Origin of the sequence: Streptomyces jeddahensis (assembly GCF_001642995.1) — a bacterium.
GTDB classification, from domain to species: Bacteria; Actinomycetota; Actinomycetes; order Streptomycetales; family Streptomycetaceae; genus Streptomyces; species Streptomyces jeddahensis.
In genome coordinates this window covers 1-53492 of sequence record NZ_LOHS01000036.1, presented here as the reverse complement: position 1 = coordinate 53492, position 53492 = coordinate 1, and the positions used below count along the sequence as shown (strand labels likewise).

Below are 53492 nucleotides of genomic sequence, written 5' to 3'. Positions count from 1 at the left end.
GTCGGGGCCGCGCCGGGATGTACGTCCTCGGTCTGGCGCCAGGCCGTACGTCGTTTGGGCGAGCCCAGACTTTGCGCCAGCCGCTGCGGGCGCACATCCCGCCACGTCCCCTTCGGCCGCATGGCGCCTGCGGGCCGGTGGGGTCGACCTTTGTGGGCGCCACGCCGCGACCGTTTGTGGGCAGCAGCACCGCTACCGTTGTGGGCAATCGTTCCGCAGGGCGGAACGGGTGGGCACAACCCCACGACGTAGGGTGCGTCGCGTACGGCCTGTGCCCCTGGCGCCCGAAAACTAACAGCGTTAGTTTGGGCGCCGGACGACGGACGGGACGCCGGCACGGAGGTACGCAGATGAAGGCCCACGACGCCCTCTACATCGACGGAGCATGGCGGCCCGCCGCCGGCACCGACACGATCGAGGTCGTGAACCCGGCCGACGAGCAGGTCATCGCCCACGTCCCGGCCGGAACCGCCGAGGACGTGGACGCCGCGGTCCGCGCCGCCCGCGCCGCGCTCCCCGCCTGGGCCGCAACGCCGCCCGCCGACCGCGCCGCCCGTATCGCCGCGCTGCGCGACGCCCTCGTCGCCCGCAAGGACGAGATCGCCGAAACCGTCACCGCCGAGCTCGGCTCGCCCCTGCCGTTCTCGCAGAAGGTGCACACGGCCCTGCCGATCACGGTCGCCGGCTCGTACGCCGAGCTCGCAGCGACGTACGCCTTCGAGGAGAAGGCGGGCACCTCCACGGTGCTGCTCGAACCGGTCGGGGTCGTCGGGGCGATCACGCCCTGGAACTACCCGCTCCACCAGATCGTCGCCAAGGTGGCCCCCGCCCTCGCGGCGGGCTGCACCGTCGTCCTCAAGCCCGCCGAGGACACCCCGCTGACGGCGCAGCTCTTCGCCGAGGCGGTGCATGAAGCGGGCGTGCCTGCCGGTGTGTTCAACCTGGTCACCGGCCTCGGGCCGGTCGCCGGCCAGGCGCTCGCCGAGCACGAGGGCGTGGACCTGGTGTCCTTCACCGGGTCCACCGCCGTCGGGAAGCAGATCGGTGCGGTGGCAGGGGCGGCCGTCAAGCGCGTCGCGCTGGAGCTCGGCGGCAAGTCGGCCAACGTCATCCTGCCCAGCGCCGACCTGGCGAAGGCGGTGAGCGTCGGCGTCGCCAACGTCATGTCCAACTCCGGCCAGACCTGCAGCGCCTGGACCCGCATGCTCGTCCACCGTGACCGGTACGACGAGGCGGTGCAGCTCGCGGCCGAGGCCGCCGCCAAGTACGGCGACCGTATCGGCCCCCTCGTCAACGCCAAGCAGCACGACCGCGTGCGCGGCTACATCGAGAAGGGCGTCGCGGAGGGCGCACGGCTCGTCGCGGGCGGCCCCGAAGCACCCCGCGAGCAGGGCTACTTCGTCCGTCCGACTGTGTTCGCCGACGTCACCCCGGACATGACCATCGCCCAGGAGGAGATCTTCGGCCCGGTCCTGTCGATCCTGAAGTACGAGGACGAGGACGACGCGCTGCGTATCGCCAACGGCACCGTGTACGGCCTCGCGGGAGCCGTCTGGGCGGGCGACGACGCGGAGGCGGTGGCCTTCGCACGGCGTATGGACACCGGGCAGGTCGACATCAACGGCGGCCGCTTCAATCCTCTCGCGCCGTTCGGCGGGTACAAGCAGTCGGGCGTCGGGCGCGAGCTCGGTACGCACGGCCTGGCCGAGTACCTTCAGACCAAGTCCCTCCAGTTCTGATCTCTGAGGAGCGTCCGCTCACCATGGTCCGCGCTGCCGTCCTGCCCGCCGTCGGCTCTCCCCTGGAGATCACCGAGATCGAGCTGCCCGAACCCGGACCCGGCCAGGTTCGGGTACGCCTCGCCGCCGCCGGCGTCTGCCACTCCGACCTGTCCCTGTCCAACGGCACCATGCAGGTGCCCGTACCCGCCGTGCTCGGCCATGAGGGCGCGGGCACGGTCGTCGCCGTCGGCGAGGGCGTCACGCACGTCGCACCCGGCGATGGCGTCGTCCTCAACTGGGCGCCGTCCTGTGGCAGTTGTCACGCCTGCTCGCTCGGCGAGGTGTGGCTGTGCGCCAACGCCCTGAGGGGAGTGGGCGATGTGTACGCGAAGCGGGCCCAGGACGGCGCCGACCTCCACCCGGGCCTGAACGTCGCCGCGTTCGCCGAGGAGACCGTCGTCGCCGAGGGCTGTGTGCTGCCCGCGCCGGACGGAGTGCCGCTCACCGACGCGGCCCTGCTCGGCTGCGCCGTGCTCACCGGGTACGGCGCCGTCCACCACTCCGCGCGGGTCCGCGAGGGCGAGTCCGTCGCCGTCTTCGGCGTCGGCGGGGTCGGTCTGGCAACGCTTCAGGCAGCCCGTATCGCGGGCGCATCGAAGATCATCGCCGTCGATGTCTCCCCGGAGAAGGAGGAACTCGCTCGCCGGGCGGGCGCCACGGACTTCGTGGTCGCATCCGAGAACACCGCCCGTCAGATCCGCGGGCTCACGGGCAAGCAGGGCGCGGACGTCGCGGTGGAGTGCGTGGGCCGCGCCGTCACCATCCGTACCGCATGGGAGTCCACCCGGCGCGGCGGCCGCACCACGGTCGTCGGCATCGGCGGCAAGGACCAGCAGGTCTCCTTCAACGCCCTGGAGATCTTCCACTGGGGCCGCACTCTGTCCGGCTGCGTCTACGGCAACTCCAATCCGGCCGACGACCTGCCCGTGCTCGCGGAGCACGTCCGCTCGGGCCGCCTCGACCTCGGCGCCCTGGTGACCGAGCACATCGCTCTCGACGGCATCCCGGCGGCGTTCGACAACATGCTCGCGGGCAAGGGCGGCCGGGCGCTGGTCCTCTTCTAGCGAGGGGCCTTACCGGCTCGTACCGCACCCCGGCCGCCGTCAGCGGCCGGGGTCCGAGTGCTGCCCGCGCCTCATCGCGCCTGAGCACCAACCTGTAATGCACAGGCAAAACTGCTGCTGCACAACCCGTTGACGTACATACCGTCCGGTCAGTACGTTCCCGGAAATCGTGGCGCCGCCCCCTGTTTCCGTCCCCCCACACCCCTGTTCCGTCCCCGCACCCACCGGAGTGTGCACGCATGGACACGGCACCCTCAGCAGCATCCGCTCAACCCCGCTCCGTCACCCCGGCGGACGCCCGCAACCGCCGCAAGGTGGCGACCGCCGCCGCCCTCGCCTCGGCCGTCGAGTGGTACGACTACTTCGTCTTCGGCATCGCCGCCGCCCTCGTGCTCGGCGATCTGTACTTCCCCGCAGGCAGCCCGTCCGCCGGAGTCCTCGCCGCCTTCGCGACCTTCGCCGTCGGCTTCCTGGCCCGTCCGCTCGGCGGTGTCATCGCCGGTCACCTCGGCGACCAGCGAGGCCGCAAGCCCATGCTGGTCCTCGCGCTCACCCTCATGGGCGTCGCCACCACGGGAATCGGCCTGCTCCCCACGTACCAGACGATCGGCATCGCCGCGCCCGTCCTGCTCGTCCTGCTGCGCGTCCTGCAGGGCATCGCCGTCGGGGCGCAGTGGGGCGGCGCGATGCTGCTCGCCACCGAGTACGCCCCCGAGGGCAAGCGCGGGCTCTACGGCAGCTTCGTCCAACTCGGCGTCCCGATCGGTGTGGTGACCGCCAACTCCGTCTTCCTGGTGGCCGGCGCCGCCACCAGCGAGAGCGCCTTCGCCGCCTGGGGCTGGCGCGTGCCGTTCCTCATCGGCTTCTTCGTCCTGGGCCTTGCCTGGTACATCCACACCAGGGTCGAGGAGACACCTGAGTTCCGCGCGGCCGAGCGGGCCCTCGCGGAGAAGGAGAAGGGCGAGAAGAGCTCCCCGCTGCGGACGATCCTGCGCGGGCATCTCGGCACGGTGCTGCTGGCAGGCGGATCGTTCGCCGTGAACACCGCCACCTTCTACATCCTCATCACCGGCATCCTCGACTACACGACCCGTGAGCTCGGCATGGAGCGCAGTGCGGTCCTCACCGTCTCCCTCTGCGTCAGCCTCACCCAGCTGGTTCTCATCCCCGCGTCGGCCGCTCTCTCCGACCGGATCGGACGCATCAGGATCTACGCACTCGGCGCGGTGGGCCTGGCCCTCTGGGCGGTGCCGCTCTTCCTCCTCATCGACACCGGCTCGCTGCTGTGGCTGGCGGTCGCCGCATTCGTGACCGGCTGCTTCCTCAGCATCATGTACGGGCCGCAAGCCGCGCTGTTCGCCGAGCTCTTCACCCCGGAGATGCGCTACACGGGGGCCTCGCTCGGCTATCAGATCGCCGCGATCCTCGGCGGCGGGCTGGCGCCCTTCATCATGGTGCTGCTGCTCGAGGCGACGGGCACGTCGATGGCCGTCTCGGCCTACATCGTCGGCCTGGCGCTGATCGCTCTGGTCTCGATCAAGGTCCTTGCGACCCGGGCGAGTTCGGGCTTGGGTTCCGGATCGCGCTGACTCGGGATCACCTGTTCTCCGGCTCCGGCTCCGGCTCCGGCTCCGGCTCCGGTTCCGGCTCGGGCGCGGCTGTCGCCCTGGCCGGAGCCGGAGCCGTCGTCCTCCCGCCGCGCGGGCGGGAACGCGACACGGCGACGCCCGCGAGGCACAGCGCACCGCCGCCCAGCGTCAGCAGCCCCGGCACCTCGTCGAGCGCGAGCCATGACATCAGGACGACCAGCGCGGGCACGGCGTACGTCGTCGCGCCCATGCGGCTCGCGGTCGTACGGGCCAGGGCGTACGCCCAGGTCGTGAAGGCCAGAGCCGTCGGGAACACGCCGAGGTACAGCATGTTGAGGGTCGCCGACGCGGGCGCCCGGGCCGCGTCGTGGACCAGCTGCCCCGCGAACGGCAGACACGCGACGGCTCCCACGAGACATCCGAACGTCGTGACCTGCAGTGCGGTGGCGTGCGCCAGGGCGGGCTTCTGTCCCACGACCCCGCTCGCGTACCCGATCGCCGCGAGCACGCACAGCGCGACCCCGAGGACGGACGCGCTGCCGTCGCCCGACATGGAGAATCCGACGGCGACGGCGCCCGCGAACGACACCGCCATCCCCGCGAGCAGGCGCGGCGGCAGCGGATCGCCCAGCAGCCGCCATCCGAGCACGGCGACGAGGATCGGGCCGATGTTCACCAGCAGGGCCGCCGTACCCGCGTCGACCAGCTGCTCGCCCCAGTTGAGCACCACCATGTAGAGCCCGAACCACAGCAGCCCCGACACGGCGATCCCCGGCCAGGCCCCGCGCGGCGGCCAGCCCTCTCTCCGTATGAGACAGATGACGCCCAGCGTCAGCGCCCCGGCCAGCAGCCGCCCGAGAGCCAGGGCGCCCGGGGAGTACGCGGCCCCGGCGCTGCGGATCGACACGAAGGCGGAGGCCCAGAGCACCACGGTCACCGTCGCCGCGGCTGCGGCGAGGACTTCGGGGCGCCGGGCGGGCGGGGGAGAGATCATCATGCTCCTGAGGCTAGGGAGAGGTGAGGCGCGGTGGCTCGCGGTTTCCGGACGCCGTACTGACGGATCTCCGCTCCCGGTCACGAGGCCGCGGCCCCGGTGAACCCGCAGCAGCAGCCGGTGGGCCCCGCGAAGCCCCGGCCGCCGCCATCTCGTCCCGGCGGGCCTTGCCGATGGATCGGAGTTCGCCATGCCCCGAGGCTAGGGGCCGCACAGTTCGGCGGTCACCGCAATATTCCGGGTGCCGATCACGGCAGCGCCGCCGCGTCGATGCCCAGCAGGTCGGTCAGCGCCCGCGCGCCGGTGTCCGTGACCTTCACCGCGCGCTCGGAGCCGATCCGTACGCACCAGCCGGCGTCCAGCACGTGGCGGCACAGGGCCGCGCCCGCGGCACCGGCGAGGTGCGGTCTGCGTTCCGTCCAGTCCAGGCAGCCGCGGGCCAGCGGGCGGCGGCCCGCGCGTTCGAGCCGGATACCCGACTCGTCGAACCAGCGCAGTCCCGCGTCGGTCAGGGCGAACCCGGTGTCCTGGCGCAGCAGAGCGCGCCGGGTCAGTGCGTCCGTGATCGCGATGCCGAGGCGTCCCGCGAGGTGGTCATAGCAGGTGCGCCCGCGCGCCATCGCGGAGCCGGCGCTCGACGCCCGCAGCGTCCGCGGCCGCTCGACGCGCGGCGCGGCATGCGCCGCCAGGTCCTCGACGAGCTGTGCCACCCGGTCGTCGGCCAGCCGCACATAGCGGTGCCGGCCCTGCCGCTCCTCGGTCAGCAGCCCGCCGGCGACCAGCTTTCCCAGGTGCTCACTCGCGGTCGACGCCGCCACGCCCGCGCAGCGCGCCAGTTCACCGGCGGTCCACGCCCGCCCGTCGAGCAGCGCCAGCAGACAGGCGGCGCGCGTCTCGTCGGCGAACAGTCCGGCGAGCGCGGCGAGCTGAGGCGCGGCGGAATCCCTGGACGGCCTGGTGGCTCTCATGGATTCAGGATGCGGCAGGGAAGGTTCGGTGCGGACCGAAGGGTTCGCGGGGCGTTCGGGCGTCAGGTCAGGGGCAGCGGCCGGCGACGCCCACGGTCACGGCACGGCGGCTCACGACGCCACGGCAACGGCACGGCGGCTCACGACGTCTGCGTCGCCGACGCCAGCTGCTCGTACTGCATCGCCAGCCCGTCCAGCAGCGCCCGCAGCCCCGTCTCGAAGGCGCGCTCGTCGATCTTCTGCTGGCGCTCGGCGAGCAGATGCGCCTGGCCGAGGTGTGGATAGTCGGACGGGTCGTACGCCGACTCGTCGTCGACGAAGCCCCCGGCGAAGGAACCCAGCGCGGACCCCATGACGAAGTACCGCATCAGGGCGCCGATCGACGTCGCCTGGGCGGGTGGCCAGCCCGCCGCGACCATGGCGCCGAACACAGCGTCCGCGAGGCGCAGCCCCGCCGGACGGCGGCCGGGGCCCCGGGCGAGGACCGGCACGATGTTCGGGTGGTCGGTGATGGCCGCGCGATACGACACGGCCCAGTCGTGCAGCGCCGTCCGCCAGTCCCGGCCGTCCTCGAACATCGACAGATCGACCTGCGCGCTGACCGAGTCGGCGACCGCCTCGAGGATCTCGTCCTTCGTACGGAAGTGGTTGTAGAGCGACGGTCCGCTCACCCCGAGCTCGGCGGCGAGGCGCCGTGTCGACACGGCCGCGAGGCCCTCGGCGTCCACCAGCGCACGCGCCGTCTCGACGATGCGGTCGGTGCTCAGCAGGGGCTTGCGCGGTCGGGCCATGCGGCACATAGTAGGGCTGCCCGACGGAAACTAGCAGTGATAGTTAAAGTGGTCCGTGGACCCGTTTACCCGTGGATCCGTGGATCCGTCGACTCCGGAGTCGATGCGCAAGTGGGGAGCGTTCGCTGATGAACCTGGAGCTCAGCGAGGAGCAGGCCGCCGTACGGCAGCTCGCCAGGGACTTCGTGGAGCGCGAGATCGTCCCGCACGTCGTCGAGTGGGACCGCGCCGAGAGCGTGGACCGGAGCATCGTGAAGAAGCTCGGCGAGGTGGGCTTCCTCGGCCTGACCATCGACGAGGAGTACGGCGGCTCGGGCGGCGACCACCTCGCGTACTGCCTCGTGACGGAGGAGCTCGGCCGTGGCGATTCATCCGTGCGCGGCATCGTCTCCGTCTCGCTGGGCCTGGTCGCCAAGACCATCGCGCACTGGGGCAGCGAGGAGCAGAAGCGGCAGTGGCTGCCGGGGCTGACCTCCGGCGAGTACGTCGGCTGCTTCGGCCTCACCGAGCCCGGCACCGGGTCCGACGCGGGCAGCCTCGCGACCAGGGCGGTCCGCGACGGCGACGCGTACGTCATCAACGGCACGAAGATGTTCATCACGAACGGCACCTGGGCCGATGTCGTCCTCCTCTTCGCCCGCACCAACGACAGCCCCGGCCACAAGGGCGTCTCCGCCTTCCTGGTGCCCACGGCCTCGCCGGGCCTGACGCGCCGCACCGTCCACGGCAAGCTCGGCCTGCGCGGCCAGGCCACCGCCGAGCTGGTCTTCGAGGACGTACGCGTCCCGGCGTCGGCGATGCTCGCCCCCGAGGGCAAGGGCTTTGCCGTCGCCATGTCCGCTCTCGCCAAGGGGCGTATGTCGGTCGCCGCCGGCTGCGTGGGCATCGCGCAGGCCGCGCTGGACGCGGCGGTGCGGTACGCGACCGAGCGCGAGCAGTTCGGCAGGACCATCGCGCACCATCAGCTGGTCCAGGAGCTGATCAGCGACATCGCCGTGGACGTCGACGCCGCGCGGCTGCTGACCTGGCGGGTCGCCGATCTGATCGACCGCGGGCAGCCCTTCGCCACCGAGTCGTCCAAGGCGAAGCTGTTCGCCTCGGAGGCCGCGGTACGCGCCGCGAACAACGCCCTTCAGGTCTTCGGCGGCTACGGCTACATCGACGAGTACCCGGTCGGCAAGCTGCTGCGCGACGCACGCGTCATGACGCTCTACGAAGGCACCAGCCAGATACAGAAGCTGGTGATCGGCCGCGCGCTGACGGGCGTATCGGCCTTCTGAGCCACTCGCTTCCGCGCTGCGCGCGCGGCCGAGGGCCTGCGCGCACGGCCGGGGGCATGAGTACGAAGCTGAGTATCCGCGCGGATGCGGCCCTCCGACATGGGCCGCGACGCTGGACCGCATGACTGAGACACCCGTCAAACAGCAGAGCACCGCGGCGTTCTACGGTCAGGCTGTCGCCTCCTTCGCCGTCGCCCTGGCGGCGACGGCCGTCGGGATCTTCAATCTGCAGGCCGACGCCTGGGTCCGCGGCTTCCTGGGCATCGCCGTCCTCTATCTGGTCACCTCGGCGTTCACTCTAGCCAAGGTGATCAGGGACCGGCAGGAGGCCGGACAGCTGGTCAGCCGGGTCGACCAGGCCCGGCTCGAGAAACTCCTCGCCGAGCACGATCCCTTCGAGAAGCTCTAAGCGCCCGCTCAGCATTCCGGTATCGTGGTGCGTCATGCCACTTCTGGCGCGGCCCGCAGGGCCGTGTTCGCCGAGGATGGTGGCAGGCGACAGGTGGAAGGGGCGAGTGATGGGTGCGGCGGCGCAGACGGACGAGGTCGAGAACGAGCCGTGGGGTGAGGTCACCCCGGATGCGGCCCGGCGGCTGCTCGTCGCCGCCGTCGAGGCCTTCGCCGAGCGCGGTTACCACGCGACGACCACGCGCGACATCGCGGGTCGCGCCGGCATGAGCCCGGCCGCGCTCTACATCCACTACAAGACCAAGGAAGAGCTGCTCCACCGCATCAGCAGGATCGGCCACGAGAAGGCCCTCGAGATCCTGCAGACGGCGTCCGCCCACGAGGGCACCGCAGCGGAGCGGCTCTCCGACGCCGTACGGTCCTTCGTCCGCTGGCACGCCTCGCAGCACACCACCGCGCGTGTGGTGCAGTACGAGCTGGACGCGCTCGGCCCCGAGGCGCGCGCGGAGATCGTCGCACTGCGCCGCAGGACCGACGAGGTGGTGCGCGGGATCATCAACGACGGTGTGCAGGCGGGGGAGTTCGACGTGCCCGATGTGCGGGGCACCACCGTCGCGGTGCTGTCCCTCTGCATCGATGTCGCACGCTGGTTCAACGTGGCGGGGCGCCAGACACCCGACGAGGTCGGCGCCCTCTACGCCGACCTCGTGCTGCGGATGGTGGGCGCCAAGCGGTAAGCCGCAGGGCGCCGAAGGGGCGAGCCCGTCGCCCCGGCGGGCGCCGCCGGGGCGATGGCCGACGCTCCCGGCTTCCGGGTGTCTGTGCTTTCGGGTGTCCGTAACCGCGGTGCTTCCGGGTGTCCGTACCGCGGTCAGAAGTAGTAGCGCGACACCGACTCGGCCACGCATACCGGCTTGTCGCCGCCCTCGCGCTCGACGGTGACGGCCGTCGTCACCTGCACGCCGCCGCCCGCCTCGGTGACCTCCGTGAGGACGGCCGTGGCGCGCAGCCGCGAGCCGACCGGCACGGGAGCGGGGAAACGCACCTTGTTCGTGCCGTAGTTGATGCCCATCTTCATCCCCTCGACCTGGATCACCTGCGGGACCAGCGCAGGCAGCAGCGACAGGGTGAGGTAGCCGTGGGCGATGGTCCTGCCGAAGGGCCCGGCGGCCGCCTTCTCGGGGTCCACGTGGATCCACTGGTGGTCGCCCGTGGCGTCCGCGAACAGGTCGATCCGCTTCTGGTCGATCTCCAGCCAGTCGCTGTGGCCCAGCTGCTCGCCGACCGCTGCCTTCAGCTCGTCGGCGGACGTGAAGATCCTCGGCTCTGCCATGGTCCCTGACCCCTCCCGGGCATCGTTTTCTAAGCGCTTGCTCAGCATGGTCTGGCGGAGCGCCGCTGTCAACGAGGGGTCTCCTCCGCCGACGAGGAGCGGGACAGGGGCCGGTAGGGTGCGGAGGGTGCCGCAGATTCCGGAGAAGATCCACGAGCTCACCGTCGGCCAGCTGTCGGCCCGCAGCGGCGCCGCCGTCTCGGCGCTGCATTTCTACGAGTCCAAAGGGCTGATCAGCAGCCGCCGCACGGCGGGCAACCAGCGCCGCTACCAGCGCGACGCGCTGCGCCGCGTCGCGTTCGTCCGCGCCGCCCAGCGAGTCGGCATCCCGCTCGCGACGATCCGCGAGGCCCTCGCCGAACTCCCCGAGGGGCGCACCCCCAACCGCGAGGACTGGGCCCGCCTGTCCGAGGCCTGGCGCTCCGAACTCGACGAACGCATCAAGCAGCTCAGCCGCCTGAGGGACCACCTGACCGACTGCATCGGCTGCGGCTGCCTGTCCCTGGAGACGTGTGTCCTCTCCAACCCGGACGACGTCTTCGGCGAGCGGCTGACCGGTTCAAGCCTGCTTCCCGAACGCGGCCGCACCGGAAAGCCGGGCAGGACGCAGCGCCCTGGTGAGACAGAGCGCGATGACACCAAAAGCACCTGCTGTTGACCACCAAGGGCACCTGAGCGGCCAGCGCGCCGCCCGGGCATGAGCCCGCCAGCAGAGGCCTAAGCCGGACCGGCAGAGGTCCAAGTCCGGCCGGGGAACAAGCCGGGCGGCAGAGGTACAAGCCCGGCCCCCGGCAAGCGCGTCCGCGGGCAGCGAACAGTGGCGCCCGTGGACGGCGCGCCCCCTCCGCGCGCCGCCCCCGGCCCCGCGAACCCGCCCTGCCGTCCCCTGTGCGGCAGGGCGGAGCACATGGCGAACCCTTGGCTCTCGTCCCATCGTTGCCCCGGTTGCCCCGGTCGGACCCTCACCGCATTGCGCAGCCCCTACTGTCCCGGCGGCACATCCGCGCAGCCAGCGATTTACGTCTGCTACGGTCCCCGCCCCCCGAACGAGGATCGCCGACCGAACCCCCGGGCTGCCGCTACGGCCCCGCCCCCACACTCAGCGCCGCCGCCACCAACTCCCCGTTGGACCCGGCCCGTCGCCCGTCCGGCAGGACCAGCGTGTCCTCCAGGCCGATCCGGGTCGCCAGCCCCAACCGCAGGGCCATCCGCAACACCGGCCAGGCGCCGCCCTCTTCACCGTGCAGCAGCACCGGACGGCCATGGGCGGTGCCGATCGCGTCGAGCAGGTCCCGGGCGGTGTCCTCGGCGGTCTCCGGATCCGGATCCGCGACCTCGGCCAGGACGCGCAGGACCCGCGGCGCCAGGCGCGACGCGGTGAACCGCGCCGGGCCGTCCGTCCCCGACCACAGCCCGGCCTCCACGCCCACACCCCGGTCGAGCAGGGCCGCCGCGACCTCCTCGGCTCCCGGCTCATGCCAGTTGACAGAGGCGTGGTCGGGCAGCAGCGTCCACTCGCGTATGCGCGCGGCCCGTGCCCGCGGGTCCGGCTCGGCCCACGCGCCCGTCGTCACGCCGACCGGGACACTGACCGCGGAGCGTATCGCTTCGAGCGTCGCCGCAACCGCACGCGGCGACAGAGTGTCCTGTCCACAGGGGGACTTGGGATGTACATGTACATCCTGGGCTCCGGCCGCGACGGCCTCCGCCGCGGACTCGGCCATCGCCCCCGGAGAAACCGGCACGGCCGCACCATCGCCCGCACCGCGCGGGCCGTTGAGACACACCTGGAGCAGGAAGTCCATGTCACCGATGGTGCCAGCCGCCACTGACAACCCGGCCTCCACCGACACCGAGGACCGGGCATCGAGGAGGAGTCACCCATGAGCCTCGCCATCTGCTCACTCAAGTGGGAAGCAGAACGCAGCGGCCCGCAGAAGATCTCGTACGACAGCGACGGCTACCACCTGGTGCGCTTCCCCTATACGGCGGGCGACGAGTCGTACGACCCGTGGAAGATGCACGACCCGGGCCACGGCGGCGACAAGAAGTCCGCGTTCCCGGACCCCCGCTCCGGGCTGATATGGCCCAGCCACGACGGCTGGGGCGTGCTGTCCGCGCTGGTCTTCTGGGAGGCGGCCGCCCAACCCAGCGAGTACCGTGCGCGGTTCGTGCGCGATCCGCTCGGCTCCTCGACGGGGTACGACTCGACCGCCACGACCGACGGTGCCACCACCCGGGGCGGCCAGTACCGCACGTACATGTGGCAGATGTTCGTGCACAGGGGCACGCCGCTGGGGCTGAAGGTCTCGGCGCGCGGCGCGGGGGACAAGAAGCTGGCCACGCCGCTGATCCTGGCCGAGTTCAAGCTCGCCATCCACACGGATGTGATCACTCCGTAGCGCAGAAACGGTCCGCCACTTCGCGCACGGGGGTGCGGCCAGGACGTCGCACCCCCGTCGTGCTCAGGCTGAGACCAGCAGCCGCGCTCGTCTCGCCTCCGCCAGGGCCGCGGACGTCAGAACGGGCCGCGGCACCACTATCCCGCAGCCCGTGCAGACCGGACCCGACGACGGCTCATGGGCCAGGTCGTTCTTCCAGACGAGGCGCGAACCCGAGCACACCGGGCAGGCGTCTCCCGGCTCGCGCTCCAGGGCTGCTATCAGCCGCCGCAGTGTCTCGGCCAGCGGCCCGGCGGGATGGACCCGGGGGTCGTCGCACCATGCGACGCCGAAGCCGCCCCAGGTGAGCCGGTGCCAGTCGTCCACGCTGCCCGGCCTGCGCAGTCCGTCGTGCTTCTCCCTCCGGCGCCGCTCGGCGAACTGGGCCTCGTAGGCCAGCCAGACCGCCCGTGCCTCCTCGAGTTCGTCGAGCGCGGCCACCAGCCGCGCCGGATCTGGTGAGCGGTCCTCCTGCCCGAAGCCCGCCCGGGAGCAGAGATGGTCCCAGGTGGCCCGGTGGCCGTAAGGGGCGAACCGCTCGAGGCACTTGCGCAGTGAGTACCGCCGCAGTGCCAGGTCGTTGCGGGGGTCACGCACCTGTCTCGCGAGACTCCGGAATCCGGCCATCGCTCTGCACCTCCGTCACATGTACTCCGGCTGATTCGGCGTCGTCGTACGGACCTCGCCGAATAGACGTATCGACACGCAATTCGGCTCCATCCGAATTTGGATGACACCCATCAGTTGCCTTCGAGGGTCCCGGACGGGCCGTCAAGGGACTGTCAATGTGGGCTCTCGTCGGTCTCTCGTCGGTCCCTGCCGGACGACGACACGCAATTCGCGCCGCCCTTGGCGGCCCAACCCTGTGGCGATTCCGAAAACATGACGCATGTTCATCTTCAATCGTCGCTATACCGGCGGTAACCTCCGGCTCACCATCGTCGGGAGGAGCAGGAATGCCACGGCGTACCCCACATCGCACCCGCATCAGATCCCTGCGCGAATCCGCGGGCTCACTGGCCCTCATGGCCGTATTCGTCTTTACCGGCGGCATGTTGGCCCCGGTCCCGGCAGTCGCCGCCGCGGAGCCGGCTGCCGCCGACTACTGCGAGGGCCAGTGCGCGGACATCCTGCCGCCCGGTACGGACGGCAGTGCCACCCTCGCCGAGATCCTCGCCAACCAGCTGCTGGGCACTCAGCCCGCGCACGCCGACGACCAGTTGGGCCCCTACGGCGCGCTCTCCTCCGGGTACCCGAGTCTCACGGACGACACCCTCGATCAGTACTTCAACGACGCCTCGTTCGGCGTCCCCGACGACCAGGTCGCCTCCGTCACCCGCCCCCGCGACGACGTGACGATCACCCGCGACAAGAAGTACGGCATTCCCCACATCAAGGGAACCACCCGCTACGGAACCGAGTTCGGCGCCGGCTATGCCGCAGGGCAGGACCGGCTCTGGCTCATCGACCTGTTCCGGCACATCGGGCGGGGCGAGCTCAGCTCGTTCGCGGGCGGCGCACCCGCCAACCAGGGCCTCGAGCAGGAGTTCTGGCCGCAGGCCCCGTACACCGAGGAGGACCTGCAGAAGCAGGTCGACCACATCCGCGAGACCGCGGGTGCGCGCGGCGAGCAGGCCATGGCCGATGCGCAGGCGTACATCGACGGCCTCAACGCCTATCGCGAGCAGGCGAAGGACGGCCGGTACTTCCCCGGCGAGTACGTCCTCACCGGCAAGATCGACGCGATCACCAATGTGGGCGAGATAGAGCCCTTCAAGATCACCGACATGATCGCGCTCGCCTCGGTCGTCGGCGGGCTCTTCGGCAACGGTGGCGGTGGCGAGATCGAAGCCGCACTCTCCCTGCTCGAGGCGCAGCAGAAGTACGGCGTCGAGGAGGGCACCAGGATCTGGGAGTCCTTCCGGCAGCGCAACGACCCGGAGACCGTGCTGACCCTCCACGACGGCAGCAGCTTCCCGTACGCCGGCAAGCCCGACAGCCCGCGCGGCATGGCCCTGCCCGACCCCGGATCGGTCGAGCCGGAGCAGCTCGTGTACGACCGCGAGGGTTCGGCGGCGACGAGCGCCACAAGTGCCCAGAACACCGAGGGCGCCCAGAGCACCCAGAGCCTCAAGGACCCCGTGAAGGTGTCCGGCCGCCTCAAGCCCCTCCAGGGCATCTTCGACGACGGTGTGCTGCCCGCTGACCTCTTCTCCGGGGGAGCGAGCAGGAAGGGCATGTCCAACGCCCTCCTCGTCTCCGGCGAGCACACCGCCAGCGGCCACCCCGTGGCCGTCTTCGGGCCGCAGACCGGCTACTTCGCGCCGCAGCTGCTGATGATGCAGGAGCTCCAGGGCCCCGGCATCAGCGCGCACGGCGTCTCGTTCGCGGGCGTCGGCATGTACGTCCAGCTGGGCCGCGGCCAGGACTACGCCTGGTCGGCGACCTCCGCGATGCAGGACATCACCGACACGTACGCCGTCGAGCTGTGCGAACCGGACGGCGGCACCTCCACCAAGCAGTCCACGCACTACCTCTACCGCGGCACCTGCACCCCCATGGAGAAGCTCGAGAAGCGCAATGCCTGGAAGCCGACGGTGGCCGACTCCACGGCCGCAGGCTCGTACCGGATGCAGGTCTTCCGCACGAACTACGGCATCGTCACGCACCGCGCCACGGTCGACGGCAAGCCCGTCGCCTACACCTCGCTGCGCTCCACCTACCGGCACGAGGCCGACTCGATCATCGGCTTCCAGATGTTGAACGACCCGTCCTACGTCAGGGACGCCAAGACGTTCCAGCAGGCCACGCAGCACATCAGCTACGCCTTCAACTGGTTCTACGCCGACTCGCGCGACATCGCGTACTACAACAGCGGCGCCAACCCGGTGCGCGCGGCGAACATCGATCCGTCGTTCCCGGTGAAGGCCGAGAAGGCGTACGAATGGCGGGACTTCGACCCCACGTACAACACGGCCGCCTACACACCGCCCGACCAGCACCCGAACTCGGTCAACCAGGACTACTACATCTCCTGGAACAACAAGCAGGCCGAGGACTACAGCGCCGCCAACTTCAGCCTCGGGGCCGTCCACCGCGGCGATCTCCTCGACGGACGCGTGAAGAAGCTCGTCGAGAAGGGCGGGGTGACCCGGGCCTCGCTCACCCGGGCCATGGCCGACGCGGCGGTCACCGATCTGCGGGGCGAGCAGGTGCTCCCCGAGCTGCTGAAGGTGCTGCGCTCCGAGCCGGTCGGCGATCCCGCGCTCGCCAAGGCGGTGCAGCAGCTCGAGTCCTGGCAGGCGGCAGGAGCACAGCGCAAGGAGACGTCGGCCGGCTCACACACGTACGCCCATGCCGACGCGATCAGGATCATGGACGCCTGGTGGCCGCTGCTGGTGGAGGGCGAGTTCAGGCCCGGCCTGGGCGATGACCTGTGGACTGCGCTGACCGGGCAGCTCACGGTCGACGAGTCGCCGTCCGCGAGCCACGGTCCCACGGGCGGGCACGCGGGCTCCGCCTTCCAGTACGGCTGGTGGGGCAACGTCGACAAGGACCTGCGCAGGGTCCTCGGGGAGCCCGTGGAGGGTGCGCTCGGCCGCACGTACTGCGGAGACGGGTCGCTTGACGCCTGCCGGGACGTCCTGCTCGGCACGCTCGCGCAGGCCGCCGCCAAGCCCGCGACCGAGGTCTATCCGGGCGACGACACCTGCGACGCGGGCGACCAGTGGTGCGCGGACGCGATCGTCCACCGGCCCCTCGGCGGCATCAAGCACCGCGCGATCCAGTGGCAGAACCGGCCCACGTACCAGCAGGTCGTGGAGTTTCCGACGCATCGGTAGCGCGTGTGGGGCGGCGGGCCGGGCAGGTACGGTCCGCCGCCGCACGGCGAACGCCGCTGACCATTCCCGGGCGCGCGCACCGGCGCGTCAGCGGTAGAGCAGATAGCCGGCGCGCATCCGCCGGAACCCCTCGAGCTCGCTCTGCCAGGCCGCGACCACCTCGTCCGAGGTCGCCCCCGCGTCGATCATCGTGCGGACCTGCGTACTGCCCGTCAGCTTGTCGATCCAGTTGTCGGAGCGCCAGGCGAAGCCGCTCCACACCTGCTTCGCGGTGACCAGCAGCGCGATGCCCGTACGCACCGGGTCGTACGCCGCGCGGTCCCGGACATGGATCTGCACGCCGCCGACCGTCTTGCCCTGGAACTTGGAGAATGTGGGCGCGAAGTACGCCTCGCGGAAGTCCACGCCCGGCAGTTCGAGGGCGTTCGCGGCCTCGGCCCAGTGGCGGTCGACGCCCTCCGCGCCGAGCAGCTCGAAGGGCCGCGTCGTGCCGCGCCCCTCCGAGAGATTGGTGCCCTCGAAGAGGCAGGTCCCCGCGTAGACGAGCGCGGTGTCGGGCGTCGGCATGTTGGGGCTCGGCGGGACCCAGGGCAGCCCCGAGGTGTCGTAGAACTCCGTGCGCTTCCAGCCGGTCATCAGTACGGTCTCCAGCCCCACCGGAGTCTTCAGGAACTCGCCGTTGAACAGGCGCGCGAGCTCCGCGACCGTCATCCCGTGCGCCTGCGAGATCGGCTGCCGCCCGACGAACGTCGCGAACTCCTTGTGCAGCACCGGCCCTTCGGCGCTGCGGCCCGTCACGGGGTTCGGGCGGTCCAGGACCACGAACCGCTTGCCCGCGAGCTGCGCGGCCTCCATGCAGTCGTACAGGGTCCAGATGTACGTGTAGAAGCGCGCGCCCACGTCCTGGATGTCGAACACGACCGTGTCCACGCCGGACGCGGTGAAGATGTCAGCCAGCGGCTGCCCGCTCTTCAGGTACGTGTCGTACACCGGGAGCCCGGTCGCCGGGTCGTCGTACCGGCCCTCCGAGCCGCCCGCCTGCGCCGTGCCGCGGAACCCGTGCTCGGGCCCGAAGACGGCGGCCAGGTCCACGCGTTCGTCCTCGTGCATCACGTCGACGATGTGGCGTACGCCCCCGCTCCCGGCGCCGCCGCGGGTGATCCCGGTCGGGTTGGTCACGATGCCGACCCGCCGGCCGTCGAGCAGTGCGTAGCCGTCCGCGGCCAGCTGTTCGAAGCCGGTGCGCAGCCGGCGGCCGCCCTCCGCCGCGGCGGCCGGTCCCGCGGACACCGGTCCTGTGACGGCCGCCGCTCCCAGGGCCGAGCCGGCGGCGAGCAGGTTGCGTCTGGACAGGTTGGGTCTGGACAGGTGGGGTCGGGACGGATTGCGTCCGGACAGGTTCATGGTGCTCCCTCCGTGTTCTGATCGATCGCGGAAGATCGCATGGCCTCGCACGCTAGCGTGCGTGCCGCTCGGCGGGAACCGGGCGTTCGCGGGGCGGGAAGGGGCATTCCCTCACTCCGTTCCCTCCGTTCCCCCATTCCGTTGCTCCGTCCGATTCCCTTCCCCATCTAAGGCCGTTCCCCTTCCCATCGTCCTGACCGACTGCTTAGTCTGTAACCAGCAATCGAGTCGAGGGAGACCGATGGTGGACACCCTGCAGGGGACGGGAGTCGTCGTCACCGGAGCCGGAGGCGGCATCGGGGCGGTGTTGGCACGCAGGTTCGCCGCGTCCGGGGCGCGCGTCGTGGTCAACGACCTGGATCCCGGGAAGGCGAAGGCCGTGGCCGACGAGTTCGGAGGCATCGCCCTGCCGGGCGACGCCTCCGCGATCGTGGCCGACGCCCGGGACGCGCTGGGCGGCACCGTCGACGTCTACTGCGCCAACGCCGGGCTCGCCTCCGGCGGCTCGGAGAGCGCCGACGAGGAGGTGTGGGCCGCCGCCTGGGACGTCAACGTCATGGCCCATGTGCGGGCCGCCCGCGAGCTGCTCCCCGAGTGGCTGGAGCGCGGCAGCGGCCGCTTCGTGTCCACCGTCTCCGCGGCCGGACTGCTCACCATGATCGGTGCCGCGCCCTACAGCGTCACCAAGCACGGCGCGTACGCCTTCGCCGAGTGGCTGTCCCTCACGTACCGCCACCGCGGCATCAAGGTCCACGCGATCTGTCCGCAGGGCGTACGCACCGACATGCTCACCGCCTCCGGTTCGGCGGGCGAACTCGTACTGACTCCGACGGCGATCGAGCCCGAGGACGTCGCGGACGCCCTCTTCGCGGGCATGGCCGAGGACCGCTTCCTGATCCTGCCGCACCCCGAGGTCGCCGAGTACTACCGGGTGCGGGCCGCCGAGCCCGACCGCTGGCTCGGCAACATGAACCACATTCAGCAGAAGTGGGAGGCGACCGGGCAGTGACCGTCGGTCCGCATGAGAAGGGGGCGGTCGGGACGGAGTCCGCCCGTGTGCGGAGGGTCCTGCCCGACACGCCGGAGACGGCAAGTGGGAAGATCCTCCCGCGGGACGTGTGTTCCCGGCCACAGGACGCGTGACGCACCGGGCGTGACGACACGTGACGACACGGAAAGGCAGGTGGCGGCAGTGCCCAGGACGACGGACGGAGACGGCACGCCCGTCCCGCAGCGGCTCCTCGCCGCCGCCACCCGGCTCTTCGCCGAGCGCGGCTACGACCGTACGTCGGTGCAGGAGATCGTCGAGGCGGCCGGGGTCACCAAGGGCGCGCTCTACCACTACTTCGGTTCCAAGGACGACCTGCTGCACGAGGTGTACGCGCGTGTGCTCCGCGTCCAGCAGGAGCGCCTCGACGCCGTGGCGGACACCGACGCACCGGTGGAGCAGCGGCTGCGCGACGCCGCGGCCGACGTCGTGGTCACGACCATCGAGCACCTCGACGACGCGGCGATCTTCTTCCGCTCGATGCACCACCTCAGCCCCGAGAAGAACAAGCAGGTGCGGGCCGAGCGGCGCCGCTACCACGAGCGGTTCCGGGCTCTGGTCGAAGAGGGCCAGAAGAGCGGGGTGTTCTCCACCGCGACGCCGGCCGACCTCGTGGTCGACTACCACTTCGGGTCCGTGCACCATCTGTCCACGTGGTACCGGCCGGACGGCCCGCTCAGCCCTCAGGAGGTCGCGGACCACCTGGCCGACCTGCTGATGCGGGCGCTGCGGCCGTGACGCTTTCCACACACAGCTGAGCCCCCAGCCGTCCGGCTGGGGGCTCACGCGTGCGTGGTTACAGGTACTGCTTCAGCTCGCGCCGCGCCAGCGACCGCTGGTGCACCTCGTCGGGCCCGTCCGCGAGCCGCAACGTCCGTGCGGCCGCCCAGAGTTCGGCCAGCGGGAAGTCCTGGCTCACGCCACCCGCGCCGTGCAGCTGCACCGCCTGGTCGATGATGTCCACGACGGCCCGCGGCGTCGCGATCTTGATGGCCTGGATCTCGGTGTGGGCGCCCTTGTTGCCGACCGTGTCCATCAGCCATGCCGTCTTCAGCACCAGCAGCCGCAGCTGCTCCACGGTGACCCGCGCGTCCGCGATCCACTGCTGGACGACGCCCTGCTGGGCGAGCGGCTTGCCGAACGCCGTACGCGCCACCGCACGCTCGCACATCAGCTGGATCGCCCGCTCGGCCATGCCGATCAGCCGCATGCAGTGGTGGATACGGCCCGGTCCGAGCCGGGCCTGGGCGATCGCGAAGCCGCCGCCCTCCTCGCCGACGAGGTTGGACACCGGCACGCGCGCGTGGTCGAACACGACCTCCGCGTGGCCTCCGTGGTAGTGGTCCTCGTACCCGTAGACCTGCATCGCGCGCCGGATCTCGAGGCCCGGAGTGTCGCGCGGCACCAGCACCATGGACTGCTGGCGGCGGATGTCCGGACCGTCCGGGTCGGTCTTGCCCATCACGATGAAGATCTTGCAGTCGGGGTTCATCGCGCCGGAGATGTACCACTTACGGCCGGTGATGACGTACTGGTCGCCGTCCCGCTCGATACGCGTGGTGATGTTGGTCGCGTCCGAGGAGGCCACCTCGGGCTCGGTCATCGCGAAGGCCGAGCGGATCTCGCCCGCGAGGAGCGGCTCCAGCCACTGCTTCTTCTGCTGGTCGTCGCCGAACTGGGCGAGCACCTCCATGTTGCCCGTGTCGGGGGCGGCGCAGTTCAGCGCGGTCGGCGCCAGCTGGGGCGAGCGGCCGGTGATCTCGGCGAGGGGCGCGTACTGGAGGTTGGTCAGCCCCGCGCCGTACTCCTCGTCCGGCAGGAAGAGGTTCCACAGGCCCCGCCTGCGCGCCTCGGCCTTGAGGTCCTCGACGACCGCAGGGGTGTCCCACGGCGAGGAGAGCCGCGCGCGCTGCTCGTGCGCGATCGCTTCGGCCGGGTGGACGAACTCGTCCATGAAGGCCAGCAGCTTGCCACGCAGCTCTTCCGTCCGTGCGTCGAATGCGAAGTCCATGGTCTTGGTCAGCCTTCCTGGAGGGTGGTCAGGCCGTGCTCGATGAAGACGGGGACCAGTTCGCCGATGCGGTCGAAACCGGCGCCGACCGTCTGGCCCAGTGTGTAGCGGTAGTGGATGCCCTCGAGGATCACGGCGAGCTTGAACCAGGCGAAGGCCGTGTACCAGGAGATGGCGGACACGTCGCGCCCCGAGCGCGCGGCGTACCGTTCGATCAGCTCGGCGGGGTCGGGATGACCGGCCGCGGCGGCGGTCGTGCTGACGGGGGAGTCGGGCGTCTCGAGCGGGACGCTGTACATCACCAGCAGGCCCAGGTCGGTGAGCGGATCGCCGAGCGTGGACATCTCCCAGTCGAGAATCGCCTTGATCTCGTCGTGCGTGCCGATCAGCACGTTGTCCAGCCGGTAGTCGCCGTGGACGACCGCCGGGGCGGGCGATTCGGGCAGCTCGCGGCCGAGTGCGGCGTGCAGTTCCTCGATGCCGGGCAGCTCGCGGTTGCGGGAGGCGTCCAGCTGCTTGCCCCAGCGGCGCAGCTGGCGGTCCAGGAACCCTTCGGGCCGCCCGAAGTCCGCCAGGCCCGCCTCGGCCGGATCCACGGCGTGCAGCTCGACGAGCGTGTCGACGAGCCCGAGCACCGCGGCACGCGTCCGGTCCGGGCCGAGCGGGGCGAGCTGCTCGGCGGTGCGGTACGGCGTGCCGTCCACGAACTCCATGACGTAGAAGGGCGCGCCCACCACGTCCTCGTCCTCGCACAGCAGCACCGGCTCCGGCACGGGCACCGCGGTGGGGTGCAGGGCGCTGATCACCCGGTGCTCGCGTTTCATGTCGTGCGCGGTGGCCAGCACATGGCCGAGCGGCGGGCGGCGCACGACCCACTTCGTGTTCCCGTCCGACACCGCGTACGTGAGGTTCGACCGCCCGCCCTCGATCAGCCGGCCGGTCAGCGGACCGCTCACCAGGCCGGGCCGCTCTCGGTCCAGCCGCCGGCGGAGCCGGTCGAGATCGAGGCCTGGGGGGTGGTCTGAGCTCATCGTTCGCTCCTCCGTGCGCGGCTGGCGGGATGCGTTCCCGAGGACACCACAGCATGATGCCGACCGGTCGGTATGTAGTCCAGGGGTGAAGCGGAACGTGATCCGTTCCGCTGTCGTAAGGCGCCTGTCGTAAGGGGCTGCCACACCGGCATTCCGGTAGCCGCCGCATCAGTAGATGACCGCCGCCGCGAACGCGGCCAGGACCAGCGCACACGCCGCTGCCGCGACCGCATGCCGGGGTGTCAGCGGCGCGGGGGTCACCTGGGCCAGCGCGCGGATCCGGCGGTGGGCCACGGCCAGGAACCCCAGCCAGGCGAGGAAGCAGAGGGCGCAGGCCACCACGCCGAGCGCGGTGGGGCCGCCGTGCAGGGTCGTCCGCGCCGCCAGCACCGCGGCGACCGTGCAGGCCAGCGTCGTACGCCGCCACGCGAGCCTCGTGCGCTCCGGCTGCAGGCCCGGGTCCCGGGCCCCGGCCGGGCCGGTCATCCTTCCCAGCCGACGAGCACGACCACGACCATCGCGATCGCGACGACCGCGATGGTGACGCTCAGCAGCGCGGGGAACCGCGACACCGGCAGGTCCTCGCCGCGCCGCATGGCCCGCTCGCAGCGCACCCAGTGGTTCACGGCCCGCAACGAGCACAGCACCCCAGCGGCGAGCAGGGCGAGGGCGAGCCCGACGCGCCATCCCCATCGCAGGTCCGGCAGGAACTGGTCCACCGCGAAGCCGCCGCCGATGAGTGCGAGCGCGGTGCGCAGCCAGGCGAGGAAGGTGCGCTCGTTGGCCAGCGAGAACCGATAGTCGGGCGTCCGGCCCTCCTCCCGGATGGCCTGGGGCGCGAACCAGAGCCGGAGGTTCCGTACGAACTCGATCACGTGCAGGACCCTACCGGGGAGCGGGCCGGCCGCCTTCGGTCCGATACGACCTCAGCCGCTCGTACGCCGCCAGGCCATCCGGTACCCACGGCCACTCGGTGAGGCGCCGCTCCAGCTCGGCGTCGGACAGGAAGCCGTGCCAGGCGACCTCCTCGACCTGCGGGCTGACCGGGATCTCGCAGCGGACCTCGTAAACGGACGACCACCAGCTGTGCCCGTCGCCGCCGTCGTAGAGGAACTTGAACAGCGGCACGGGGTGCGGCAGTCCCGAGACGCCGAGCTCCTCCTCGGCCTCGCGCAGCGCCGCCGCGTCGTACGACTCGCCCGCCCCCACGACCCCGCCGACGAACATGTCGTACATCGACGGGAAGACCAGCTTCGTCGGCGTACGCCGGTGCACGAAGATCCGGCCGTCGGCGTCACGCGCCTGAATGAACACACAGCGGTGCCGCAGCCTGCGTGCGTACGCCTCGCCGCGCGGGGCCTGCCCCACGATCCGGTCGTCCTCGTCGACGATGTCCAGCAGTTCGTCCGCGGCACTCGTGGCGTCACTCACAGGGGCCTTCTCTCCGGAGGCGTTCACTCAACTGGGCTGGACGTTCGGTACGCGCTCCACAGGCGCCCCGCCCCGGGGCATGGCCGGGTGGATGCCGAGCAGCACGATGCCGACGACGATCGCCGCCAGGCCCGCAGACTGCCACGCCAGCGCGCCCGCGTCCGTACGCAGCTGGTCGCCGAGGAAGCCGACGCCGCACACGATGCCGGCCAGCGGCTGGGTCGCCGTCAGCGCAGGCAGGGACATCCGCAGCGAAGCCGTCTCGAAGGCGCTCTGGACGATGATGAGCCCCACGACACCCAGAACCAGCACGGCGTACGGCTGCCAGCCCGTGAAGAGCACGAGCCAGCCGCCCTCCGTGAACCGCTGCCCGCTCACCCGGGTCAGCGCGTCCTGCACGCCGTACAGCAGACCGGCCGCCACCGCCAGCAGGGCGGGCCCCGCACTGAGCCGCGACCGCGCCGCGAACGCGACCAGCGCCAGCGCGCTGCCGACCATCACCCCGATGATCAGCCAGTGCCGCAACGGGCCTGCGATGTCGTCGCCGCCGCGCGGCTGCCCCGCCAGGATGAACGCGGTCACGCCGCCCGCGAGCAGCGCGAGGCCCGCCCAGCCCTGACGGCCCAGCGGCTGTCTGGTGATCCGGCGGGACAGGGCCATCGCGAACAGCAGGTTCGTCGCCAGCAACGGCTCGACCAGGGACAGCTCACCGTTACCCAGGGCGACGGCGCCCAGCGCCATGCCGCACACCATGAGCCCGAGACCGGCCAGCCATCGCGGCATCCGCACCAGGTCGAGCAGGAGGCGGGGCGAGAGGAAGTCGCTCAGCGGGGCGTGCTGCGCCGCGTTCTGCTGCAGGACGTACCCGAGGCCCAGGCAGCAGGCAGCGGACACGGCGAGGACGACAACCAGAACCGACACGCAGAGCACCTCAAGACTTGGGTCCGGCCACGGGCGCGTCACGGCCGTGCCGGGGTACCAGCCTGACGATAGCTCCCCTCCGGGCGCCCCGCAGTCGGCTCCGTCACGTCGGCTGCCCGGAGCCCGGTACCAAGACTTGGTCACGCCCGTTCCCCAAGATCCGACCGACCGGTAAGAATGTCGCCCACTGGCATTCGAGGAGGGGAACGGGGCTCATGGCCTACGACGCAGATGTGATCGTGATCGGGGCGGGTCTCGCCGGGCTCGCGGCGACCGCGGAGCTCGTCGACGCGGGCCGCAAGGTCATCCTCCTCGACCAGGAACCGGAGCAGTCGATCGGCGGCCAGGCGCACTGGTCCTTCGGCGGCCTCTTCTTCGTCGACTCGCCCGAGCAGCGCCGCATGCGCATCAGGGACAGCCATGACCTCGCCCTCCAGGACTGGATGGGCACGGCGGCCTTCGACCGTGACGAGGACCACTGGCCGCGGAAGTGGGCCGAGGCGTACGTCGACTTCGCGGCCGGTGAGAAGCGGGCCTGGCTGCACGGTCAGGGTGTGCGGTTCTTCCCGGTCGTGGGCTGGGCGGAGCGCGGCGGCTACGACGCGAACGGCCACGGCAACTCCGTACCGCGCTTCCACATCACCTGGGGCACAGGGCCCGGCCTCGTCGCGCCGTTCGAGCGGCGGATACGGGAGGGCGTGGCGCGGGGCCTGGTGCAGCTGAAGTTCCGCCACCGCGTCACTGGCCTCTCGCGCTCCGCGGGCGCGGTGGACACGGTCAGCGGCGAGATACTGGAACCGTCGGACATCGAGCGCGGCCAGGCCAGCAGCCGCACCGCCACCGGCTCCTTCGAGCTCAGCGCCCAGGCGGTGATCGTCACCTCCGGCGGCATCGGCGGCAACCACGATCTCATACGGGCGAACTGGCCGAAGCGCCTCGGCCAGCCGCCCGCGAAGATGCTCTCCGGTGTGCCCGCGCACGTCGACGGCCTGATGCTCGGCATCGCGGAGAAGGCGGGCGCCCGCCTCATCAACCGCGACCGCATGTGGCACTACACCGAGGGCATCGAGAACTGGAACCCGATCTGGAGCAAGCACGGCATACGCATCCTGCCCGGCCCGTCGTCCCTCTGGCTCGACGCACGCGGCAACCGGCTGCCGGTGCCGCTCTTCCCCGGCTTCGACACGCTCGGCACGCTCGAGCACATCATGCAGACCGGGTACGACCACACATGGTTCGTCCTCGACCAGAAGATCATCGGCAAGGAGTTCGCGCTCTCCGGCTCCGAGCAGAACCCCGACCTGACCGGCAAGTCCGTCCGCGACGTCATCGGGCGGGCCCGCGCCGACGTCCCCGGTCCGGTCAAGGCGTTCATGGACCACGGCATCGACTTCGTGGTCGAGAAGGACCTCGGTGCGCTGGTACGCGGCATGAACGCCCTCACCGAGGAGCCGCTGATCGACGAGGCCCACCTGCGGCGCACCCTCACCGCGCGCGACCGCGAGATCACCAACCCCTTCACCAAGGACCTCCAGGTGACCGCGATCCGCGGCGCCCGCAACTACCTCGGCGACAAGCTCATCCGTACGGCCACCCCCCACCGCATGCTCGACCCCAAGGCGGGCCCGCTGATCGCCGTACGCCTGAACATCCTCACCCGCAAGACGCTCGGCGGTCTGGAGACGGACCTGTCGTCACGGGTGCTCACCGAGGGCGGGGACCCTCTGCCCGGCCTGTACGCCGCAGGCGAGGCCGCCGGCTTCGGCGGCGGCGGAGTCCACGGCTACCGCTCCCTGGAGGGCACCTTCCTCGGCGGCTGCCTCTTCTCGGGCCGAACGGCGGGCCGCGCGGCGGCGAGGGCGGTGGCATAGGGGGGGATCCCGCCATGGGCGAGAGGCCGGGCGGGGCAAACCGCCCAGGTGACACGAGTACGCACGAACACGGCCTTGACGGAAACAAACCCCTCCGCTTTGCTTTCCGTGATCACCCTGGCACACCGTGCCATAGCCGTGCCCAACCGTGCCGTAGCCGTGTCATAAAGGAACCCGCGGTGCCCCCACCCCCGCCCCCCTTCGGCCGCGCCCGCAAGCGCGGGGCCCACGCCTTCGACGCCGCGCTCGACGACACGGAACTCGCCTCCGCCCGTACCGCCCTGGCCCAGGGCCGCTGGACCGAGGTCCGCTCGCTGCTCGTGGCCACCGGCGACGACTGGGACCGCCGCGGCCACCGGATCACCGTCCTCGCCCAGGAACCCGGCACGGCCGCCTGGTCCCGCGAATGGCGGCTGGCCGAGCCCGAGTCGGCCGACGCGGCCGTACTGCAGGCCTGCGCCATGGTCTTCCGCGCCCTGAACGGCAAGGAGCGCCCCGACCACGTGCGCAAGGCCTGCCACGCCGCGGCCGCGCTCGTCCCGGACGACCCGACCCCGTGGCTGTCGCTGCTGATCCTCGAGTGCGCGACGGGCCGCGAGGAGGACGTCGTGCGGCTCTTCGACGAGGTCCGCCACCGCCACCCGGACCACCATCACGCCCACCATCTGATGGTGGCCCGCCTGGCGGAACGTCACGCCGAAGCCGGTCAGGACCCGATGCACGAGGTGTACGACTTCGCGTCCTGGGCCGCCGAACAGGCCCCCGCGGACTCGCCCCTGGCCATCCTGCCCGTCATCGCGCACACCGAGCGCTACCGCGTCCTGGCCGCCGCCGGCAGCGAACCCCTCGACGTGGCGTCCTCACGGCACTGGACGGGACGCCGGGCCCGCCATGTCATGAATGCGGCCTTCGACTGGTGGCTGGAGTGGGGGAACGAGGACCACCCGCGCAACCGCGTCGACCTCAACTTCCTCGCCCACGCCAAGTTCTGCGAGGGCCGCCCTGCCGAGGCGGCCGCGCTGTTCCACCGCATCGGACCGCATGCGACCCCGGCCCCCTGGTCGTACCCGGACCGGGATCCGTACGACGCCTTCCGCACCGCACGCAACATCACACTCGGCACCGCCTAGCCCGCCCGCCCCGTATCCCACCCGCCCCGCACCTCAACCGCCGCGAAAGGACAACCCCGTCATGACCACGGGCAGTACGAGCACGAGCGAGATCAGAACCTACAAGGGGCAGGAGCGTGCCCTGCGCGCCGACCGCCTCGGCACGGCAGGGCTACTGCTGTCCGTGCTCGCCGCCACGGCACCCCTCATGGTCGTCGCTGGTGTCATGCCCACCACATTCGGGGTGATGGGCATCGTCGGACAGCCCCTGCTCTTCGTCGTGCTCGGCGTCGTACTGGCGCTGTTCAGCGTCGGATACGCCGAGATGAGCCGTCACGTCCACAACGCCGGTGCCTTCTACGCGTACATATCGCGCGGCCTGGGCGGCACGGCCGGCTCGGGCGCGGCGCTGGTCGCGCTCGTCGCCTACAGCGCGCTGCAGGTCGGCGTCTACGGCATCTTCGGCTTCGAGGTCTCCGGGCTCTTCGCCACCTACCTCGACACGGAGGTCGCCTGGTGGATCCCCGCCCTCGCGGCCGTGCTCCTCGTGGGCGCCCTGGGCTGGCTGAAGATCGACCTCAACGCGCGCGTGCTCGGTGTGCTGCTGATCGTCGAGGTCGCGCTCGTCGTCATCTTCGACATCGGGGCCGTCGCCGACCCCTCCAAGGAAGGCCTGTCGCTGCACGCGTTCAACCCCGAAACGCTGACCGGTGCGGGCCTCGGTACCGCACTGTGCTTCTGCGTCGCGGCCTTCCTCGGCTTCGAACAGGCGCCGGTCTACGCAGAGGAGACCAGCCGGCCCCAGGTCGTCGTGGCCCGCGTGATGTTCCTCGCCGTCGGGTTCGTCGCCGTCTTCTTCGCCCTCAGCTCCTGGGCGCTCACCGTCGCCGCCGGCCCGTCCGGCATCGTCGCGGCCGCCCAGAAGCAGAGCGCAGGGCTGCTGTTCTTCCTCACCGAAAACAGCCTGGGCACCACCTTCACCGACGTCCTGCACGTCCTGTTCGTCACCGGCATGTTCGCCGCGTTGCTCAGCTTCCACAACGTCGTCGCCCGGTACGCCTTCGCCATGGGCCGCGAGGGCCTGCTGCCCGCCGCCTTCGGCCGCACCAACAACGCCAGCGGCGCGCCCGGCACCGGCTCACTGCTGCAGACCGTGATCTCTGTGGTGGTCGTCGTGGCCTTCGCGGTGACCGACAGCGGCCCGAACGGCGATCCGACGGCACCCGTGCTGCACCTGTTCACCTGGATGGGCAACATCGGCGCGCTCGGCGTCATCCTGCTGATGGCCGTCGCATCGCTCGCCGTCATCGTCTTCTTCGCCCGCCGTGGCGCCGCCCGTGCCCAGGCCTGGCGCCTGGCCGCCTCCGCGGCCGCCGGGATCGCCCTGCTCGTCATCGCGGTCTACACCGTGAAGGACTTCGACGTCCTCGTCGGCTCCGGCCCGGGTTCGGCGCTCAGCTGGGTACTGCCGGGCATCATCGCGCTGGCCGCCGTGACCGGCCTCGTCCAGGGCGCGGTGCTCCGCGCCCGGAGGCCGGAGGCGCATGCGCGCATCGGCCTGGGCAACGAGGCGTTCCAGCTCGACAAGGCGGCGGAACACGCGGTCTCGAGATGACAGAAGTCTGACGGACGCCCGCGGCCTCTGGTCTCCAGGCGCCGCGGGTGTTCGAATCAATGGGTGACCTCAGAACAATCCGCGGAGCCCGCAGAGCCCGCAGGGCCCGAGCCCGAGGCGGAGGGGCAGGGAACACCGGTAGGCCGCCGTCTCATGCTCGGCATGCTCGGGCTCGGCGCGCTGGGCGTGGCCGCCGCCCCCGGGCTCCAGCGCGGTCTCGAGTCCTTCCTGGGCAACGCGGCGGACGAGGACCCGACCGGCCTGACCGGCCTGCTCCCCAACGGCGGCGGCTTCCGCTACTACTCGGTCGCCTCGTCCGTACCGCGGAAGGGTGCCGACGACTACCGCCTGACCGTCGACGGACTGGTCGACCGCCCCGCCACGTACTCGCTCGGGGAGCTGCGCGCCATGCCGCAGACGCGGCTCGTCCGCGACGTCCAGTGCGTCACCGGATGGCGGGTGCCGGACACACCCTTCGAAGGCGTACTGCTGTCCAGGCTGCTGGATGCCGCCGGAGTGCGTCCGACGGCCGGAGCGGTCCGCTTCACGTGCTTCGACGGCACGTACAGCGAGAGCCTCACCCTGCCGCAGGCCCGCAGGAAGGACGTCCTGGTGGCCCTGCGCATGCAGGACAAGCCGGTGAGCCACTCGCACGGCGGTCCCGTCCGCCTCTACGTGGCGCCGATGTACTTCTACAAGTCCGCGAAATGGCTCTCCGGCATCACTCTGACCGAGGACGTCCGGCCCGGGTACTGGGAAGAGCGCGGCTATGACGTGGACGCGTGGGTGGGCCGCTCGAACGGACGGGACGATGCGCCTACGACGTGACCTGGGGGACGGACAGGACCACGGTCACGGTCACGGTCACGGTCACGGCCCGGGACGCGCCGCCGGACCAGCCCCAGGCCGGGAGCGCGGAGCCGAACCGCACGAACCGCTGCCGCGAGTCCGCCGCTTCACCCGCGCCGAGCGCTGGGTGCACCGCACCACGGCCGCGCTGATGGGCGTCTGCGTGGTCACGGCCGCCTGCCTCTACGTGCCCCAGCTCGCCGAACTCGTCGGCCGCCGCGCCCTCGTGGTCACCCTCCACGAGTGGTCGGGACTGCTGTCGCCGGTCCCAGTCCTCGTGGGCCTCGCCTCCCGCGCCCTCCGCACGGATCTGCGGCTCCTGAACCGCTTCCACCCGCACGACCGCCGGTGGTTGCGTGCGGCCGTACGCCGTGACAAGCGCCGCGAGTCGCGGCCGGCCGGCAAATTCAACGCCGGGCAGAAGACCTACGCCGCGTGGATCGCCGGAGCCGTGCTCGTGATGCTCGGCACCGGTCTGCTGATGTGGTTCACGGACCTGGCCCCGCTGGTGTGGCGCACGGGCGCGACCTTCGTCCACGACTGGCTCGCGCTGGCGATCGGCATCGTCCTGGCCGGCCACATCGGCATGGCACTGGCCGATCCGGAGGCGCGCCGCGGTCTGCGTACGGGGTCCGTGGACCGGGAGTGGGCGGAACGCGAACACCCGCTGTGGCGGCCGTAGACCGCACCGGTCCGCACCGCCCGCAAGCCGCACCGGTCTGCACCACCCGTTATGGAAACGGCGGCGGTGAGACCCCCTCGTCGTGGGGTCTCACCGCCGCCGTGAACGTCGCTGTGAACGTCGCCGTGCAGGCCGTGCCGGCCGACGCTAGATGATCAAGGACAGCAGCAGGACCAGGGCGCCCGCGACGACCGAGATGATCGTCTCCATGACGGACCAGGTCTTGACGGTCTGCCCGACGCTCATCCCGAAGTATTCCTTGACGAGCCAGAATCCGGCGTCGTTGACATGGCTGAAGAAGAGCGAACCCGCGCCGATCGCCAGCACCAGCAGGGCCGCGTGCGTGGTCGACATGTCGGCGGCGAGCGGCGCCACCAGCCCGGCCGCGGAGATCGTCGCCACGGTCGCCGAGCCCGTCGCGAGGCGGATCGCCACCGCGATCAGCCAGGCGAGCAGCAGCGCCGGGATCGACCAGTCCTCGGAGATGTCCAGGACCATCTGGCCGACGCCGGAGTCGATCAGCGTCTGCTTGAAGCCGCCGCCCGCGCCGACGATCAGCAGGATGCCCGCGATGGGGGCGAGCGACTTCTCGACGGTCGAGGAGAGCCGCTCCTTGGTGAACCTGGCGGCCCGGCCGAGCGTGAAGAGACCGACGATGACCGCGGCGAGCAGCGCGATCATCGACGAACCGATGACGTCGAAGACACGCTGCACCGTGGACTCGGGGTCGTCCACCACGATGTCGACCAGCGCCTTGGACAGCATCAGGACGACGGGCAGCAGCATCGTGGCGAGCGTGATGCCGAAGCCAGGCCGCTTGTCCAGGTCGTCGGAGGCGCGCTGCGGGATCATCTTCTCGGGCGCGGGGACGTCGACCCAGCGGGCCGCGTACCGGGAGAACACCGGGCCCGCGATGATCACGGTCGGGATGGCGACGACGATGCCGAGCGCCAGCGTCACACCGAGGTTGGCCTTGACCGCGTCGATCGCGACGAGCGGGCCGGGGTGCGGCGGGATGAGGCCGTGCATCACGGACAGACCGGCCAGCGCCGGGATGCCGATGCGCATCAGCGAGTAACCGCCGCGCTTGGCGACCATGAGCACCACCGGGATCAGCAGCACGATGCCGACCTCGAAGAACAGCGGAAGCCCGATCACGGAGGCGATCAGCACGATCGCCCAGGGCATGGAGCGCCCGCCCGCCTTGGCGAGGATCGTGTCGACGATCTGGTCCGCACCGCCGGAGTCGGCGAGCAGCTTGCCGAGGATCGCGCCCAGCGCGATCAGCACGCCCACGCCCGCCACCGTGGAGCCGAGGCCGGTGGAGAAGCTCGCGATGGCCTTGTCGAGCGGGGCGCCCGCGAAGGCGCCGAGCGCGAGCGACCCGATGGTCAGCGCCAGGAACGCATGGAGCTTGAACTTCGTGATGAGCAGGACGATGACGGCGATGCCCGCGAGAACGGCTATGCCGAGCTGGGCATGGCCCGCCGAGGTGATCGGCTCGACAGCGTCCGCTGCCAGCGTCTCGACGCTGAGACTGGTCACGGTCTGTTTCCTTGCATGGGTTGGGGATTACAGGTGGGGGGTGTGGCGCGGGGGCCCGAGGTGCGGTGGTGCCGGAGGCAGGCGCGCCGGCCCGCTCGCCGGACCGGCCGCGGGGTCCAGGGCTGCTGCTACTCGGCCGGCTGCTGCCGCGCGAAGGCGCGGAGCGCCTCGACCGCCCGGTCGGTGATCTCGTCCGGGCTGCCCGACACATCGACGGCGACGCCCGCCTCGTCCGGCTCCAGCGGCTCGAGCGTGGCGAACTGGGAGTCCAGCAGGGCGGTCGGCATGAAATGCCCCTCGCGATGCGACATCCGGTCCTCGATGAGCTCGCGGTCACCGGTGAGATGGACGAAGACGATGCCGGGAGCTGCGGCACGCAGGCGGTCGCGGTAGCTGCGCTTCAGCGCCGAGCTGCTGGCGACACCACCGAGGCCGTCCCTGCTGTGCGCCCAGGCGCCGATGGCGTCGAGCCAGGGCCAGCGGTCGTCGTCCGTCAACGGCGTCCCGGCCGACATCTTGGCGATGTTGGACTCGGGGTGGAAGTCGTCGCCCTCGGCGTAGGGAACGCCGAGCCGGGCGGCGAGCAGGGGGCCGATCGTGGTCTTGCCGGTCCCTGCGACGCCCATGACCACGACGACGTGGGGGGTGCTCATCAAGTGCCTCGCTGTCTTCGTCGACATCGCTGTGTCACGTCACTGAAACTCAAAAGTCTGATGAATTCAAGGGGATGTGATCTAGTAGTCTGACTTTTGAGTGCGGGCCGGTGCCTCGTACGCTGACCGCATGACGACACAGGCCCAGGGGCTGCACGCACGCGTACTGGAGACCCTCGGGCCGGCCATCACCGCGGGGGAGTACCAGCCGGGCAGCGTGCTGCGCACCGACGAGCTGGCCGAGCGCCTCGAGGTGTCGCGCTCCGTGGTGCGCGAGGCGGTGCGCGTCCTGGAGTCGATGCACCTGGTCGAGTCCCGCCGCCGCGTGGGCGTGACCGTGCGCCCCGTCACGGAGTGGAACGTCTACGACCCCCAGGTCATCCGCTGGCGCCTGGCCGGCGCCGACCGCCCCCGCCAGCTGCGCTCCCTGACCGTGCTGCGCTCGGCCGTCGAACCCGTCGCCGCGGGTCTGGCCGCACGCAACGCCACCCCCGAGCAGTGCGCGGAGCTCACGGAATGCGCCCTCGGCATGGTCGCCACCTCACGCGGCCAGCAGCTGGAGGCGTATCTGGTGCACGACATCGCCTTCCACAGGGTGATCCTCAACGCCTCCGGCAACGAGATGTTCGCGCACCTCGGCGACCTCGTGGCCGAGGTGCTGGCCGGCCGCACCCACCACCAGGTCATGTTCGAGGACCCCGACCCCCCGGCCGTCCGGCTGCACGTGCAGGTCGCGGAGGCGGTACGGGAGGGCGACGCGACCCGCGCGGAGCAGCTCACCCGCGAGATCGCGGTGGGCGCTCTCCAGGAACTGGACATCCTGGCGCCCTGACGCCGGTCACGGCCCGCCTACGACTCGACGAACTCCCCGTCGACGTAGACCCACGCCCCGCCCACGCGCGTGAAGCGGCTGCGCTCGTGCAGAACGCCCGCCCGGCCGCCGTCCGTGTAGTGCGCCCGGAAGGTCACCGTGCCGGTGGTGTGGAAGGCCGAACCGTCGGTCGTGTCGAGGATCTTCAGGCCCGTCCAGCGCATCCCGGCATCGAAGTCCACCCGCGGCGGCCGCGTCTCCGGATGCCAGGTCCGCAGCAGATACGCCTCGTCCCGCACCGCGAACGCGCTGTACCGCGACCGCATCAGCGCCTCGGCGGTCGGCGCGGCGGCAGCACCGGAGTGGCGGCGACCGCAGCACTGGGAGTACGCGGCGCCGGAGCCGCAGGGGCACAGGGCGGGGGCTTGGGTCGCCGGGGGAGTGGAAGGACGGGGCTTGCGTCGGGCCATGCGGCCCATTGTGCCCGGCAGGGCCACGGCGCCCGTCCTGGCGTACGCCCACACGAAAACTGCCGGTCACCGAAGTGACCGGCAGTTCGCCGATGTGTCCGAGGGGGGACTTGAACCCCCACGCCCGATAAAGGGCACTAGCACCTCAAGCTAGCGCGTCTGCCATTCCGCCACCCGGACTTGGTGGTCTCTCGCGGTTTCCCGCGGCGACGTGGAAAACCATAGCAAACATTCGGGGGTGCCTGATCACCCGAGTGATCACTCCGGTGGTCCCGTCGGGACGTCGCCCCGCCATGCTGCTGTTAACGCTGTATGACCGGGCCGGGACCGGCCTTGGGCCACACCCGCTCCGAGGAGGAGGATGGGGGCGACCAAGGACGGGGACCACCAGCAGCGACAGCGGGAGGAAGCAGCGTGAGCGAGTCGAGCGGCGCCAGCAGGGCCGGGTCCGTCTCGGGCGAGGACGAGGTCGTCGACCTCTGCCGCGACCTCATCCGGATCGACACCAGCAACTACGGGGACCACTCCGGGCCCGGTGAGCGCAAGGCCGCCGAGTACGTGGCCGAGAAGCTCGCCGAGGTCGGGCTCGAGCCGCAGATCTTCGAGTCCCACCCGGGCCGCGCCTCCACGGTGGCCCGTATCGAGGGCGAGGACCCCTCGCGGCCCGCACTCCTCATCCACGGCCACACCGACGTGGTACCGGCCAACGCCCACGACTGGACCCACCACCCGTTCTCCGGCGAGATCGCCGACGGCTGCGTGTGGGGCCGCGGCGCCGTCGACATGAAGGACATGGACGCGATGACCCTCGCGGTCGTCCGCGACCGGCTGCGCAGCGGCCGCAAGCCCCCGCGGGACATCGTGCTGGCCTTCCTCGCCGACGAGGAGGCCGGAGGCGTCTACGGTGCGCGCCATCTGGTCGACAAGCACCCCGCGCTCTTCGAGGGCGTCACCGAGGCGATCGGCGAGGTCGGCGGCTTCTCGTTCACCGTCAACGAGCAGCTGCGGCTCTACCTCGTCGAGACCGCCCAGAAGGGCATGCACTGGATGCGGCTCACCGTGGACGGCACCGCAGGCCACGGGTCGATGACCAACGACGACAACGCCATCACGGAGCTCTGCGAGGCGGTCGGGCGGCTCGGCCGGCACACGTGGCCGGTGCGCGTCACCAAGACCGTACGGTCCTTCCTCGACGAACTCTCCGACGCGCTCGGAACCGAGCTCGACCCGGAGGACATGGACGCGACGCTCGCCAAGCTCGGCGGCATCGCGAAGATGGTCGGCGCCACGCTGCGCAACTCGGCGGCCCCGACGATGCTCGGCGCCGGGTACAAGGTCAACGTGATCCCCGGCCAGGCCACCGCACACGTCGACGGGCGCTTCCTGCCCGGGTACGAGGAGGAGTTCCTGGCCGACCTCGACCGGATCCTCGGACCGCGCGTCCGGCGCGAGGACGTGCACGGCGACAAGGCCCTGGAGACCGACTTCGACGGTGCGCTCGTCGATGCCATGCAGTCGGCCCTGCGTGCCGAGGACCCCATCGCGCGGGCCGTTCCGTACATGCTCTCCGGCGGTACGGACGCCAAGTCCTTCGACGATCTCGGCATCCGCTGCTTCGGCTTCGCGCCGCTGCAGCTGCCGCCCGAGCTGGACTTCGCCGGCATGTTCCACGGTGTCGACGAGCGTGTGCCGGTCGAGGGGCTCAAGTTCGGCGTGCGCGTGCTGGACAGGTTCATCGACGCGTCCTGAACGTCGACCGGGTCAACTCGCTGACCCTGAGCGGCATTTCAGCGTCTCGATCCCGCGATCCCTGCCGAGATACCGCTCCAACATTCGTCCATACGTGCGCAGTTATCAGAAAGAGTGAATGGAACGATAAGGACGTAGCCCGATTACCGGCTCCTCGTTACTGATGATGCGGTCCGAGACCGGGGCCGCACATTGCCAATGAGGAGGAAGAATGATCAAGAAGGTCGTCGCTGCCGCGGCTGCCACGGGTGGTCTCGTGCTCGCTGGTGCGGGAGTCGCCGCTGCCGACGCCGGTGCTCAGGGTGCCGCGGTGAACTCTCCCGGCGTGCTCTCGGGCAACGTCATTCAGGCGCCGATCCACGTGCCGGTGAACGTCTGTGGCAACACCGTCAACGTGATCGGGCTGCTGAACCCCGCCTTCGGCAACACCTGCATCAACGACTGACGTTGTGCACCACCCCATGAGGGTCTGAGTCCTAGGCCCCGGAGTTCGCGGGACGAGCCTCCGGGGCCGAAGGATCTTCCGCGCACGTGCAAGCGGGCCGTGCGCATTCCGGAAGGTACAAGGCAGGGAAAACCTATGCGACAGGTCACGCGCAAACGCCTCACGTTGGCGGCCGCGACCGGCGTACTCGCCATGACCGGCGGCTACGCACACGCCGACTCGGCAGCGGACGGATCCGCTTCCGACTCACCCGGCGTGCTCTCGGGCAACAGCGTCCAAGTTCCCGTGGACATCCCGGTGAACGTGTGCGGGAACACGGTGAACGTCATCGGGGCTCTCAACCCCGCCGCCGGCAACGACTGCAGCAACGTCTCCGACGACAACGGCGACAACGGCAACGACCAGTCGTCCGGCGGCGGGTCCGAGGCCGGCGGTCACGCCAGCGACTCGCCCGGCATCGGCTCCGGCAACCACATCCAGGTGCCGGTCGACGTACCGGTCAACGTCTGCGGCAACAGCGTCACCATCGGCGGCCTCGGCAACGGCGCGGCGGACAACGACTGCGGCAACTCCTCGGGCGGCGACGAGGCGGCGCCGCCGCGTGGCGTCACGCCCGGCGACCCGGCGCACCCCGAGGAGCCGCAGGCGCCGGGCGAGGGCGACCCGGGCTCCGAGTCGAACCATCCGGGCACGCACACCGTGACGGCACCCGAGGGCACCGAGCAGCTCGCCGAGACCGGCAGCTCGCTGCCGGTGGGGATGGTCCTTCCGGTGGCCGCGGGCGCGCTGCTCGCGGGCGCCGTGCTCTACCGCAAGGCCCGTTCGGCCGCGTAACGGCGCGGAGCGCGGGCGTGACGGAGAGTGCGTACGCACCTGCGCAGAACACCGAAGATCACCACGGTGACCCATGCCACCGAGGTGGTGCACGGGACGGAACGGAGCGGGCCCCGCAGCCGCGGGGCCCGCTCCGTTCCCCGTCTCAGGTCACCACGTCGCACGCACCTGGCGGATGATCCGCCGGCGCAACCGCACCCTGCGGCTGCCGTCCGGGTGGAGCCTGAGACGGTCCAGCTCCCAGTGTCCGTACTCGGCATGGTCGGTCAGCAGACGCGTCGTCTCCTTGCGGGACACCCCGCGCGGTACGTACACGTCGACAAATTCGTATTCCGGCATCGCATCTATTGTGCGGGCAGCGGCCCGGTACGGATAGCGTCTGCACTATGTCTGATGCTGCGCAGCCCACCGCTGCCGAGGTACGCGCCGCCGCAGAGGCGGTCAAGGCTGCGCTCGACCGCCACCTGGCCGCGGTCGAGCGCAGGTCGGGAGACGACGACCCGGCCGTCTACGAAGCGTTCAACGAGCTGGCCGCAGCGGCCGAGGAGTACGACGAGCTCCTCTACGACCGCTACGACGAGGTCACCCCCTTCGAGATCCCCGGCACGGAGGACACGCTGCCGCCGTACACGGGTCCCGAGGAACCGAACGCGCTCAGCGTGCTGATCCGCCGCGACTACACCGTGGTGGAGCCGCAGCGACTGATCGCCCAGGCGCAGCGGATCGCGGCCGTGGAGGAGGACTCCACCAGGGGCGCGGCGAACGGCAGCGCCCATGGCGCGCTGGGCATCCTCTTCGGCGAGTACGAACCGGACGAGATCGCATCACGGCACAAGGAGTTCGGTCTCGAGGAGGGCGACTCGACACTGTGGGTCACCGCCGCCGACTTGCCGCCGGAGCCCGGGGAGTGGCTGGACGCCCCCTTCGACCAGATCGATCCGCAGCAGGTCGTGTGCCGCTTCGACGTCAGCGCGGTCTTCGACGACGAGCCCGACGATCCGGAGGACGACGAGGACGACGACTTGGAGCCGTTGGGCTCCGAGGACGACCTTGAGGACGACGTCGAGGAGGAGGATCTCCCGACCCAGCGCTGACGTGTGGCCGAAGGCGGCCGGCTTCCGTGGGCCTGGGGGACCGGGCCCACTCCCGCCTTCAGCCGATCTGACCCCCGGCCGGAACCTGTATCCGCATCAGGGTCTGAAGCCGTGTCGTCCGTGGCTTCGCCGGAATCTCCGCCACCGCCCGCGGCAGAGCCTGATCGGCCCCGTGCACCACGGACAGATGCCGCTCGGCGCGCCCGAAGGCGGTGTACACCCAGGCACGGGTCAGGGCCCCTGCCGCATCGCTGGGGAGCACGACCACCGCCGCGGGCCACCGCTGTCCCACCGCCTGGTGCGCGGTCATGGCCCACCCGTGCCGCACGAGGCGTTCGACCTGCTCCCTCGGTACGACCACGGGCGTGCCGTCGCAGTCCAGGTGCAGTCCCTGAGCGTCGGCCTTCACCACGCGCCCCGGTACCGTACGGCCGAGTGCCGGCGAGTAGGCGACCCGGTCGCCGGGGTCGAAGCCGCCGAACCGGCCGGGGCCGGGGTTCAGCCGCTCCTTCAGCGCCGCGTTCAGCGCGCGGGTGCCCGCCGCTCCGCCATGACCCGGCGTGATCACCTGGGTGTGCTCGGCGGGCACCCCGATCGCCCTGGGCACGGAGTCGACGACCAGCTGCACCGCGCGGTGCACCGCCTCGTCGGCGTCCCGCACGGGCACGATCACGACTTCCTTGCCGGGGGCCGCGACCTCGCTGAGCTCGCCGATGCCGATTCCGGAGACCAGCTCGCCGATGGGGCCCGGGTCGGGCGTACGCGACGCGACCTGCGGACAGACGCGGGCGGCCAGCAGATCCCCGAACACGCGGCCCGGGCCGGCCGACCACAGCACGGACGGGTCACCGCTCAGCACCAGCCGCGCACCGTCCGGCAGCGACTCGACGACCATGGCCGCGGTCTCGACGTCCAGCTGAGGTGCGTCCAGCACCACCAGCACATCGACCGCCAGCGCTCCTTCGGCATCCCGGCCGGGCCCTTCCGCGCCGGACAGCAGCCCGGACACGGTGGCGACGGCTTCGGCCGGCCCGCCCTGTTCCCCTGCCGGGCGCGTGGTCACTGCGCCGGCTTCCGCAGCGCCCTCCGCGGCAGCGAGGAGAGCGGCGAAACGGCGCTGCCCGTCCGGGCTGTGGGCGGCGGCGCACACGCGCAGGCCCATGGCCCGTGCAGCGGCGACCAGCGCGGCCGGTTCAGCCCGCGCCGCCTCGCCTCCGGTGTGCAGCACCAGGCCGTGCCCGGCCGCCGCGCGGATCAGCTCCGCGGCCGATCCGGATACGGCACCGGCGGCGCGCTCCCAGGCGGTGACGCCCGGCTCGTCGCCCTTCACCAGGGAATTGACCACCCGTGCCAGACCGTCGGCCAGGCTCTCCTCCGCCAGCGCGCAGCGTTCGAGGCCGATGAGGACCTGGACCGGCCGCTCGCCTTCGGCAGCCTCGTCGCCCGTGTCCTCGGCGGAGGGTGTGGGCGTGGGTGAGGACGCATCGAGTGCGTCCTGAAAGACGAGCACGTCTCCTTCCGCGATCGCGTTCTGCACGGCGGCGTCAGGATCGGGCACCGAGCGCTGCGCGAGAGCGGCGCGGAGTTCGTCGGCATCGAGGACCGTGTGCCCGGCCAGGGCGGCCTGCTCCAGCAGCCATACGGTGATCGCGCGGCCCCTGCGCTCGTCGTCCGGGGCACACCCGGCACCGAGCAGGGCCCGGGCGAATCCGTCCGCCTGCTCGGACCGCACACCGGCGACCCGGAGCAACTGCCAGGGGTCCTCCCGCAGCCGACCGGCGGCGCCGTCACCCAGCGCGGCGGCGGCCGGTACGGCGAGGGCGGCGGGGGCGCCGCCCTCGGCCAGCACCTGGCGCACCGCCTCAATGGTCTCGGGCGCCGGCGCCGCACCTGCTGCGGGTGCCGCGGCGGCCGTGGGCTCGGACCGACGCACCGGTTCCGCGGCCGGCCTGCGCGGCGCCGGCTCGGGCTCGTCGAAGACGTGGACGACGGGACGCTCACCGCTCTCCACGGCCCGCACCGCGGCCAGCAGATCAGCGGCCTTCCCGGTCAACTTCGCCCCAGCGGCGACGGGCCCCGGCTTCTCGGCCTTCCGCTTCTCGATCTGCTCCCGAAGGGCCCGCTGCGCCGCCAACTCGGCCTCGGCCTCGGACATCTCCGCGCCGACGCCCGCGCCCTCGTCCCCGCCAGGACCCGCGCCACTCTCGGCATCCACGGCCGCACCACCGTCCGCGCCCGAGACCGCGCCGCCGTCGGCGTCCCCGGCTTGGGCGGCGCTCAGGTCCCCACTTCCGGGAGCCCCCACACCCTCGGGCTTCCCCGGTTCACCCGGGGAACTCCCAGGCTCGGCTCCGACCGCGGCAGCGGACTCCCGCTCCGTACTCACAGCGTGCTCCAGTCCTGATCGGGATAGCGGTGCACCGGCGCCGACACGTCGTCGAGCGCCTGGCAGATCTCGTCAGGAAGACTAAGCGCCTCCACTGACAATGCCTCCGTGAGCTGCTGCGCCGTGCGGGCGCCGATGATCGGTGCGACGACTCCGGGGCGGTCCCGGACCCAGGCGAGAGCCACCTGCAGGGGTGTCGTCGCGAGCCCGTCGGCCGCGGTCGCCACCGCGTCGACGATGCGGCTCGCGGCATCGTCGAGATAGGGGGCCACGAAGGGGGCGAGATGCTCCGAGGCACCGCGGGAGTCGGCCGGGGTCGAGTGCCGGTACTTGCCGGTGAGCACGCCCCGGCCGAGGGGCGAGGACGGCAGCAACCCGACGCCGAGATCGAGCGCGGCGGGCAGCACCTCCCGCTCGACACCGCGCTGCAGCAGCGAGTACTCCATCTGCGTACTGGACAGCCGCGTCCGCACACCTGGTGCCGCAAGCTGCCATGTCGCCGCCTTGGCGAGCTGCCAGCCGCAGAAGTTGGACACCCCGGCATAGCGTGCGCGGCCGCTGCTGACGGCGATGTCCAGGGCCCCCAGCGTCTCCTCCAGCGGCGTCTCGGGGTCGAACGCGTGCACCTGCCACAGATCGACATAGTCCGTCCCGAGGCGGCTGAGCGAGGCGTCGAGCGCCGCGAGCAGATGGCCGCGCGAACCGTCGAAGCGCCGGTCCGGGTCGGGCACGCTGCCCGCCTTGGTCGCGATCACCAGATCCCGCCGCGGAACCAGCCCTTCCATCAGCTGTCCGAGCAGATACTCGGCCTCCCCGTCGCCGTACACATCGGCGGTGTCGACGAGCGTGCCGCCCGCCTCCCAGAAGACCTTCAACAGGTCCGCGGCGTCGCGCTCGTCGGTGTCCCGCCCCCAGGTCAGGGTGCCGAGTCCGATGCGGGACACACGCAGGCCGGTACGGCCGAGATGCCTCTGCTCCATGGGCGCTGACATTACTGGCCGGACGTCGGCGTGTGGGGCCCTGTGGACAACCGCCTGTGGATAACCGTGGACAACCGCGACCGTGCACAGCGCCCTGTGCCATCGCCCGTGGACGACCGCGCGCACGTGTGGCCAACCCGTCGCTGACGCGGGCCGCACCAGCGCGCTAGGGTCTCCGGCACAAGGGACGTTACTGATCGGTAAGGGGAATCGGCCATGAAGCTCGGTATCAACCTCGGCTACTGGGGCGCCGGGATGGACGCGGACAATCTGGCCGTCGCCCAGGAGGCCGACCGGCTGGGCTACGCGGTCTGCTGGGCGGCCGAGGCCTACGGCTCCGACGCGGCCACCGTGCTGACCTGGGTCGCCGCCCACACCGAGCGCATCGACGTCGGATCCGCGATCTTCCAGATCCCGGCCCGCCAGCCCGCCATGACCGCGATGACGGCGGCGACCCTGGACTCGCTCTCCGGCGGCCGTTTCCGGCTCGGCCTCGGCGTCTCCGGGCCGCAGGTCTCCGAGGGCTGGTACGGCGTGAAGTTCGACAAGCCGCTGGCACGCACGCGTGAGTACGTCGAGATCGTGCGCAAGGCGATGACGCGCGAGCGCCTGACGCACGAGGGCGAGCACTGGACGCTGCCGCTGCCGGGCGGACCGGGCAAGCCGATCAAGCTCACCGTGCACCCGCAGCGCGAGCACATCCCGCTGTACATCGCGGCGATCGGCCCGAAGAACCTGGAGCAGACCGGCGAGATCGCCGACGGTGCGCTGCTGATCTTCCCGTCGGCCGAGCACCTGGAGGAGACGGCGATCCGCCATCTGAGGGCGGGCCGCGAGAAGGCGGGCCTGACGATGGACGGCTTCGACGTCGCCCCGACGCTGCCGATCGCCGTGAGCCCGGACGGTTCGGACAGGGACGTGTCCGCGCTGGCCGACCAGTTCCGCCCGTACACGGCCCTCTACGTCGGCGGCATGGGCAGCCGCAAGCAGAACTTCTACAACCAGCTCGCACAGCGCATGGGGTACGAGAAGGAGGCCGCCGAGATCCAGGACAAGTACCTGTCCGGCGACAAGGAGGGCGCGGCCTCCGCCGTCCCGCAGCAGCTGATCGACCAGACCACGCTGCTCGGCTCCGTGGACCGCATCGCCGAGCGGATGCGGGCCTACGCCGCGGCCGGGGTCACCACCCTCACGCTGGCCCCGGCGGGCTTCACGCTGGACGAGCGGGTCGCGTCCCTGCGGGCAGGCATCGACGCACTGGAGCGCGCCGGGCTCGCGTAAGGGCGTAGCCGAAGCCGCAAGCGCGAGGAGAGGTTTCTGCGGCCGTGGTGGGGGCTCGGGGGTCTTCCCCGCCACGGCCGTCTCCCGGAACAACGCGTCGAGACCGTCCTCGGTTACGCGCCCCGTCCGCCCCTACGCGGCCCTTCCGACGCCGGCATCCGCCTTTCGGCGGAGTTGTCCGACATACCTGTTGCCCCTGGCCTGCCACCGCATTTGACTCGTTCTTTGCGGACCCCGGCACGGAGGTGGCAGTGATGCTTTCAGCGAAGAGCCTTTTCCAGGAGATCCTCGACAACGACGAGTCCTTCCGGCTGTTCTGTTCCATCGCCGCCAGCGGGGAGGCCCAGGGCGGCTGGGAGAACGGCCGCATCGCGGCCCTCGTACCCGAGAGCGAGCGGGACCTGGCGCCCAAGGTCGCACGCCACGGTGCCGACGAGGACAAGCACGGGCGGATCTTCAACGCCCTGCTGAAGAAGCGCGGCCTCGAGCCGGTCGAGGTCCCGCACGAGACGGACTACACGATGCTTCTGGAGAAGCACGGCATCGGGCTCGCGCACGAACAGCTCAAGCGCGACCAGCCGCTCACCGTCCAGGACATCGTCACGTATCTCGCCCACAGCCGGGTCACCGAGCAGCGGGCCTCCGAGCAGATGGAACTGCTGCGCAAGCACTTCTCCGACCACCCCGACATCGGCCGCGCCGTCAGGATGATCTCGAGCGACGAGGACAACCACCTGGCGTACTGCCACGAGGAGCTGCTCCGCTTCGCGCGCGCCGGACACGGCCGCACCATCCAGCGGATCCTGCGCGAGAGCGCCCTCGCGGAGATCCGTATCTACCGCGATGTGAGCCTTGCCGTGATGGACCACATGGGCCGCATCCTGGGCTGGCCCCGGGCCAAGGCGGCGCTGCTCGCCGCGGGGATCCACGCTGTGTACGTGTACGAGCGGCTCGGCGGGTGGCGCCGGATGGTGTCCCTGAAGATGCCCGAGCGACGCAACGCGCTGGGCGGCCCCGCGACGTCGGCACCCGAGTTCGCGTAGCGCATCGGCGTTGCCGCAGGGCACGCGCGTGCCCTGCGGCAACGCCGATGCGCTACGCGAACTCGGGTGCCGACGTCGCGGGGCCGCCCAGCGCGTTGCGTCGCTCGGGCATCTTCAGGGACACCATCCGGCGCCACCCGCCGAGCCGCTCGTACACGTACACAGCGTGGATCCCCGCGGCGAGCAGCGCCGCCTTGGCCCGGGGCCAGCCCAGGATGCGGCCCATGTGGTCCATCACGGCAAGGCTCACATCGCGGTAGATACGGATCTCCGCGAGGGCGCTCTCGCGCAGGATCCGCTGGATGGTGCGGCCGTGTCCGGCGCGCGCGAAGCGGAGCAGCTCCTCGTGGCAGTACGCCAGGTGGTTGTCCTCGTCGCTCGAGATCATCCTGACGGCGCGGCCGATGTCGGGGTGGTCGGAGAAGTGCTTGCGCAGCAGTTCCATCTGCTCGGAGGCCCGCTGCTCGGTGACCCGGCTGTGGGCGAGATACGTGACGATGTCCTGGACGGTGAGCGGCTGGTCGCGCTTGAGCTGTTCGTGCGCGAGCCCGATGCCGTGCTTCTCCAGAAGCATCGTGTAGTCCGTCTCGTGCGGGACCTCGACCGGCTCGAGGCCGCGCTTCTTCAGCAGGGCGTTGAAGATCCGCCCGTGCTTGTCCTCGTCGGCACCGTGGCGTGCGACCTTGGGCGCCAGGTCCCGCTCGCTCTCGGGTACGAGGGCCGCGATGCGGCCGTTCTCCCAGCCGCCCTGGGCCTCCCCGCTGGCGGCGATGGAACAGAACAGCCGGAAGGACTCGTCGTTGTCGAGGATCTCCTGGAAAAGGCTCTTCGCTGAAAGCATCACTGCCACCTCCGTGCCGGGGTCCGCAAAGAACGAGTCAAATGCGGTGGCAGGCCAGGGGCAACAGGTATGTCGGACAACTCCGCCGAAAGGCGGATGCCGGCGTCGGAAGGGCCGCGTAGGGGCGGACGGGGCGCGTAACCGAGGACGGTCTCGACGCGTTGTTCCGGGAGACGGCCGTGGCGGGGAAGACCCCCGAGCCCCCACCACGGCCGCAGAAACCTCTCCTCGCGCTTGCGGCTTCGGCTACGCCCTTACGCGAGCCCGGCGCGCTCCAGTGCGTCGATGCCTGCCCGCAGGGACGCGACCCGCTCGTCCAGCGTGAAGCCCGCCGGGGCCAGCGTGAGGGTGGTGACCCCGGCCGCGGCGTAGGCCCGCATCCGCTCGGCGATGCGGTCCACGGAGCCGAGCAGCGTGGTCTGGTCGATCAGCTGCTGCGGGACGGCGGAGGCCGCGCCCTCCTTGTCGCCGGACAGGTACTTGTCCTGGATCTCGGCGGCCTCCTTCTCGTACCCCATGCGCTGTGCGAGCTGGTTGTAGAAGTTCTGCTTGCGGCTGCCCATGCCGCCGACGTAGAGGGCCGTGTACGGGCGGAACTGGTCGGCCAGCGCGGACACGTCCCTGTCCGAACCGTCCGGGCTCACGGCGATCGGCAGCGTCGGGGCGACGTCGAAGCCGTCCATCGTCAGGCCCGCCTTCTCGCGGCCCGCCCTCAGATGGCGGATCGCCGTCTCCTCCAGGTGCTCGACCGACGGGAAGATCAGCAGCGCACCGTCGGCGATCTCGCCGGTCTGCTCCAGGTTCTTCGGGCCGATCGCCGCGATGTACAGCGGGATGTGCTCGCGCTGCGGGTGCACGGTGAGCTTGATCGGCTTGCCCGGTCCGCCCGGCAGCGGCAGCGTCCAGTGCTCGCCCTCGTGCGTCAGGCGCTCGCGCGTCATCGCCTTGCGCACGATCTCGACGTACTCACGCGTGCGTGCCAGCGGCTTGTCGAACTTCACGCCGTACCAGCCCTCGGAGACCTGCGGCCCGGAGACGCCGAGGCCGAGCCGGAAACGGCCGCCGGAGAGCGAGTCCAGGGTCGCCGCCGTCATCGCGGTCATGGCGGGCTGGCGGGCCGGGATCTGGAAGATCGCGGATCCGACGTCGATGCGCTCGGTGTGGGCGGCGACCCAGGTCAGCACGGTGGCCGCGTCGGAGCCGTAGGCCTCGGCCGCCCAGCAGACCGCGTAGCCCAGCCGGTCGGCCTCCTGGGCGACGGCCAGATTGTCCGCGTCCATCCCGGCGCCCCAGTAGCCGAGGTTGATACCGAGCTTCATGGCCGATTCCCCTTACCGATCAGTAACGTCCCTTGTGCCGGAGACCCTAGCGCGCTGGTGCGGCCCGCGTCAGCGACGGGTTGGCCACACGTGCGCGCGGTCGTCCACGGGCGATGGCACAGGGCGCTGTGCACGGTCGCGGTTGTCCACGGTTATCCACAGGCGGTTGTCCACAGGGCCCCACACGCCGACGTCCGGCCAGTAATGTCAGCGCCCATGGAGCAGAGGCATCTCGGCCGTACCGGCCTGCGTGTGTCCCGCATCGGACTCGGCACCCTGACCTGGGGGCGGGACACCGACGAGCGCGACGCCGCGGACCTGTTGAAGGTCTTCTGGGAGGCGGGCGGCACGCTCGTCGACACCGCCGATGTGTACGGCGACGGGGAGGCCGAGTATCTGCTCGGACAGCTGATGGAAGGGCTGGTTCCGCGGCGGGATCTGGTGATCGCGACCAAGGCGGGCAGCGTGCCCGACCCGGACCGGCGCTTCGACGGTTCGCGCGGCCATCTGCTCGCGGCGCTCGACGCCTCGCTCAGCCGCCTCGGGACGGACTATGTCGATCTGTGGCAGGTGCACGCGTTCGACCCCGAGACGCCGCTGGAGGAGACGCTGGGGGCCCTGGACATCGCCGTCAGCAGCGGCCGCGCACGCTATGCCGGGGTGTCCAACTTCTGCGGCTGGCAGCTCGCCAAGGCGGCGACATGGCAGCTTGCGGCACCAGGTGTGCGGACGCGGCTGTCCAGTACGCAGATGGAGTACTCGCTGCTGCAGCGCGGTGTCGAGCGGGAGGTGCTGCCCGCCGCGCTCGATCTCGGCGTCGGGTTGCTGCCGTCCTCGCCCCTCGGCCGGGGCGTGCTCACCGGCAAGTACCGGCACTCGACCCCGGCCGACTCCCGCGGTGCCTCGGAGCATCTCGCCCCCTTCGTGGCCCCCTATCTCGACGATGCCGCGAGCCGCATCGTCGACGCGGTGGCGACCGCGGCCGACGGGCTCGCGACGACACCCCTGCAGGTGGCTCTCGCCTGGGTCCGGGACCGCCCCGGAGTCGTCGCACCGATCATCGGCGCCCGCACGGCGCAGCAGCTCACGGAGGCATTGTCAGTGGAGGCGCTTAGTCTTCCTGACGAGATCTGCCAGGCGCTCGACGACGTGTCGGCGCCGGTGCACCGCTATCCCGATCAGGACTGGAGCACGCTGTGAGTACGGAGCGGGAGTCCGCTGCCGCGGTCGGAGCCGAGCCTGGGAGTTCCCCGGGTGAACCGGGGAAGCCCGAGGGTGTGGGGGCTCCCGGAAGTGGGGACCTGAGCGCCGCCCAAGCCGGGGACGCCGACGGCGGCGCGGTCTCGGGCGCGGACGGTGGTGCGGCCGTGGATGCCGAGAGTGGCGCGGGTCCTGGCGGGGACGAGGGCGCGGGCGTCGGCGCGGAGATGTCCGAGGCCGAGGCCGAGTTGGCGGCGCAGCGGGCCCTTCGGGAGCAGATCGAGAAGCGGAAGGCCGAGAAGCCGGGGCCCGTCGCCGCTGGGGCGAAGTTGACCGGGAAGGCCGCTGATCTGCTGGCCGCGGTGCGGGCCGTGGAGAGCGGTGAGCGTCCCGTCGTCCACGTCTTCGACGAGCCCGAGCCGGCGCCGCGCAGGCCGGCCGCGGAACCGGTGCGTCGGTCCGAGCCCACGGCCGCCGCGGCACCCGCAGCAGGTGCGGCGCCGGCGCCCGAGACCATTGAGGCGGTGCGCCAGGTGCTGGCCGAGGGCGGCGCCCCCGCCGCCCTCGCCGTACCGGCCGCCGCCGCGCTGGGTGACGGCGCCGCCGGTCGGCTGCGGGAGGACCCCTGGCAGTTGCTCCGGGTCGCCGGTGTGCGGTCCGAGCAGGCGGACGGATTCGCCCGGGCCCTGCTCGGTGCCGGGTGTGCCCCGGACGACGAGCGCAGGGGCCGCGCGATCACCGTATGGCTGCTGGAGCAGGCCGCCCTGGCCGGGCACACGGTCCTCGATGCCGACGAACTCCGCGCCGCTCTCGCGCAGCGCTCGGTGCCCGATCCTGACGCCGCCGTGCAGAACGCGATCGCGGAAGGAGACGTGCTCGTCTTTCAGGACGCACTCGATGCGTCCTCACCCACGCCCACACCCTCCGCCGAGGACACGGGCGACGAGGCTGCCGAAGGCGAGCGGCCGGTCCAGGTCCTCATCGGCCTCGAACGCTGCGCGCTGGCGGAGGAGAGCCTGGCCGACGGTCTGGCACGGGTGGTCAATTCCCTGGTGAAGGGCGACGAGCCGGGCGTCACCGCCTGGGAGCGCGCCGCCGGTGCCGTATCCGGATCGGCCGCGGAGCTGATCCGCGCGGCGGCCGGGCACGGCCTGGTGCTGCACACCGGAGGCGAGGCGGCGCGGGCTGAACCGGCCGCGCTGGTCGCCGCTGCACGGGCCATGGGCCTGCGCGTGTGCGCCGCCGCCCACAGCCCGGACGGGCAGCGCCGTTTCGCCGCTCTCCTCGCTGCCGCGGAGGGCGCTGCGGAAGCCGGCGCAGTGACCACGCGCCCGGCAGGGGAACAGGGCGGGCCGGCCGAAGCCGTCGCCACCGTGTCCGGGCTGCTGTCCGGCGCGGAAGGGCCCGGCCGGGATGCCGAAGGAGCGCTGGCGGTCGATGTGCTGGTGGTGCTGGACGCACCTCAGCTGGACGTCGAGACCGCGGCCATGGTCGTCGAGTCGCTGCCGGACGGTGCGCGGCTGGTGCTGAGCGGTGACCCGTCCGTGCTGTGGTCGGCCGGCCCGGGCCGCGTGTTCGGGGATCTGCTGGCCGCCCGCGTCTGTCCGCAGGTCGCGTCGCGTACGCCCGACCCGGGCCCCATCGGCGAGCTGGTCTCCGGAATCGGCATCGGCGAGCTCAGCGAGGTCGCGGCCCCCGGCAAGGAAGTCGTGATCGTGCCCGTGCGGGACGCCGACGAGGCGGTGCACCGCGCGGTGCAGCTGGTCGTCGACTCCGTGCCCAGGGCGATCGGGGTGCCCGCCGAGCACACCCAGGTGATCACGCCGGGTCATGGCGGAGCGGCGGGCACCCGCGCGCTGAACGCGGCGCTGAAGGAGCGGCTGAACCCCGGCCCCGGCCGGTTCGGCGGCTTCGACCCCGGCGACCGGGTCGCCTACTCGCCGGCACTCGGCCGTACGGTACCGGGGCGCGTGGTGAAGGCCGACGCTCAGGGACTGCACCTGGACTGCGACGGCACGCCCGTGGTCGTACCGAGGGAGCAGGTCGAACGCCTCGTGCGGCACGGGTGGGCCATGACCGCGCACCAGGCGGTGGGACAGCGGTGGCCCGCGGCGGTGGTCGTGCTCCCCAGCGATGCGGCAGGGGCCCTGACCCGTGCCTGGGTGTACACCGCCTTCGGGCGCGCCGAGCGGCATCTGTCCGTGGTGCACGGGGCCGATCAGGCTCTGCCGCGGGCGGTGGCGGAGATTCCGGCGAAGCCACGGACGACACGGCTTCAGACCCTGATGCGGATACAGGTTCCGGCCGGGGGTCAGATCGGCTGAAGGCGGGAGTGGGCCCGGTCCCCCAGGCCCACGGAAGCCGGCCGCCTTCGGCCACACGTCAGCGCTGGGTCGGGAGATCCTCCTCCTCGACGTCGTCCTCAAGGTCGTCCTCGGAGCCCAACGGCTCCAAGTCGTCGTCCTCGTCGTCCTCCGGATCGTCGGGCTCGTCGTCGAAGACCGCGCTGACGTCGAAGCGGCACACGACCTGCTGCGGATCGATCTGGTCGAAGGGGGCGTCCAGCCACTCCCCGGGCTCCGGCGGCAAGTCGGCGGCGGTGACCCACAGTGTCGAGTCGCCCTCCTCGAGACCGAACTCCTTGTGCCGTGATGCGATCTCGTCCGGTTCGTACTCGCCGAAGAGGATGCCCAGCGCGCCATGGGCGCTGCCGTTCGCCGCGCCCCTGGTGGAGTCCTCCTCCACGGCCGCGATCCGCTGCGCCTGGGCGATCAGTCGCTGCGGCTCCACCACGGTGTAGTCGCGGCGGATCAGCACGCTGAGCGCGTTCGGTTCCTCGGGACCCGTGTACGGCGGCAGCGTGTCCTCCGTGCCGGGGATCTCGAAGGGGGTGACCTCGTCGTAGCGGTCGTAGAGGAGCTCGTCGTACTCCTCGGCCGCTGCGGCCAGCTCGTTGAACGCTTCGTAGACGGCCGGGTCGTCGTCTCCCGACCTGCGCTCGACCGCGGCCAGGTGGCGGTCGAGCGCAGCCTTGACCGCCTCTGCGGCGGCGCGTACCTCGGCAGCGGTGGGCTGCGCAGCATCAGACATAGTGCAGACGCTATCCGTACCGGGCCGCTGCCCGCACAATAGATGCGATGCCGGAATACGAATTTGTCGACGTGTACGTACCGCGCGGGGTGTCCCGCAAGGAGACGACGCGTCTGCTGACCGACCATGCCGAGTACGGACACTGGGAGCTGGACCGTCTCAGGCTCCACCCGGACGGCAGCCGCAGGGTGCGGTTGCGCCGGCGGATCATCCGCCAGGTGCGTGCGACGTGGTGACCTGAGACGGGGAACGGAGCGGGCCCCGCGGCTGCGGGGCCCGCTCCGTTCCGTCCCGTGCACCACCTCGGTGGCATGGGTCACCGTGGTGATCTTCGGTGTTCTGCGCAGGTGCGTACGCACTCTCCGTCACGCCCGCGCTCCGCGCCGTTACGCGGCCGAACGGGCCTTGCGGTAGAGCACGGCGCCCGCGAGCAGCGCGCCCGCGGCCACCGGAAGGACCATCCCCACCGGCAGCGAGCTGCCGGTCTCGGCGAGCTGCTCGGTGCCCTCGGGTGCCGTCACGGTGTGCGTGCCCGGATGGTTCGACTCGGAGCCCGGGTCGCCCTCGCCCGGCGCCTGCGGCTCCTCGGGGTGCGCCGGGTCGCCGGGCGTGACGCCACGCGGCGGCGCCGCCTCGTCGCCGCCCGAGGAGTTGCCGCAGTCGTTGTCCGCCGCGCCGTTGCCGAGGCCGCCGATGGTGACGCTGTTGCCGCAGACGTTGACCGGTACGTCGACCGGCACCTGGATGTGGTTGCCGGAGCCGATGCCGGGCGAGTCGCTGGCGTGACCGCCGGCCTCGGACCCGCCGCCGGACGACTGGTCGTTGCCGTTGTCGCCGTTGTCGTCGGAGACGTTGCTGCAGTCGTTGCCGGCGGCGGGGTTGAGAGCCCCGATGACGTTCACCGTGTTCCCGCACACGTTCACCGGGATGTCCACGGGAACTTGGACGCTGTTGCCCGAGAGCACGCCGGGTGAGTCGGAAGCGGATCCGTCCGCTGCCGAGTCGGCGTGTGCGTAGCCGCCGGTCATGGCGAGTACGCCGGTCGCGGCCGCCAACGTGAGGCGTTTGCGCGTGACCTGTCGCATAGGTTTTCCCTGCCTTGTACCTTCCGGAATGCGCACGGCCCGCTTGCACGTGCGCGGAAGATCCTTCGGCCCCGGAGGCTCGTCCCGCGAACTCCGGGGCCTAGGACTCAGACCCTCATGGGGTGGTGCACAACGTCAGTCGTTGATGCAGGTGTTGCCGAAGGCGGGGTTCAGCAGCCCGATCACGTTGACGGTGTTGCCACAGACGTTCACCGGCACGTGGATCGGCGCCTGAATGACGTTGCCCGAGAGCACGCCGGGAGAGTTCACCGCGGCACCCTGAGCACCGGCGTCGGCAGCGGCGACTCCCGCACCAGCGAGCACGAGACCACCCGTGGCAGCCGCGGCAGCGACGACCTTCTTGATCATTCTTCCTCCTCATTGGCAATGTGCGGCCCCGGTCTCGGACCGCATCATCAGTAACGAGGAGCCGGTAATCGGGCTACGTCCTTATCGTTCCATTCACTCTTTCTGATAACTGCGCACGTATGGACGAATGTTGGAGCGGTATCTCGGCAGGGATCGCGGGATCGAGACGCTGAAATGCCGCTCAGGGTCAGCGAGTTGACCCGGTCGACGTTCAGGACGCGTCGATGAACCTGTCCAGCACGCGCACGCCGAACTTGAGCCCCTCGACCGGCACACGCTCGTCGACACCGTGGAACATGCCGGCGAAGTCCAGCTCGGGCGGCAGCTGCAGCGGCGCGAAGCCGAAGCAGCGGATGCCGAGATCGTCGAAGGACTTGGCGTCCGTACCGCCGGAGAGCATGTACGGAACGGCCCGCGCGATGGGGTCCTCGGCACGCAGGGCCGACTGCATGGCATCGACGAGCGCACCGTCGAAGTCGGTCTCCAGGGCCTTGTCGCCGTGCACGTCCTCGCGCCGGACGCGCGGTCCGAGGATCCGGTCGAGGTCGGCCAGGAACTCCTCCTCGTACCCGGGCAGGAAGCGCCCGTCGACGTGTGCGGTGGCCTGGCCGGGGATCACGTTGACCTTGTACCCGGCGCCGAGCATCGTCGGGGCCGCCGAGTTGCGCAGCGTGGCGCCGACCATCTTCGCGATGCCGCCGAGCTTGGCGAGCGTCGCGTCCATGTCCTCCGGGTCGAGCTCGGTTCCGAGCGCGTCGGAGAGTTCGTCGAGGAAGGACCGTACGGTCTTGGTGACGCGCACCGGCCACGTGTGCCGGCCGAGCCGCCCGACCGCCTCGCAGAGCTCCGTGATGGCGTTGTCGTCGTTGGTCATCGACCCGTGGCCTGCGGTGCCGTCCACGGTGAGCCGCATCCAGTGCATGCCCTTCTGGGCGGTCTCGACGAGGTAGAGCCGCAGCTGCTCGTTGACGGTGAACGAGAAGCCGCCGACCTCGCCGATCGCCTCGGTGACGCCCTCGAAGAGCGCGGGGTGCTTGTCGACCAGATGGCGCGCACCGTAGACGCCTCCGGCCTCCTCGTCGGCGAGGAAGGCCAGCACGATGTCCCGCGGGGGCTTGCGGCCGCTGCGCAGCCGGTCGCGGACGACCGCGAGGGTCATCGCGTCCATGTCCTTCATGTCGACGGCGCCGCGGCCCCACACGCAGCCGTCGGCGATCTCGCCGGAGAACGGGTGGTGGGTCCAGTCGTGGGCGTTGGCCGGTACCACGTCGGTGTGGCCGTGGATGAGGAGTGCGGGCCGCGAGGGGTCCTCGCCCTCGATACGGGCCACCGTGGAGGCGCGGCCCGGGTGGGACTCGAAGATCTGCGGCTCGAGCCCGACCTCGGCGAGCTTCTCGGCCACGTACTCGGCGGCCTTGCGCTCACCGGGCCCGGAGTGGTCCCCGTAGTTGCTGGTGTCGATCCGGATGAGGTCGCGGCAGAGGTCGACGACCTCGTCCTCGCCCGAGACGGACCCGGCCCTGCTGGCGCCGCTCGACTCGCTCACGCTGCTTCCTCCCGCTGTCGCTGCTGGTGGTCCCCGTCCTTGGTCGCCCCCATCCTCCTCCTCGGAGCGGGTGTGGCCCAAGGCCGGTCCCGGCCCGGTCATACAGCGTTAACAGCAGCATGGCGGGGCGACGTCCCGACGGGACCACCGGAGTGATCACTCGGGTGATCAGGCACCCCCGAATGTTTGCTATGGTTTTCCACGTCGCCGCGGGAAACCGCGAGAGACCACCAAGTCCGGGTGGCGGAATGGCAGACGCGCTAGCTTGAGGTGCTAGTGCCCTTTATC

Annotated in this window: 52 protein-coding genes and 1 tRNA gene; 26 read left to right on the top strand and 27 right to left on the bottom strand. The window is 71.2% G+C overall.

Annotated elements, in window-relative coordinates; all coding sequences use genetic code 11:
• Window positions 1-350 precede the first annotated feature (350 nt).
• The 3 genes from STSP_RS04620 (at window position 351) to STSP_RS04610 (ending at window position 4434) form a co-directional block, all read left to right on the top strand.
• Complete coding sequence (locus tag STSP_RS04620) at window positions 351-1739, top strand: aldehyde dehydrogenase family protein (protein WP_067272358.1); 1389 nt, start codon at window positions 351-353, stop codon at window positions 1737-1739.
• A 23-nt stretch (window positions 1740-1762) separates the two neighbouring features.
• Window positions 1763-2845, top strand: coding sequence for a Zn-dependent alcohol dehydrogenase (locus STSP_RS04615; RefSeq protein ID WP_067272356.1), 1083 nt, complete (start codon window positions 1763-1765; stop codon window positions 2843-2845).
• A 239-nt stretch (window positions 2846-3084) separates the two neighbouring features.
• On the top strand, window positions 3085-4434 hold the full coding sequence (locus STSP_RS04610) for an MFS transporter (protein WP_067272353.1): 1350 nt from the start codon (window positions 3085-3087) through the stop codon (window positions 4432-4434).
• A gap of 7 nt (window positions 4435-4441) precedes the next feature.
• On the opposite strand, the gene STSP_RS04605 is transcribed toward STSP_RS04610, so the two are convergent.
• The 3 genes from STSP_RS04605 to STSP_RS04595 all read right to left on the bottom strand — a co-directional run bounded on the left by STSP_RS04605 (window position 4442) and on the right by STSP_RS04595 (window position 7187).
• Window positions 4442-5431: a DMT family transporter gene (locus tag STSP_RS04605; RefSeq protein WP_067272350.1), complete on the bottom strand. Its 990-nt coding sequence runs from the start codon at window positions 5429-5431 to the stop codon at window positions 4442-4444.
• Window positions 5432-5676: 245 nt separating this feature from the next.
• Window positions 5677-6396, bottom strand: a complete 720-nt coding sequence (locus tag STSP_RS04600) for an ArsR/SmtB family transcription factor (protein WP_067272348.1) — start codon at window positions 6394-6396, stop codon at window positions 5677-5679.
• Window positions 6397-6536: 140 nt separating this feature from the next.
• A complete protein-coding gene (locus STSP_RS04595) occupies window positions 6537-7187 on the bottom strand; it encodes a TetR/AcrR family transcriptional regulator (protein ID WP_067272345.1) in 651 nt (216 codons plus the stop codon).
• A gap of 128 nt (window positions 7188-7315) precedes the next feature.
• On the opposite strand from STSP_RS04595, the gene STSP_RS04590 reads away from it, so the two are divergent.
• The 3 genes from STSP_RS04590 (at window position 7316) to STSP_RS04580 (ending at window position 9612) form a co-directional block, all read left to right on the top strand.
• Window positions 7316-8467: an acyl-CoA dehydrogenase family protein gene (locus STSP_RS04590; RefSeq protein ID WP_067272342.1), complete on the top strand. Its 1152-nt coding sequence runs from the start codon at window positions 7316-7318 to the stop codon at window positions 8465-8467.
• Between the two features lie 121 nt (window positions 8468-8588).
• Complete coding sequence (locus tag STSP_RS04585) at window positions 8589-8876, top strand: YiaA/YiaB family inner membrane protein (protein WP_067272339.1); 288 nt, start codon at window positions 8589-8591, stop codon at window positions 8874-8876.
• Between the two features lie 109 nt (window positions 8877-8985).
• A complete protein-coding gene (locus tag STSP_RS04580; RefSeq protein ID WP_067272337.1) occupies window positions 8986-9612 on the top strand; it encodes a TetR/AcrR family transcriptional regulator in 627 nt (208 codons plus the stop codon).
• A gap of 134 nt (window positions 9613-9746) precedes the next feature.
• Here STSP_RS04580 and STSP_RS04575 read toward each other — a convergent pair whose 3' ends face one another.
• Entirely contained in the window at window positions 9747-10208 is a 462-nt protein-coding gene (locus STSP_RS04575) for a MaoC family dehydratase (RefSeq protein ID WP_067272336.1), read from the bottom strand.
• A 127-nt stretch (window positions 10209-10335) separates the two neighbouring features.
• Between STSP_RS04575 and soxR the strand changes: the two genes are divergently transcribed.
• On the top strand, window positions 10336-10866 hold the full coding sequence (soxR, locus tag STSP_RS04570; RefSeq protein WP_067272326.1) for a redox-sensitive transcriptional activator SoxR: 531 nt from the start codon (window positions 10336-10338) through the stop codon (window positions 10864-10866).
• A gap of 421 nt (window positions 10867-11287) precedes the next feature.
• On the opposite strand, the gene STSP_RS04565 is transcribed toward soxR, so the two are convergent.
• A complete protein-coding gene (locus tag STSP_RS04565; RefSeq protein ID WP_067272378.1) occupies window positions 11288-12004 on the bottom strand; it encodes a 3-keto-5-aminohexanoate cleavage protein in 717 nt (238 codons plus the stop codon).
• A gap of 87 nt (window positions 12005-12091) precedes the next feature.
• Between STSP_RS04565 and STSP_RS04560 the strand changes: the two genes are divergently transcribed.
• The gene (locus STSP_RS04560; RefSeq protein ID WP_067272323.1) at window positions 12092-12610 is read left to right on the top strand and encodes a hypothetical protein; all 519 of its coding nucleotides are present in this window, start codon (window positions 12092-12094) and stop codon (window positions 12608-12610) included.
• A 63-nt stretch (window positions 12611-12673) separates the two neighbouring features.
• Here STSP_RS04560 and STSP_RS04555 read toward each other — a convergent pair whose 3' ends face one another.
• Window positions 12674-13276 carry a hypothetical protein gene (locus STSP_RS04555; protein ID WP_067272320.1) on the bottom strand — a complete coding sequence of 201 codons (603 nt, stop codon included), beginning with the start codon at window positions 13274-13276 and terminating at the stop codon, window positions 12674-12676.
• A 329-nt stretch (window positions 13277-13605) separates the two neighbouring features.
• Between STSP_RS04555 and STSP_RS04550 the strand changes: the two genes are divergently transcribed.
• The gene (locus STSP_RS04550; RefSeq protein WP_067272317.1) at window positions 13606-16491 is read left to right on the top strand and encodes a penicillin acylase family protein; all 2886 of its coding nucleotides are present in this window, start codon (window positions 13606-13608) and stop codon (window positions 16489-16491) included.
• An 87-nt stretch (window positions 16492-16578) separates the two neighbouring features.
• Here STSP_RS04550 and STSP_RS04545 read toward each other — a convergent pair whose 3' ends face one another.
• Window positions 16579-17895, bottom strand: coding sequence for an exo-beta-N-acetylmuramidase NamZ family protein (locus STSP_RS04545; RefSeq protein WP_067272314.1), 1317 nt, complete (start codon window positions 17893-17895; stop codon window positions 16579-16581).
• Window positions 17896-18136: 241 nt separating this feature from the next.
• Between STSP_RS04545 and STSP_RS04540 the strand changes: the two genes are divergently transcribed.
• A complete protein-coding gene (locus STSP_RS04540; RefSeq protein WP_067272313.1) occupies window positions 18137-18904 on the top strand; it encodes an SDR family oxidoreductase in 768 nt (255 codons plus the stop codon).
• A 183-nt stretch (window positions 18905-19087) separates the two neighbouring features.
• Complete coding sequence (locus STSP_RS04535) at window positions 19088-19681, top strand: TetR/AcrR family transcriptional regulator (protein ID WP_067272375.1); 594 nt, start codon at window positions 19088-19090, stop codon at window positions 19679-19681.
• Between the two features lie 58 nt (window positions 19682-19739).
• Here the strand turns inward: STSP_RS04535 and STSP_RS04530 are convergent, their stop codons facing one another.
• From STSP_RS04530 to STSP_RS04505, 6 genes are all read right to left on the bottom strand, one after another.
• On the bottom strand, window positions 19740-20954 hold the full coding sequence (locus STSP_RS04530) for an acyl-CoA dehydrogenase family protein (RefSeq protein ID WP_067272311.1): 1215 nt from the start codon (window positions 20952-20954) through the stop codon (window positions 19740-19742).
• Between the two features lie 8 nt (window positions 20955-20962).
• Entirely contained in the window at window positions 20963-21985 is a 1023-nt protein-coding gene (locus STSP_RS04525; protein ID WP_067272309.1) for a phosphotransferase family protein, read from the bottom strand.
• A gap of 168 nt (window positions 21986-22153) precedes the next feature.
• The gene (locus tag STSP_RS04520; protein WP_067272306.1) at window positions 22154-22471 is read right to left on the bottom strand and encodes a DUF202 domain-containing protein; all 318 of its coding nucleotides are present in this window, start codon (window positions 22469-22471) and stop codon (window positions 22154-22156) included.
• The gene (locus STSP_RS04515; RefSeq protein ID WP_067272303.1) at window positions 22468-22860 is read right to left on the bottom strand and encodes a YidH family protein; all 393 of its coding nucleotides are present in this window, start codon (window positions 22858-22860) and stop codon (window positions 22468-22470) included. Before STSP_RS04515 ends, STSP_RS04520 begins: the two co-directional genes overlap by 4 nt.
• Before the next feature lie 10 nt (window positions 22861-22870).
• On the bottom strand, window positions 22871-23416 hold the full coding sequence (locus STSP_RS04510) for an NUDIX hydrolase (RefSeq protein ID WP_067272372.1): 546 nt from the start codon (window positions 23414-23416) through the stop codon (window positions 22871-22873).
• A 27-nt stretch (window positions 23417-23443) separates the two neighbouring features.
• Complete coding sequence (locus STSP_RS04505; RefSeq protein ID WP_067272370.1) at window positions 23444-24337, bottom strand: DMT family transporter; 894 nt, start codon at window positions 24335-24337, stop codon at window positions 23444-23446.
• A gap of 215 nt (window positions 24338-24552) precedes the next feature.
• Between STSP_RS04505 and STSP_RS04500 the strand changes: the two genes are divergently transcribed.
• The 4 genes from STSP_RS04500 to STSP_RS04485 all read left to right on the top strand — a co-directional run bounded on the left by STSP_RS04500 (window position 24553) and on the right by STSP_RS04485 (window position 29760).
• Entirely contained in the window at window positions 24553-26208 is a 1656-nt protein-coding gene (locus STSP_RS04500; RefSeq protein ID WP_067272300.1) for an FAD-binding dehydrogenase, read from the top strand.
• A gap of 179 nt (window positions 26209-26387) precedes the next feature.
• Window positions 26388-27338, top strand: coding sequence for a hypothetical protein (locus STSP_RS04495; RefSeq protein WP_067272297.1), 951 nt, complete (start codon window positions 26388-26390; stop codon window positions 27336-27338).
• Window positions 27339-27399: 61 nt separating this feature from the next.
• The gene (locus STSP_RS04490) at window positions 27400-28932 is read left to right on the top strand and encodes an APC family permease (protein ID WP_067272294.1); all 1533 of its coding nucleotides are present in this window, start codon (window positions 27400-27402) and stop codon (window positions 28930-28932) included.
• Window positions 28933-29085: 153 nt separating this feature from the next.
• Window positions 29086-29760 (top strand): molybdopterin-dependent oxidoreductase, encoded by a 675-nt coding sequence (locus tag STSP_RS04485; RefSeq protein WP_107441195.1) that lies wholly within the window; start codon window positions 29086-29088, stop codon window positions 29758-29760.
• Here the strand turns inward: STSP_RS04485 and STSP_RS39960 are convergent.
• Window positions 29750-29914, bottom strand: coding sequence for a hypothetical protein (locus tag STSP_RS39960; protein ID WP_232789520.1), 165 nt, complete (start codon window positions 29912-29914; stop codon window positions 29750-29752). The genes STSP_RS04485 and STSP_RS39960 overlap by 11 nt on opposite strands.
• Window positions 29915-29932: 18 nt before the next feature.
• Here STSP_RS39960 and STSP_RS04480 point away from each other — a divergent pair, with 18 nt between their 5' ends.
• Complete coding sequence (locus tag STSP_RS04480) at window positions 29933-30463, top strand: cytochrome b/b6 domain-containing protein (RefSeq protein ID WP_408646228.1); 531 nt, start codon at window positions 29933-29935, stop codon at window positions 30461-30463.
• A 147-nt stretch (window positions 30464-30610) separates the two neighbouring features.
• Here STSP_RS04480 and STSP_RS04475 read toward each other — a convergent pair whose 3' ends face one another.
• Window positions 30611-32008, bottom strand: coding sequence for a GntP family permease (locus STSP_RS04475; protein ID WP_067272286.1), 1398 nt, complete (start codon window positions 32006-32008; stop codon window positions 30611-30613).
• Window positions 32009-32136: 128 nt separating this feature from the next.
• A complete protein-coding gene (locus STSP_RS04470; protein ID WP_067272283.1) occupies window positions 32137-32661 on the bottom strand; it encodes a gluconokinase in 525 nt (174 codons plus the stop codon).
• A gap of 130 nt (window positions 32662-32791) precedes the next feature.
• Here STSP_RS04470 and STSP_RS04465 point away from each other — a divergent pair, with 130 nt between their 5' ends.
• Window positions 32792-33493 (top strand): FadR/GntR family transcriptional regulator, encoded by a 702-nt coding sequence (locus tag STSP_RS04465; protein ID WP_067272368.1) that lies wholly within the window; start codon window positions 32792-32794, stop codon window positions 33491-33493.
• 17 nt (window positions 33494-33510) lie between these two features.
• On the opposite strand, the gene STSP_RS04460 is transcribed toward STSP_RS04465, so the two are convergent.
• Together STSP_RS04460 and STSP_RS04455 are read right to left on the bottom strand one after the other, a co-directional pair.
• Window positions 33511-33942, bottom strand: coding sequence for a YchJ family protein (locus STSP_RS04460; RefSeq protein WP_067272365.1), 432 nt, complete (start codon window positions 33940-33942; stop codon window positions 33511-33513).
• Between the two features lie 95 nt (window positions 33943-34037).
• Window positions 34038-34122 (bottom strand) — tRNA-Leu (locus STSP_RS04455).
• 234 nt (window positions 34123-34356) lie between these two features.
• Between STSP_RS04455 and STSP_RS04450 the strand changes: the two genes are divergently transcribed.
• The 3 genes from STSP_RS04450 to STSP_RS04440 all read left to right on the top strand — a co-directional run bounded on the left by STSP_RS04450 (window position 34357) and on the right by STSP_RS04440 (window position 36970).
• Complete coding sequence (locus STSP_RS04450; RefSeq protein ID WP_067272266.1) at window positions 34357-35691, top strand: M20/M25/M40 family metallo-hydrolase; 1335 nt, start codon at window positions 34357-34359, stop codon at window positions 35689-35691.
• A 211-nt stretch (window positions 35692-35902) separates the two neighbouring features.
• Window positions 35903-36136 carry a chaplin ChpH gene (chpH, locus tag STSP_RS04445; protein WP_067272268.1) on the top strand — a complete coding sequence of 78 codons (234 nt, stop codon included), beginning with the start codon at window positions 35903-35905 and terminating at the stop codon, window positions 36134-36136.
• A 135-nt stretch (window positions 36137-36271) separates the two neighbouring features.
• Window positions 36272-36970 (top strand): chaplin, encoded by a 699-nt coding sequence (locus tag STSP_RS04440; protein WP_067272270.1) that lies wholly within the window; start codon window positions 36272-36274, stop codon window positions 36968-36970.
• A 150-nt stretch (window positions 36971-37120) separates the two neighbouring features.
• On the opposite strand, the gene STSP_RS04435 is transcribed toward STSP_RS04440, so the two are convergent.
• Complete coding sequence (locus STSP_RS04435) at window positions 37121-37309, bottom strand: DUF5703 family protein (protein ID WP_067272272.1); 189 nt, start codon at window positions 37307-37309, stop codon at window positions 37121-37123.
• Window positions 37310-37356: 47 nt separating this feature from the next.
• On the opposite strand from STSP_RS04435, the gene STSP_RS04430 reads away from it, so the two are divergent.
• Window positions 37357-38064 carry a hypothetical protein gene (locus STSP_RS04430; RefSeq protein WP_067272274.1) on the top strand — a complete coding sequence of 236 codons (708 nt, stop codon included), beginning with the start codon at window positions 37357-37359 and terminating at the stop codon, window positions 38062-38064.
• A 58-nt stretch (window positions 38065-38122) separates the two neighbouring features.
• Here the strand turns inward: STSP_RS04430 and STSP_RS04425 are convergent, their stop codons facing one another.
• Window positions 38123-40369 (bottom strand): helix-hairpin-helix domain-containing protein, encoded by a 2247-nt coding sequence (locus STSP_RS04425; RefSeq protein WP_232789517.1) that lies wholly within the window; start codon window positions 40367-40369, stop codon window positions 38123-38125.
• A gap of 77 nt (window positions 40370-40446) precedes the next feature.
• Entirely contained in the window at window positions 40447-41430 is a 984-nt protein-coding gene (locus tag STSP_RS04420) for an aldo/keto reductase (protein ID WP_067272277.1), read from the bottom strand.
• A 216-nt stretch (window positions 41431-41646) separates the two neighbouring features.
• On the opposite strand from STSP_RS04420, the gene STSP_RS04415 reads away from it, so the two are divergent.
• Both STSP_RS04415 and STSP_RS04410 read left to right on the top strand, forming a co-directional pair.
• Window positions 41647-42711 carry an LLM class F420-dependent oxidoreductase gene (locus tag STSP_RS04415; protein WP_067272282.1) on the top strand — a complete coding sequence of 355 codons (1065 nt, stop codon included), beginning with the start codon at window positions 41647-41649 and terminating at the stop codon, window positions 42709-42711.
• A gap of 254 nt (window positions 42712-42965) precedes the next feature.
• Entirely contained in the window at window positions 42966-43754 is a 789-nt protein-coding gene (locus tag STSP_RS04410) for a hypothetical protein (protein WP_067272363.1), read from the top strand.
• A 52-nt stretch (window positions 43755-43806) separates the two neighbouring features.
• Here the strand turns inward: STSP_RS04410 and STSP_RS04405 are convergent, their stop codons facing one another.
• Both STSP_RS04405 and STSP_RS04400 read right to left on the bottom strand, forming a co-directional pair.
• The gene (locus STSP_RS04405; RefSeq protein WP_067272363.1) at window positions 43807-44595 is read right to left on the bottom strand and encodes a hypothetical protein; all 789 of its coding nucleotides are present in this window, start codon (window positions 44593-44595) and stop codon (window positions 43807-43809) included.
• A 254-nt stretch (window positions 44596-44849) separates the two neighbouring features.
• On the bottom strand, window positions 44850-45914 hold the full coding sequence (locus tag STSP_RS04400) for an LLM class F420-dependent oxidoreductase (protein WP_067272280.1): 1065 nt from the start codon (window positions 45912-45914) through the stop codon (window positions 44850-44852).
• A 216-nt stretch (window positions 45915-46130) separates the two neighbouring features.
• Between STSP_RS04400 and STSP_RS04395 the strand changes: the two genes are divergently transcribed.
• Window positions 46131-47114: an aldo/keto reductase gene (locus STSP_RS04395; RefSeq protein WP_067272277.1), complete on the top strand. Its 984-nt coding sequence runs from the start codon at window positions 46131-46133 to the stop codon at window positions 47112-47114.
• A gap of 77 nt (window positions 47115-47191) precedes the next feature.
• A complete protein-coding gene (locus STSP_RS04390) occupies window positions 47192-49438 on the top strand; it encodes a helix-hairpin-helix domain-containing protein (RefSeq protein WP_232789517.1) in 2247 nt (748 codons plus the stop codon).
• Between the two features lie 58 nt (window positions 49439-49496).
• Here the strand turns inward: STSP_RS04390 and STSP_RS04385 are convergent, their stop codons facing one another.
• Entirely contained in the window at window positions 49497-50204 is a 708-nt protein-coding gene (locus tag STSP_RS04385; protein ID WP_067272274.1) for a hypothetical protein, read from the bottom strand.
• Between the two features lie 47 nt (window positions 50205-50251).
• Here STSP_RS04385 and STSP_RS04380 point away from each other — a divergent pair, with 47 nt between their 5' ends.
• A complete protein-coding gene (locus STSP_RS04380; RefSeq protein ID WP_067272272.1) occupies window positions 50252-50440 on the top strand; it encodes a DUF5703 family protein in 189 nt (62 codons plus the stop codon).
• Between the two features lie 150 nt (window positions 50441-50590).
• Here the strand turns inward: STSP_RS04380 and STSP_RS04375 are convergent, their stop codons facing one another.
• The 3 genes from STSP_RS04375 to STSP_RS04365 form a co-directional block, all read right to left on the bottom strand.
• Window positions 50591-51289, bottom strand: coding sequence for a chaplin (locus tag STSP_RS04375; RefSeq protein ID WP_067272270.1), 699 nt, complete (start codon window positions 51287-51289; stop codon window positions 50591-50593).
• Between the two features lie 135 nt (window positions 51290-51424).
• Window positions 51425-51658 (bottom strand): chaplin ChpH, encoded by a 234-nt coding sequence (chpH, locus tag STSP_RS04370; RefSeq protein ID WP_067272268.1) that lies wholly within the window; start codon window positions 51656-51658, stop codon window positions 51425-51427.
• A 211-nt stretch (window positions 51659-51869) separates the two neighbouring features.
• Window positions 51870-53204 carry a M20/M25/M40 family metallo-hydrolase gene (locus tag STSP_RS04365; protein ID WP_067272266.1) on the bottom strand — a complete coding sequence of 445 codons (1335 nt, stop codon included), beginning with the start codon at window positions 53202-53204 and terminating at the stop codon, window positions 51870-51872.
• Window positions 53205-53492 lie beyond the last annotated feature (288 nt).

Bases quoted from the DNA above. Each gene is read 5' to 3' on its own strand.
- STSP_RS04620 (WP_067272358.1), top strand. From the start codon at position 351: ATGAAGGCCCACGACGCCCTCTACATCGACGGAGCATGGCGGCCCGCC.
- STSP_RS04615 (WP_067272356.1), top strand. From the start codon at position 1,763: ATGGTCCGCGCTGCCGTCCTGCCCGCCGTCGGCTCTCCCCTGGAGATC.
- STSP_RS04610 (WP_067272353.1), top strand. From the start codon at position 3,085: ATGGACACGGCACCCTCAGCAGCATCCGCTCAACCCCGCTCCGTCACC.
- STSP_RS04605 (WP_067272350.1), bottom strand. From the start codon at position 5,431: ATGATGATCTCTCCCCCGCCCGCCCGGCGCCCCGAAGTCCTCGCCGCA.
- STSP_RS04600 (WP_067272348.1), bottom strand. From the start codon at position 6,396: ATGAGAGCCACCAGGCCGTCCAGGGATTCCGCCGCGCCTCAGCTCGCC.
- STSP_RS04595 (WP_067272345.1), bottom strand. From the start codon at position 7,187: ATGGCCCGACCGCGCAAGCCCCTGCTGAGCACCGACCGCATCGTCGAG.
- STSP_RS04590 (WP_067272342.1), top strand. From the start codon at position 7,316: ATGAACCTGGAGCTCAGCGAGGAGCAGGCCGCCGTACGGCAGCTCGCC.
- STSP_RS04585 (WP_067272339.1), top strand. From the start codon at position 8,589: ATGACTGAGACACCCGTCAAACAGCAGAGCACCGCGGCGTTCTACGGT.
- STSP_RS04580 (WP_067272337.1), top strand. From the start codon at position 8,986: ATGGGTGCGGCGGCGCAGACGGACGAGGTCGAGAACGAGCCGTGGGGT.
- STSP_RS04575 (WP_067272336.1), bottom strand. From the start codon at position 10,208: ATGGCAGAGCCGAGGATCTTCACGTCCGCCGACGAGCTGAAGGCAGCG.
- STSP_RS04560 (WP_067272323.1), top strand. From the start codon at position 12,092: ATGAGCCTCGCCATCTGCTCACTCAAGTGGGAAGCAGAACGCAGCGGC.
- STSP_RS04555 (WP_067272320.1), bottom strand. From the start codon at position 13,276: ATGGCCGGATTCCGGAGTCTCGCGAGACAGGTGCGTGACCCCCGCAAC.
- STSP_RS04550 (WP_067272317.1), top strand. From the start codon at position 13,606: ATGCCACGGCGTACCCCACATCGCACCCGCATCAGATCCCTGCGCGAA.
- STSP_RS04545 (WP_067272314.1), bottom strand. From the start codon at position 17,895: ATGAACCTGTCCGGACGCAATCCGTCCCGACCCCACCTGTCCAGACCC.
- STSP_RS04540 (WP_067272313.1), top strand. From the start codon at position 18,137: ATGGTGGACACCCTGCAGGGGACGGGAGTCGTCGTCACCGGAGCCGGA.
- STSP_RS04530 (WP_067272311.1), bottom strand. From the start codon at position 20,954: ATGGACTTCGCATTCGACGCACGGACGGAAGAGCTGCGTGGCAAGCTG.
- STSP_RS04525 (WP_067272309.1), bottom strand. From the start codon at position 21,985: ATGAGCTCAGACCACCCCCCAGGCCTCGATCTCGACCGGCTCCGCCGG.
- STSP_RS04520 (WP_067272306.1), bottom strand. From the start codon at position 22,471: ATGACCGGCCCGGCCGGGGCCCGGGACCCGGGCCTGCAGCCGGAGCGC.
- STSP_RS04500 (WP_067272300.1), top strand. From the start codon at position 24,553: ATGGCCTACGACGCAGATGTGATCGTGATCGGGGCGGGTCTCGCCGGG.
- STSP_RS04490 (WP_067272294.1), top strand. From the start codon at position 27,400: ATGACCACGGGCAGTACGAGCACGAGCGAGATCAGAACCTACAAGGGG.
- STSP_RS04485 (WP_107441195.1), top strand. From the start codon at position 29,086: ATGCTCGGCATGCTCGGGCTCGGCGCGCTGGGCGTGGCCGCCGCCCCC.
- STSP_RS04480 (WP_408646228.1), top strand. From the start codon at position 29,933: ATGGGCGTCTGCGTGGTCACGGCCGCCTGCCTCTACGTGCCCCAGCTC.
- STSP_RS04470 (WP_067272283.1), bottom strand. From the start codon at position 32,661: ATGAGCACCCCCCACGTCGTCGTGGTCATGGGCGTCGCAGGGACCGGC.
- STSP_RS04465 (WP_067272368.1), top strand. From the start codon at position 32,792: ATGACGACACAGGCCCAGGGGCTGCACGCACGCGTACTGGAGACCCTC.
- STSP_RS04460 (WP_067272365.1), bottom strand. From the start codon at position 33,942: ATGGCCCGACGCAAGCCCCGTCCTTCCACTCCCCCGGCGACCCAAGCC.
- chpH (WP_067272268.1), top strand. From the start codon at position 35,903: ATGATCAAGAAGGTCGTCGCTGCCGCGGCTGCCACGGGTGGTCTCGTG.
- STSP_RS04440 (WP_067272270.1), top strand. From the start codon at position 36,272: ATGCGACAGGTCACGCGCAAACGCCTCACGTTGGCGGCCGCGACCGGC.
- STSP_RS04435 (WP_067272272.1), bottom strand. From the start codon at position 37,309: ATGCCGGAATACGAATTTGTCGACGTGTACGTACCGCGCGGGGTGTCC.
- STSP_RS04430 (WP_067272274.1), top strand. From the start codon at position 37,357: ATGTCTGATGCTGCGCAGCCCACCGCTGCCGAGGTACGCGCCGCCGCA.
- STSP_RS04420 (WP_067272277.1), bottom strand. From the start codon at position 41,430: ATGGAGCAGAGGCATCTCGGCCGTACCGGCCTGCGTGTGTCCCGCATC.
- STSP_RS04415 (WP_067272282.1), top strand. From the start codon at position 41,647: ATGAAGCTCGGTATCAACCTCGGCTACTGGGGCGCCGGGATGGACGCG.
- STSP_RS04410 (WP_067272363.1), top strand. From the start codon at position 42,966: ATGCTTTCAGCGAAGAGCCTTTTCCAGGAGATCCTCGACAACGACGAG.
- STSP_RS04405 (WP_067272363.1), bottom strand. From the start codon at position 44,595: ATGCTTTCAGCGAAGAGCCTTTTCCAGGAGATCCTCGACAACGACGAG.
- STSP_RS04400 (WP_067272280.1), bottom strand. From the start codon at position 45,914: ATGAAGCTCGGTATCAACCTCGGCTACTGGGGCGCCGGGATGGACGCG.
- STSP_RS04395 (WP_067272277.1), top strand. From the start codon at position 46,131: ATGGAGCAGAGGCATCTCGGCCGTACCGGCCTGCGTGTGTCCCGCATC.
- STSP_RS04385 (WP_067272274.1), bottom strand. From the start codon at position 50,204: ATGTCTGATGCTGCGCAGCCCACCGCTGCCGAGGTACGCGCCGCCGCA.
- STSP_RS04380 (WP_067272272.1), top strand. From the start codon at position 50,252: ATGCCGGAATACGAATTTGTCGACGTGTACGTACCGCGCGGGGTGTCC.
- STSP_RS04375 (WP_067272270.1), bottom strand. From the start codon at position 51,289: ATGCGACAGGTCACGCGCAAACGCCTCACGTTGGCGGCCGCGACCGGC.
- chpH (WP_067272268.1), bottom strand. From the start codon at position 51,658: ATGATCAAGAAGGTCGTCGCTGCCGCGGCTGCCACGGGTGGTCTCGTG.